This is a genomic window from Polaromonas sp. P1_F8 (assembly GCF_056405635.1).
Genome location: NZ_JBFUBS010000001.1, coordinates 1,074,596 through 1,129,948, shown reverse-complemented (window position 1 = coordinate 1,129,948; position 55,353 = coordinate 1,074,596). Strand labels below are relative to the sequence as shown.

At 60.8% G+C, this 55,353-nt stretch carries 55 protein-coding genes and 1 tRNA gene (2 of these 56 only partly in view); 18 read left to right on the top strand and 38 right to left on the bottom strand.

Annotated features, from left to right (window positions below; genetic code table 11):
- Positions 1 to 763, top strand: the 3' portion of a protein-coding gene (locus AC1D1J_RS05300) for an SDR family NAD(P)-dependent oxidoreductase (protein WP_477694059.1). The gene continues 29 nt to the left of window position 1, outside the view; only the last 763 of its 792 coding nucleotides appear in the window; its start codon lies off the left edge, out of view; the stop codon is at positions 761 to 763.
- A gap of 6 nt (positions 764 to 769) precedes the next feature.
- On the top strand, positions 770 to 1,207 hold the full coding sequence (locus AC1D1J_RS05295) for a nuclear transport factor 2 family protein (protein ID WP_477694058.1): 438 nt from the start codon (positions 770 to 772) through the stop codon (positions 1,205 to 1,207).
- Between the two features lie 44 nt (positions 1,208 to 1,251).
- Here AC1D1J_RS05295 and AC1D1J_RS05290 read toward each other — a convergent pair.
- The 14 genes from AC1D1J_RS05290 to gabT form a co-directional block, all read right to left on the bottom strand.
- Positions 1,252 to 1,325, bottom strand: a tRNA-Gly gene (locus AC1D1J_RS05290).
- Between the two features lie 58 nt (positions 1,326 to 1,383).
- Entirely contained in the window at positions 1,384 to 1,833 is a 450-nt protein-coding gene (locus tag AC1D1J_RS05285) for a DsrE family protein (protein ID WP_477694057.1), read from the bottom strand.
- Positions 1,834 to 1,973: 140 nt separating this feature from the next.
- Positions 1,974 to 3,521 carry a tripartite tricarboxylate transporter permease gene (locus tag AC1D1J_RS05280; protein ID WP_477646161.1) on the bottom strand — a complete coding sequence of 516 codons (1,548 nt, stop codon included), beginning with the start codon at positions 3,519 to 3,521 and terminating at the stop codon, positions 1,974 to 1,976.
- A complete protein-coding gene (locus AC1D1J_RS05275) occupies positions 3,521 to 3,943 on the bottom strand; it encodes a tripartite tricarboxylate transporter TctB family protein (RefSeq protein WP_477694056.1) in 423 nt (140 codons plus the stop codon). Before AC1D1J_RS05275 ends, AC1D1J_RS05280 begins: the two co-directional genes overlap by 1 nt.
- Positions 3,944 to 4,208: 265 nt before the next feature.
- Positions 4,209 to 5,708, bottom strand: coding sequence for a sensor histidine kinase (locus AC1D1J_RS05270; protein ID WP_477694055.1), 1,500 nt, complete (start codon positions 5,706 to 5,708; stop codon positions 4,209 to 4,211).
- Complete coding sequence (locus AC1D1J_RS05265) at positions 5,689 to 6,384, bottom strand: response regulator (RefSeq protein ID WP_477694054.1); 696 nt, start codon at positions 6,382 to 6,384, stop codon at positions 5,689 to 5,691. Before AC1D1J_RS05265 ends, AC1D1J_RS05270 begins: the two co-directional genes overlap by 20 nt.
- Positions 6,385 to 6,437: 53 nt before the next feature.
- Positions 6,438 to 7,916, bottom strand: a complete 1,479-nt coding sequence (locus tag AC1D1J_RS05260; protein ID WP_477685289.1) for an NAD-dependent succinate-semialdehyde dehydrogenase — start codon at positions 7,914 to 7,916, stop codon at positions 6,438 to 6,440.
- Between the two features lie 174 nt (positions 7,917 to 8,090).
- Positions 8,091 to 8,915 carry an ABC transporter permease gene (locus tag AC1D1J_RS05255; RefSeq protein ID WP_477694053.1) on the bottom strand — a complete coding sequence of 275 codons (825 nt, stop codon included), beginning with the start codon at positions 8,913 to 8,915 and terminating at the stop codon, positions 8,091 to 8,093.
- A 39-nt stretch (positions 8,916 to 8,954) separates the two neighbouring features.
- Entirely contained in the window at positions 8,955 to 10,211 is a 1,257-nt protein-coding gene (locus AC1D1J_RS05250) for an ABC transporter permease (RefSeq protein ID WP_477694052.1), read from the bottom strand.
- A gap of 64 nt (positions 10,212 to 10,275) precedes the next feature.
- On the bottom strand, positions 10,276 to 10,557 hold the full coding sequence (locus AC1D1J_RS05245) for a cupin domain-containing protein (protein WP_477694051.1): 282 nt from the start codon (positions 10,555 to 10,557) through the stop codon (positions 10,276 to 10,278).
- Entirely contained in the window at positions 10,554 to 10,934 is a 381-nt protein-coding gene (locus AC1D1J_RS05240; RefSeq protein WP_477694050.1) for a nuclear transport factor 2 family protein, read from the bottom strand. Before AC1D1J_RS05240 ends, AC1D1J_RS05245 begins: the two co-directional genes overlap by 4 nt.
- Positions 10,935 to 10,951: 17 nt before the next feature.
- Positions 10,952 to 11,980 carry an ABC transporter substrate-binding protein gene (locus AC1D1J_RS05235; protein ID WP_477694049.1) on the bottom strand — a complete coding sequence of 343 codons (1,029 nt, stop codon included), beginning with the start codon at positions 11,978 to 11,980 and terminating at the stop codon, positions 10,952 to 10,954.
- A 67-nt stretch (positions 11,981 to 12,047) separates the two neighbouring features.
- Positions 12,048 to 13,133 carry an ABC transporter ATP-binding protein gene (locus tag AC1D1J_RS05230; protein ID WP_477694048.1) on the bottom strand — a complete coding sequence of 362 codons (1,086 nt, stop codon included), beginning with the start codon at positions 13,131 to 13,133 and terminating at the stop codon, positions 12,048 to 12,050.
- 27 nt (positions 13,134 to 13,160) lie between these two features.
- Entirely contained in the window at positions 13,161 to 14,453 is a 1,293-nt protein-coding gene (gene gabT / locus AC1D1J_RS05225; protein WP_477694047.1) for a 4-aminobutyrate--2-oxoglutarate transaminase, read from the bottom strand.
- 227 nt (positions 14,454 to 14,680) lie between these two features.
- On the opposite strand from gabT, the gene AC1D1J_RS05220 reads away from it, so the two are divergent.
- Positions 14,681 to 16,096 carry an aminotransferase-like domain-containing protein gene (locus AC1D1J_RS05220; protein ID WP_477685294.1) on the top strand — a complete coding sequence of 472 codons (1,416 nt, stop codon included), beginning with the start codon at positions 14,681 to 14,683 and terminating at the stop codon, positions 16,094 to 16,096.
- Between the two features lie 94 nt (positions 16,097 to 16,190).
- Positions 16,191 to 18,851 carry an alanine--tRNA ligase gene (gene alaS, locus AC1D1J_RS05215; RefSeq protein WP_477685295.1) on the top strand — a complete coding sequence of 887 codons (2,661 nt, stop codon included), beginning with the start codon at positions 16,191 to 16,193 and terminating at the stop codon, positions 18,849 to 18,851.
- 103 nt (positions 18,852 to 18,954) lie between these two features.
- Here the strand turns inward: alaS and egtD are convergent, their stop codons facing one another.
- Both egtD and AC1D1J_RS05205 read right to left on the bottom strand, forming a co-directional pair.
- Positions 18,955 to 19,983, bottom strand: coding sequence for an L-histidine N(alpha)-methyltransferase (egtD, locus tag AC1D1J_RS05210; protein WP_477694046.1), 1,029 nt, complete (start codon positions 19,981 to 19,983; stop codon positions 18,955 to 18,957).
- Between the two features lie 243 nt (positions 19,984 to 20,226).
- Positions 20,227 to 20,733 carry an N-acetyltransferase family protein gene (locus AC1D1J_RS05205; protein WP_477685297.1) on the bottom strand — a complete coding sequence of 169 codons (507 nt, stop codon included), beginning with the start codon at positions 20,731 to 20,733 and terminating at the stop codon, positions 20,227 to 20,229.
- Positions 20,734 to 20,881: 148 nt separating this feature from the next.
- On the opposite strand from AC1D1J_RS05205, the gene AC1D1J_RS05200 reads away from it, so the two are divergent.
- The 7 genes from AC1D1J_RS05200 (at position 20,882) to AC1D1J_RS05170 (ending at position 25,566) form a co-directional block, all read left to right on the top strand.
- Positions 20,882 to 21,439, top strand: coding sequence for a TlpA disulfide reductase family protein (locus tag AC1D1J_RS05200; RefSeq protein ID WP_477694045.1), 558 nt, complete (start codon positions 20,882 to 20,884; stop codon positions 21,437 to 21,439).
- Positions 21,440 to 21,582: 143 nt separating this feature from the next.
- A complete protein-coding gene (locus AC1D1J_RS05195; protein WP_477685299.1) occupies positions 21,583 to 22,704 on the top strand; it encodes a transglutaminase-like domain-containing protein in 1,122 nt (373 codons plus the stop codon).
- 324 nt (positions 22,705 to 23,028) lie between these two features.
- Positions 23,029 to 23,361, top strand: coding sequence for a hypothetical protein (locus tag AC1D1J_RS05190; protein WP_477685300.1), 333 nt, complete (start codon positions 23,029 to 23,031; stop codon positions 23,359 to 23,361).
- Positions 23,362 to 23,445: 84 nt separating this feature from the next.
- A complete protein-coding gene (locus AC1D1J_RS05185) occupies positions 23,446 to 23,769 on the top strand; it encodes a hypothetical protein (protein WP_477685301.1) in 324 nt (107 codons plus the stop codon).
- A gap of 71 nt (positions 23,770 to 23,840) precedes the next feature.
- Positions 23,841 to 24,032 (top strand): hypothetical protein, encoded by a 192-nt coding sequence (locus tag AC1D1J_RS05180; RefSeq protein ID WP_477685302.1) that lies wholly within the window; start codon positions 23,841 to 23,843, stop codon positions 24,030 to 24,032.
- 118 nt (positions 24,033 to 24,150) lie between these two features.
- Positions 24,151 to 24,864, top strand: coding sequence for a hypothetical protein (locus tag AC1D1J_RS05175; protein WP_477685303.1), 714 nt, complete (start codon positions 24,151 to 24,153; stop codon positions 24,862 to 24,864).
- A 123-nt stretch (positions 24,865 to 24,987) separates the two neighbouring features.
- A complete protein-coding gene (locus AC1D1J_RS05170; RefSeq protein ID WP_477694044.1) occupies positions 24,988 to 25,566 on the top strand; it encodes a class I SAM-dependent methyltransferase in 579 nt (192 codons plus the stop codon).
- Positions 25,567 to 25,640: 74 nt separating this feature from the next.
- Here AC1D1J_RS05170 and AC1D1J_RS05165 read toward each other — a convergent pair whose 3' ends face one another.
- From AC1D1J_RS05165 to AC1D1J_RS05145, 5 genes are all read right to left on the bottom strand, one after another.
- Complete coding sequence (locus tag AC1D1J_RS05165; protein ID WP_477685304.1) at positions 25,641 to 26,555, bottom strand: RluA family pseudouridine synthase; 915 nt, start codon at positions 26,553 to 26,555, stop codon at positions 25,641 to 25,643.
- Between the two features lie 18 nt (positions 26,556 to 26,573).
- Positions 26,574 to 27,314, bottom strand: coding sequence for a tRNA (guanosine(46)-N7)-methyltransferase TrmB (gene trmB / locus AC1D1J_RS05160; protein ID WP_477685305.1), 741 nt, complete (start codon positions 27,312 to 27,314; stop codon positions 26,574 to 26,576).
- Complete coding sequence (gene gluQRS, locus AC1D1J_RS05155; protein ID WP_477694471.1) at positions 27,311 to 28,291, bottom strand: tRNA glutamyl-Q(34) synthetase GluQRS; 981 nt, start codon at positions 28,289 to 28,291, stop codon at positions 27,311 to 27,313. Before gluQRS ends, trmB begins: the two co-directional genes overlap by 4 nt.
- Positions 28,288 to 29,361 carry an NAD(P)/FAD-dependent oxidoreductase gene (locus tag AC1D1J_RS05150; RefSeq protein ID WP_477694043.1) on the bottom strand — a complete coding sequence of 358 codons (1,074 nt, stop codon included), beginning with the start codon at positions 29,359 to 29,361 and terminating at the stop codon, positions 28,288 to 28,290. The genes gluQRS and AC1D1J_RS05150 overlap by 4 nt, the downstream gene beginning before the upstream one ends.
- Positions 29,362 to 29,540: 179 nt before the next feature.
- Positions 29,541 to 30,503: a LysR family transcriptional regulator gene (locus tag AC1D1J_RS05145; RefSeq protein WP_477694042.1), complete on the bottom strand. Its 963-nt coding sequence runs from the start codon at positions 30,501 to 30,503 to the stop codon at positions 29,541 to 29,543.
- Between the two features lie 109 nt (positions 30,504 to 30,612).
- Between AC1D1J_RS05145 and AC1D1J_RS05140 the strand changes: the two genes are divergently transcribed.
- The 6 genes from AC1D1J_RS05140 to AC1D1J_RS05115 all read left to right on the top strand — a co-directional run bounded on the left by AC1D1J_RS05140 (position 30,613) and on the right by AC1D1J_RS05115 (position 34,570).
- The gene (locus tag AC1D1J_RS05140; RefSeq protein WP_477694041.1) at positions 30,613 to 31,314 is read left to right on the top strand and encodes a pirin family protein; all 702 of its coding nucleotides are present in this window, start codon (positions 30,613 to 30,615) and stop codon (positions 31,312 to 31,314) included.
- Positions 31,315 to 31,440: 126 nt separating this feature from the next.
- Positions 31,441 to 31,836, top strand: coding sequence for a DoxX family protein (locus AC1D1J_RS05135; protein WP_457280229.1), 396 nt, complete (start codon positions 31,441 to 31,443; stop codon positions 31,834 to 31,836).
- A 96-nt stretch (positions 31,837 to 31,932) separates the two neighbouring features.
- Positions 31,933 to 32,487 carry a flavodoxin family protein gene (locus AC1D1J_RS05130; protein WP_477694040.1) on the top strand — a complete coding sequence of 185 codons (555 nt, stop codon included), beginning with the start codon at positions 31,933 to 31,935 and terminating at the stop codon, positions 32,485 to 32,487.
- A 40-nt stretch (positions 32,488 to 32,527) separates the two neighbouring features.
- Positions 32,528 to 32,935, top strand: coding sequence for an OsmC family protein (locus tag AC1D1J_RS05125; protein ID WP_477694039.1), 408 nt, complete (start codon positions 32,528 to 32,530; stop codon positions 32,933 to 32,935).
- The gene (locus tag AC1D1J_RS05120) at positions 32,932 to 33,816 is read left to right on the top strand and encodes a pirin family protein (protein WP_477694038.1); all 885 of its coding nucleotides are present in this window, start codon (positions 32,932 to 32,934) and stop codon (positions 33,814 to 33,816) included. The genes AC1D1J_RS05125 and AC1D1J_RS05120 overlap by 4 nt, the downstream gene beginning before the upstream one ends.
- A gap of 58 nt (positions 33,817 to 33,874) precedes the next feature.
- Positions 33,875 to 34,570 (top strand): DUF599 domain-containing protein, encoded by a 696-nt coding sequence (locus tag AC1D1J_RS05115; RefSeq protein WP_477694037.1) that lies wholly within the window; start codon positions 33,875 to 33,877, stop codon positions 34,568 to 34,570.
- 16 nt (positions 34,571 to 34,586) lie between these two features.
- On the opposite strand, the gene egtB is transcribed toward AC1D1J_RS05115, so the two are convergent.
- Positions 34,587 to 35,930 carry an ergothioneine biosynthesis protein EgtB gene (gene egtB / locus AC1D1J_RS05110; RefSeq protein ID WP_477694036.1) on the bottom strand — a complete coding sequence of 448 codons (1,344 nt, stop codon included), beginning with the start codon at positions 35,928 to 35,930 and terminating at the stop codon, positions 34,587 to 34,589.
- 120 nt (positions 35,931 to 36,050) lie between these two features.
- Positions 36,051 to 36,857 (bottom strand): sulfurtransferase, encoded by an 807-nt coding sequence (locus tag AC1D1J_RS05105; RefSeq protein ID WP_477694035.1) that lies wholly within the window; start codon positions 36,855 to 36,857, stop codon positions 36,051 to 36,053.
- Positions 36,858 to 36,943: 86 nt separating this feature from the next.
- Between AC1D1J_RS05105 and dnaE the strand changes: the two genes are divergently transcribed.
- On the top strand, positions 36,944 to 40,426 hold the full coding sequence (gene dnaE / locus AC1D1J_RS05100; RefSeq protein ID WP_477694034.1) for a DNA polymerase III subunit alpha: 3,483 nt from the start codon (positions 36,944 to 36,946) through the stop codon (positions 40,424 to 40,426).
- 72 nt (positions 40,427 to 40,498) lie between these two features.
- On the opposite strand, the gene tolA is transcribed toward dnaE, so the two are convergent.
- The 15 genes from tolA to AC1D1J_RS05025 form a co-directional block, all read right to left on the bottom strand.
- Positions 40,499 to 41,377, bottom strand: coding sequence for a cell envelope integrity protein TolA (gene tolA / locus AC1D1J_RS05095; RefSeq protein ID WP_477685314.1), 879 nt, complete (start codon positions 41,375 to 41,377; stop codon positions 40,499 to 40,501).
- A 16-nt stretch (positions 41,378 to 41,393) separates the two neighbouring features.
- A complete protein-coding gene (locus AC1D1J_RS05090; protein WP_457280237.1) occupies positions 41,394 to 41,834 on the bottom strand; it encodes a biopolymer transporter ExbD in 441 nt (146 codons plus the stop codon).
- Between the two features lie 17 nt (positions 41,835 to 41,851).
- A complete protein-coding gene (tolQ, locus tag AC1D1J_RS05085) occupies positions 41,852 to 42,544 on the bottom strand; it encodes a protein TolQ (RefSeq protein WP_457280238.1) in 693 nt (230 codons plus the stop codon).
- Positions 42,545 to 42,557: 13 nt separating this feature from the next.
- Entirely contained in the window at positions 42,558 to 43,004 is a 447-nt protein-coding gene (locus AC1D1J_RS05080; RefSeq protein ID WP_477694033.1) for a tol-pal system-associated acyl-CoA thioesterase, read from the bottom strand.
- The gene (locus AC1D1J_RS05075) at positions 43,001 to 44,197 is read right to left on the bottom strand and encodes a pyridoxal phosphate-dependent aminotransferase (RefSeq protein ID WP_477694032.1); all 1,197 of its coding nucleotides are present in this window, start codon (positions 44,195 to 44,197) and stop codon (positions 43,001 to 43,003) included. Before AC1D1J_RS05075 ends, AC1D1J_RS05080 begins: the two co-directional genes overlap by 4 nt.
- Positions 44,198 to 44,222: 25 nt before the next feature.
- Complete coding sequence (gene nusB, locus AC1D1J_RS05070) at positions 44,223 to 44,738, bottom strand: transcription antitermination factor NusB (RefSeq protein WP_348045906.1); 516 nt, start codon at positions 44,736 to 44,738, stop codon at positions 44,223 to 44,225.
- A 38-nt stretch (positions 44,739 to 44,776) separates the two neighbouring features.
- The gene (gene ribH, locus AC1D1J_RS05065) at positions 44,777 to 45,241 is read right to left on the bottom strand and encodes a 6,7-dimethyl-8-ribityllumazine synthase (protein ID WP_477685317.1); all 465 of its coding nucleotides are present in this window, start codon (positions 45,239 to 45,241) and stop codon (positions 44,777 to 44,779) included.
- 38 nt (positions 45,242 to 45,279) lie between these two features.
- A complete protein-coding gene (gene ribBA / locus AC1D1J_RS05060; protein ID WP_477685318.1) occupies positions 45,280 to 46,386 on the bottom strand; it encodes a bifunctional 3,4-dihydroxy-2-butanone-4-phosphate synthase/GTP cyclohydrolase II in 1,107 nt (368 codons plus the stop codon).
- A gap of 3 nt (positions 46,387 to 46,389) precedes the next feature.
- Positions 46,390 to 47,049 (bottom strand): riboflavin synthase, encoded by a 660-nt coding sequence (locus AC1D1J_RS05055; RefSeq protein ID WP_477694031.1) that lies wholly within the window; start codon positions 47,047 to 47,049, stop codon positions 46,390 to 46,392.
- Between the two features lie 240 nt (positions 47,050 to 47,289).
- Complete coding sequence (gene ribD, locus AC1D1J_RS05050; protein WP_477694030.1) at positions 47,290 to 48,402, bottom strand: bifunctional diaminohydroxyphosphoribosylaminopyrimidine deaminase/5-amino-6-(5-phosphoribosylamino)uracil reductase RibD; 1,113 nt, start codon at positions 48,400 to 48,402, stop codon at positions 47,290 to 47,292.
- Positions 48,403 to 48,446: 44 nt separating this feature from the next.
- On the bottom strand, positions 48,447 to 48,776 hold the full coding sequence (locus tag AC1D1J_RS05045) for a hypothetical protein (protein ID WP_477685321.1): 330 nt from the start codon (positions 48,774 to 48,776) through the stop codon (positions 48,447 to 48,449).
- Positions 48,777 to 49,054: 278 nt separating this feature from the next.
- Entirely contained in the window at positions 49,055 to 49,492 is a 438-nt protein-coding gene (locus AC1D1J_RS05040) for a type IV pilin protein (protein WP_477685322.1), read from the bottom strand.
- Positions 49,493 to 49,514: 22 nt separating this feature from the next.
- Positions 49,515 to 54,221, bottom strand: coding sequence for a pilus assembly protein (locus AC1D1J_RS05035; RefSeq protein WP_477685323.1), 4,707 nt, complete (start codon positions 54,219 to 54,221; stop codon positions 49,515 to 49,517).
- Positions 54,218 to 54,802: a pilus assembly PilX family protein gene (locus AC1D1J_RS05030; protein WP_477685324.1), complete on the bottom strand. Its 585-nt coding sequence runs from the start codon at positions 54,800 to 54,802 to the stop codon at positions 54,218 to 54,220. Before AC1D1J_RS05030 ends, AC1D1J_RS05035 begins: the two co-directional genes overlap by 4 nt.
- A protein-coding gene (locus AC1D1J_RS05025; protein WP_477685325.1) for a PilW family protein crosses the window boundary here: on the bottom strand, positions 54,799 to 55,353 show its 3' portion. The gene runs 393 nt beyond the window's last position; 555 of the gene's 948 nt are visible here — the last part of the coding sequence; the start codon falls outside the window, past its right edge; its stop codon occupies positions 54,799 to 54,801. The genes AC1D1J_RS05030 and AC1D1J_RS05025 overlap by 4 nt, the downstream gene beginning before the upstream one ends.

Sequence of the window (55,353 nt, the reverse complement as noted above, 5' to 3'; positions counted from 1 at the left end):
GCGCGGCCGCACGGTCTGGCTGGTGGGCGCCTCCACCGGCATAGGACGGGCCACCGCTTCGGCGCTGCACGCCCGGGGCGCGAAGGTGGTGGTTTCGGCCCGCGGCGTGGATGCGCTCAACGCCTTCGTCGACGCCCACCCCGGCGCCCTGGCCCTGCCGCTGGACGTCACCGACGCGCAGGCCGTCAAGGCCGCCGCCTTAACCCTGGCCGCGCAGGATGCGTTGGACTGCGTCGTCTACTGCGCGGGCCACTACCACGCCATGGACGCCACCCACATGGACCTGGGTGACCTGCTACGCCACAACGAAGTCAATTACCTCGGCGCGCTCTACTTGCTGGACGCCGTGGTGCCGCAGCTGCTGGCGCGGCCGCCGAACCCGCGCAACGGCCAGCGCGGCCACATCAGCCTCATGGGCAGCGTCGCCGGCTACCGCGGCCTGCCCAACAGCCTGGCCTACGGCCCCACCAAGGCCGCGCTCATCAACCTCGCCGAGACCTTGTACCTGGACCTGCAACCCCGGGGTGTGGGTGTTGCGCTGATCAATCCCGGCTTTGTCAACACGCCGCTCACGCAACAGAACCAGTTCAAAATGCCCGCCTTGATCAGCCCCGAACAGGCGGCCCAGGAAATACTCAAGGGCTGGGCACGCGGAGAATTTGAAATCCACTTCCCCAAACGCTTTACCCTCTGGATGAAAGCCCTGCGGCTTTTGCCCTATTTCCTATTTTTCGCGGCGACCCGTCGCCTCAGGCAGGCCTAGAAATCCATGAACTTCGCCAACTACGCTGTCGACCGCATTGCAGACACCTTCCAGACCCTCACCCCCGCGGGCGTGGAAACGCTGGGCGCCATCTACGCTCCCGATGCACGTTTTAAAGATCCGTTCAACGATGTGCATGGCTTGCCCGCGATCCAGCAGATCTACAGCCACATGTATGAGACCCTGGAGAACCCGCGCTTCGTCATCACCGGGCGCATCGTGCAAGGCACGCAATGCTTTCTGACCTGGGAGTTCCACTTTGCGTTCAAACGTTTTCAGCGGGGAAGGGCGCAGTGCATCCTGGGCGGCTCGCACCTGGTGCTGGACGGCGAAGGCCGCATCACGCTGCACCGCGATTACTGGGACGCGGCTGAAGAGCTGTATGAAAAGCTGCCCGTGATCGGCAGCCTGATGAGATGGATGAAGCGACGCAGCAATTCGTGAGCCGGCCAGGCGCGGCAAGCCATGTGGTGCAAAAAGCCGGACGATGGAGCGGGTGATGGGAATCGAACCCACGCTATTTGCTTGGGAAGCAAAAGTTCTGCCATTGAACTACACCCGCAGTACTACCCATTATAGAAGCGGTCGCCCAGCGGAGCCAGCCAAGCCTGAGCTGTCGATCACGGCCGCAGGTAAGCCCAGCCTTCGTGCTGCTTTTTCATGATTTCGGTGACGCCGGCGGGCACATAGCTGATGCCGGCCAGCATGTCGTCTTTGGTCAGCTTCTGGCCGCGCATGGTGTTTTCGCAGGCGGTGACCTTGATGCCGGCTTTGGCGGCGTCGGCGACGCGCGCGCCGGTGGGCGACTCCAGCTTGAGCATGCTGATGCCGGGGCCGTAGGCGACGATTTCAATGTCGACGTTGGCGGCGCCCACGTCGTCCTGCAGGTTTTTGGCGTTGTTCAGCGCCAGGTTCCACTTGGCCGGGTCGTTGTCACTGACCTGGATCACAATTCCCTGACGTTTTGTGCCTGCAGCGCCCGCTGGTTGAGCGCGAGCAGCTATCAAAAAAGGAGCAAAAAGGGCCAGCGAGCCGACGGCCCCGGCCTGGATGAAGAGTCTGCGGTTCATGTCGGTGTGTCTCCTGAAAGGGAGGGCTCATTTCAACACAACGGCCGCATGAAACAAGCCCCCAAGCTCGTGAGAGGCTTGGGGGCTTTCAGGCTCGGGGGAGAACCGGCGGGCTCTACCGCTTTTGCCTCACGTCGACCTCATTTACCACCGGTTGCGGGTAGCGGCACGGCGGGCGCATTGCCGTCCGAGTGGATGTGATGGTCGGGCGCCTTGATCAGCTTGCGGGCAAACACCACTACCTGCCACACAACCAGAGTGCCAATGACGGCCAGCAGGGTTCCGCTGATGGGGCGGTTGACGAAGACGCTAAAACTCCCCCGGCTGAGAAGCATGGCGCGGCGGAAATTTTCCTCCAGCATGGGGCCCAGAATGAAACCCAGCAGGAGTGGCGCGGCTTCCATCTCCAGGCGCAAAAACAAATAACCCACCAGGCCGAACACGGCTGTGATGTAGATGTCGTCCAGGCTGTTGTTGATGCTGAAGGTGCCGATGCAGCAGAAAAAGAGAATCGCCGGAAACAGCACGGTGTAGGGAATCTTGAAGACCGACAGCCAGTAGCGCACCAGGGGCACGTTGAGGATGACCAGGAAGCAATTACCCACCCACATACTGGCTACCAGACCCCAGAACAAATCGGGGTGGCTGGCGATCATATTGGGGCCGGGCTGGATCCCCTTGATGACGAAGGCGGCCATCATCAGGGCCATGACGGCATTTTCGGGAATGCCGATGGCCATGAGCGGGATAAAGCTGGTGCGTGCGGCGGCCTCGTCGGCGGCGGCCTGCCCGGCCACGCCTTCGATGCAGCCGGTGCCGATCTCATGCTTGTACTTGCTGAACTTCTTGTCGGCGGCGTAGGCGGCGAACTGGGCAATCGTGGGGCCGCCGCCGGGCAGTATGCCCAGGACCGAGCCGATGATGCTGCCGCGCAGGGCGCTGGGGATGATGCGCTTGAACTCGGGCCAGGTCGGCATGAGCTTGATCTCGCCATTGAACGGGGTGAGCACGTTTTTGTTGTCGAGATTTTTCACCACCTCTGCAATGCCGAAGCAGCCCAGGGCGATGCTGATCAGGCCAATCCCGTCCATCAGGAACGGCAGGTCCATGGTGTAGCGCGCAGTGCCGCTGTTCACATCGGTGCCGACCATCCCAAGCAGGACGCCAACCATGGCCATGGCCAGGCCGTTGAGCAGGCTGCCGCTGCTGACAAAGCTCACGCAGAAAAACCCCAGCAGCATGAGGGCGCAGTAGTCAGCCGGCCCAAACAGGAAGCCCACTTCACCCAGTGGTTGAGCCAGGGTCGAAAGCACCACAATGGCCACGGTGCCGCCAATGAAGCTGGAAATGCCCGCGGTGAACAGGGCCAGGCCGGTCTTTCCCTTGAGCGTCATCTGGTAGCCGTCTATACAGGCGACGATGCTGCTGGCATGCGGGATCTTCATCGTGATGGCGCTCACGCTGTCGCCATATTGGGCCCCGTAGTAAATGCCGGCCAGCATGATGAGCGCGCCGCCGGTGGGAATGGAATAGGTCAGGGGCAGCAGCAGGCTGATGGTCGACAAAGGGCCCAGTCCCGGCAGCAGTCCGATGAGTGTTCCCACCGTACAGCCAAGAGCGCAATAAAGGAGGTTTTGCCAGGTCAGCGCATGCTCGAAACCCAGCGAGAGGTTATGCAGGATGTCCATCAGTAGAGGGGCAGGCTAAGGCCGAGAAAGTTTTTGAAGGCAAAGGCAACCAGGATCAGACCCACCGAGATCTTGATGTTGCGCACCACGGAATAGGACGTTCCGGCAAGCGTGGAACAAAACACCAGAAATATGATGGCCAGAATCATGTTGATGTAGTGGGAGATCACTGCAAACCCGACGAGGCTCAGCAGAATGAGGGCGATATTTTTGACGCCGTAGTCCAGGGGGACGGGGTCATAGAAGTGCGAGCGCACCACCGTGAGCACGCCAATCACAAACAGCAGGGAGCTCACGATCAAGGGGAACATGCCGGGTCCGGACCGGCTTAATTCGCCTATTGAGTAGTTCAGCGACACCCCGCCAAAGAGCAGGGCGATCGCCATGAGGCAGAGGCCCCGCACGAAGTTGCGGTTCTTCATGTTCATAGCGGTTTTCTCCATGGCTGCGCCGCTGCGGGCGTTGTCACAAACGGGGGGTGATTCATCCGTGTCTCCTTGGTGGTGGCCCCGCCTTTGGCCGGTGCACAAGTTGCAACCGACTGGGGGCGTTTGGGATGGAGCGGATGTTAGGAAGCGAGGCTTCCAATCGGCTTTCGTTTTACGCAGCCGAACTCAAAATACGTGTTATCACTAACAGGGCCGGTGGCGCCTGCGGCACCGCCGGCCACGGCTCAGCCGTGTGCGTTCAACCCTGGGGATCGGACGCCAGCGGCAGCCGCAGGATGGCGCGCAAGCCGGAGCCGAGGCCAGCTTCGGCCAGCTCGATGTCGCCACCGTTGCGCCTGGCATAGGCGCGTGCGATGGCCATACCGAGCCCGGCGCCGCGCGCGCCTTTTTCCGTGGGGCCGGCCGAATGAAAACGTTCAAACACTTCTGCGTGCCGCGCTTTGGCTATGCCCGGGCCGTCGTCGCGCACCTCGGCGAGCGCCGCGCCATCGCCGGTGCTCACCTTCACGGTGATGTGCCCGCCCGGCGGGGTGTAGACAATGGCGTTGTGCACCAGGTTGGACAGCGCCTCGTGCAGTTCGGCGCCGCGAGCCAGTACCGGGGCTGCAGGGCTTTTGTGCAGCGCGTCGGGCACCGGTGCATCTTCAGCCGCGTCCAGGCCCAGGTCCTGGTTTTTCTCATGGGCCAGTGTCAGGTGCTGCAGCACCACGTCCCGCGCGATGCTGTTGAGGTCCACGACGGCGGGCGCGTCTTCGGATGGTGCACCGTCGCTCGCATGGGCCAGCGACAGCAGTTGCTCGCACAGGCGCCGGCTGCGCGAGATCTGCACGACCATGGCGCGCAAGGTCGTGTGAAGCAGTTCAGGGTCTTTTTCGCGCAGCGCGACGCCGGCCTGCGTCAGCATGATGGCCAGCGGTGTGCGCAGCTGGTGCGATGCGTCGGCCAGGAACTGCGATTGCTGCTCAAGCAAATCGCGGTAGCTGGCCAGGTGCTGGTTGACGGCGTCGACCAGCGGCGCCACTTCATGCGGCACGTTGGCCGTGTCCAGCGGCTTGAGGTCACGCCCCTTGTTTTGCAGCACGGTTTTTCGCAGGCGCTCCAGCGGCCGCAGGGACCAGGTCACACCCAGCCAGACCAGCAGAATCATCACCAGCACCATGCGGGTGTCGCGTATCAACTCCTGCCGCAGCGTGGCCGCCTGCGCCCGGTCGCGTGGTTCGGTGCTTTCTGCCACCTGGATCAGCAGGTCAAAGGCCTGGCCACGCTCGTCAAGCACTTTGCTTTGAAGCGCCACCACACGCACTGCATGGTCCCGGTAGTCGCTGTCGTACCAGACCACGGGGGAGGCGATGGAAGAGGGCGAGGGGGCCTGCTGCGCAGGCGGTGCAGGCAGGTCGGTTGCGCCTAGCAAGGTCACCTCACTTGTAGAGTCCACCCCTTGCGGCGTCAATCCGATATGCAGGTACTTTTGCAGCGGGCCGGCGGCATCGACCACCGCCTGTACCACCAATGGCGCGTTCAGGTGCAGCAAGCCGTCCGGACCCACCGACAGACTGCCGCGCAGTACATGGACGGATTCGAGCATGGCCTGGTCGTAAGCGTCCTGCACCTGGTTGCGCAAGGCTCGGTAGTCGTTCCAGCTGTCCAGGGCCAGCAGGCCCAGGATGGCCGGGAGCAGCAGCGTCAGCAGGCGCGCGCGTATGCCGAAGCGGTCAGGGTCAGTCCGCAGCGTCTTCATGCGCTTCACGTGCGGTAGCCTCCAGCATGTAGCCCAGGCCGCGCACGGTGACGATGCGCACGTCGCCGCCTTCGAGCTTGCGGCGCAGCCGGTGCAGCACCAGTTCGATGGCGTCAGGGCCGGCATTGCTGTCGGCCGGAAAGACTTTGGCCGAGAGCTGTGACTTCTCCACTGGCGAGCCGCTGCGCGCCAGCAGCACTGACAACGCGGCGCTTTCGCGCGGCGTGAGTTGCAGCAGCGTGCCGGCCAACGTGAAGGCGCGGCTGTCGTGGGCGCATGAGAGCGAACCGCACTGCAGCGGCGCGTGCGAGCGCCCCCGGCTGCGTCGCACCAGCGCGGCGATGCGGGCCTCGAGTTCTTCAATCGCAAAGGGTTTGGTCAGGAAGTCGTCGGCTCCGACGTTCAGGCCTTTGACCCGGTCTTGAAGCGAGCCCTGCGCGGTCAGCACCAGCACGGGCGTGCGGTTGCCTGCCTTGCGAATGTCGGCCAGCAGGTTCAACCCGTGTTTGTCGGGCAGCCGCAGGTCGAGCACGATCGCGTCGTAGTCATTGCCGGCCAGCAGCGACTCGGCGGTGCCGGCGTCCGGCGCATGGTCGGGCACAAAGCCGCTTTGCTTGAAAGCGCGCACCAGCCAGGCCGCCATCTCGGCTTCGTCTTCCACAAGCAGCAGGCGCATGGCGGGGTGGCGGGGTAGGGTGCAGGTTTAAGGTTAAGGCGCGGGGAACGGTTTCAGCGCTGGATGTCGCCCAGGCACAGGTACTTCATCTCCAGGTACTCTTCCATGCCGTGGCGCGAGCCTTCGCGGCCCAGGCCCGACTGCTTCACACCGCCAAAGGGCACATGTTCAGTGGCGATGACACCGGCATTGATGCCGACCATGCCGTACTCCAGCGCCTCGGCCACGCGGTAGATGCGGCCGATGTCGCGGCTGTAAAAATAGCTGGCCAGGCCGAACTCAGTGTTGTTGGCGGCGTCAATCGCCTCTTGCTCTTTGTGGAAGCGGAAGACCGGAGCGAAAGGGCCGAAGGTTTCTTCGCGGGCGCAGAGCATGTCGGCTGTGGCTTCAGAGATCACGGTCGGCTCAAAGAACTGGCCCTTGATTTTGTGGCCACCCGCAAGCAGTTTTCCGCCTTTGGCCATCGCGTCATCCACATGGCGCTGCACCTTGTCGACGGCGGCATCCTCGATCAGCGGACCTTGCACCACGCCGTCCTCAAAGCCGTTGCCGACTTTCAGCAGCTTGACCTTGGCGGCGAATTTCTCGACAAACTGGTCGTACACGCCGTCCTGGACATAAATGCGGTTAGCGCAGACGCAGGTCTGGCCGGCGTTGCGGTATTTGCTGGCCATCGCGCCTTCCACGGCCGAATCCACGTCGGCGTCGTCGAACACGATGAAGGGCGCATTGCCGCCCAGTTCCAGTGCCAGTTTCTTGATCGAAGGTGCGCTCTGGGCCATCAGGATGCGGCCGACTTCGGTGGAGCCGGTGAAGCTGATGTGGCGCACCACGTCGCTGGCGCAGAACACCTTGCCCACGGCAATGCTGTTGGCGCTGTCGGCTGTCAGCACGTTGAGCACGCCGGCCGGAATACCGGCGCGAATGGCCAGCTCGGCGGCGGCCAGGGCCGTCAGCGGTGTGAGCTCGGCCGGCTTGATGACCACGGGGCAGCCGGCTGCGAGAGCCGGGGCGACCTTGCGCGTGATCATGGCGAGCGGGAAGTTCCAGGGGGTGATGGCCGCGCACACGCCGATCGGTTGCTTGATGACCATCAGGCGGCGGTTGTTGTCGAACTGGGGCAGGGTCTCACCGTTGACGCGCTTGGCTTCCTCGGCAAACCACTCGACAAAACTCGCACCGTAGGCGATTTCGCCCTTGGCCTCCGCAAAGGGCTTGCCCTGCTCGGCGGTCATGATGCGGCCCAGGTCTTCCTGGTTGGCCATCAGCAGCTGGTACCACTTGAGCAGGATTGCGTGGCGCTCCTTGCCGGTCTTGCTGCGCCATGCGGGCCAGGCCGCGTTGGCCGCGGCAATGGCGGCTTCGGCATCCTGGGCGCCCAGGTTGGCCACGTCGGCCAGCTTCAGGCCGGTGGCCGGGTCATTGACATCAAAGCGGGATGAACCGGCGACCCACTGGCCATTGATCAGTGCGTCGGTCTTGAAAATGCTGGGGTCTTTGAGAAGGGAAATAGGGGAAGTTTTCATGTCCATGGAGATGTCCTGAAAAGGAGGGTGTGTTTGGGGGTATCCGGGCAATGGGGCTGATTTTGACTGCTTTCGGGACGGGGTGCTTTGGCGCCGCTCGTTCCCCCGGTGCCAATGAGGGGCGGACGCCGTCACCCGCAGCTGGCGGTCCTGCAAGGGCATGGCATCACAAATGCCTTGTCAGCCCCGGCGCCCGCGTAACCACTCGAGGAACAGCAAAAGCGCCGTGGTGAACAGGATCAGCAGTGTGGCAACAGCGGCGATCGTGGGGGAGATGTTTTCCCGGATGCCGGTGAACATCTGCCTCGGCAGGGTGGCCTGGTCCGCGCCCGCCAGGAACAGCGTGACCACCACTTCGTCAAACGAGGTGGCAAATGCAAACAGCGCGCCCGAGATGACACCCGGGGCGATGACCGGCAGGGTGATCCTGAAAAACGTCCGCAACGGGGTCTCGCCAAGGCTGAGCGACGCGCGCACCAGGTTGTGGTTAAAGCCCGCAAGCGTTGCGAGTACGGTGGTCAGCACAAAAGGCGCACCCAGCGCGGCATGCACCACGATCAACCCGAAGTAGCTGTCGGCAAGGCCCAGCGGGGCGAAATACAGGTAGGTGGCCACGCCGACAACGACGATGGGGACCACCATGGGCGCGATGAGGATGCCCATGAGCAGGCTCTTGAACCGGAAGTTGGTTCTGGACAGGCCGACAGCTGCCAAAGTGCCCAGCGCGGTGGCGATCAGTGTTGCTGCGGGGGCCACGATGAAGCTGTTTTTTGCGGCCCTTGCCCATTCCGGTGAATCCAGCAGGTTCTGGTACCACTTCAGCGACCAGCCTGGAATGGGGTAGGTCAGGAACGAGCTTTCTGAAAAAGACAGCGGCACCATGACCAGGATGGGCGCCAGCAGAAAAACCAGAATGGCGACGCATGCGGCGCGCATCAGCCACCAGCCGGCTTTGTCTGCCGCAGTGGCGTATCGGGGGAAGGCGGGCCCTTTGATTTTGAACATGGTGATTTGGCGTCTGCTGTCTGTAAAGGAAAAAAGATGTCAGCCGATGCTGAGTTCGGCCTTGCCGATGCGCCGGTAAACGCTGTAAAGAACCATGGTGGCCGTCAGCAACACCGCGCCCAGCGCACAGGCCATGCCCCAATTGACCGCGACGTTGGTATAGCGGGCGATGTAGTAGCTCAGCATCTGGTCATCCGCACCGCCAAGCAGGGCGGGGGTGACGTAATAGCCGATCGACAGGATGAACACCAGCAACGCGCCTGCGCTGATGCCAGGATAGGTCTGCGGCACATACACCCGAAAAAAGGCAGCCAAAGGTGCGCTACCCAGGGAAACGGCGGCCCGCACATAGGTTGCGGGCACATTTTTCATCACGCTGTAAAGCGGCAGGATCATGAAGGGCAGCAGGATGTGCACCATGGCAATCACCACGCCTGCGCGGTTGAACAACAGCGCCAGGGGGCTGTCTATGAGGCCGATGCCCATCAGCCCGCGATTAACGAGGCCTTCGGATTGCAGCAGCACAATCCAGGCCGCCACGCGTACAAGAATGGACGTCCAGAACGGCACCAGCACCAGAATCATCAACAAGTTGGCCTTGCGTGCCGGCAATGAGGCCAGCCACCACGCCAAGGGGTAGCCCAGCAGCAGGCAAAACAGCGTCACGACCAAACTGATGTTGAAGGTGCGCAGCAAAATGCCGCCGTAGGCCCGGTGCTCTTCAGGCATGCGTTCAACGGTGCCATTGCTGTCACGGCGCAGGTCAACCGATGCCAACAGATAGTCGGGCGTCCATCGTGAACCGTTTTTGGCTATGGCTTGCCAGTACTTCAAATCAGACCAGCGTTCATCTATCTGCAGCAGCTTCTCGCGTGCCTGTTCCGGTGTAACACCGGCAGGCAAGGGCATGGCCCGAAAGGTACCCATGATGAGTGATCGGGCACCGGCCACCTCCGAATTCAGTCGCCGCGCCAGGGCTCCCGCGTCGGAGGCATCCGGTAGCGTGGACAGGTCTTGAGCCAATGCCGCATAAACTTGCGGCTGGGGAAGCGCCTCGGGGGACCAGCCGCGTAATGCCTGCGTGGTCAACGGAAGGGCGTGAACTACCTCGGGGTTTTGCACGGCGCGCAACAGCAGCGCTCCGATGGGAATCAGAAGGGTGAGCAGAAGAAACAACAGCAGGGGCAGCGTCAGGGCAAAAGCCCTGGCCTGCGACGCCCGGTTTCGTTTCGCCAAGGCAGTAGCCAGATCGGATTTCCGTCGTGGCGCGAGAGGGCTCGTTGTTGCAGTCGTCATCTGGGGGGCTCAGCTGATGTGATTTTCGGGACTGTCATGGATGATCAAAGGAAAGGCTGTGCCGTCACTTGAGTTCGATTTCCACAAATCTGAACTCGCTGCCTGTGGGATTCATCACGTTGTGGGCGATGCCCGCGGGCCGGGCGTAAGCGGCGCCGGCACAGAGCTGTACATCCCTGAAGCCCTGCTCATCCTGCATTCGCAACGCACCGTCGGTCAGCGGCACCACGACATAGTCATGCGAATGAACGTGGTGCCCGGTTTCAGCGCCCGGAAGGAGATGCCATTCCGTGACAATTACTCGGAAATTCTCCACGTGGGAGATCGAGGTTGCTGGTTTGCTCATACCGCCTCCTGTTCCAGATGAAACGTCTTGGAAGTGACTCTCCAGCGGCCATCTACCCGCAACAGACACAGGTGGTCGACGAACACCTTGTCGTTGATGCGGATGCGCACTTTTGCCAGCGCCTGGTCATCGCCGACAGCATCCAGAAGAAGGATTTCCTCCTGGCGTTGGGCCTGGCTCGCCTTTGGCGAGCGGCGTTGGGCCAGGATTTCCCGGTAAGTCGCCGCCGGCCACACGACCAATGCGCCTTTCATCACACCGTGCAGTTGTGCCGTTGGATGAAAAACCTCGTCAAACCTGTCGATGTTGCAGTCGTACATCAGGTCGAAGTAGTGCTGAACCGTTGACTCAACGCTTGCAAAGGTGTCGGCGCGCATTGGGTGTCTCTGTGGTTTTACTGCGTGGCCCAGGCGGCAAAGCGTTTTTCAAGCGCCTCGCCCTGGTCGGCCCAGAAGCCGACATTCATCTGGATGGCCTCTTTTGCATTGGCCGGCGACGTTGGCAGATCGTCCAGCACCTTCTTGTCGAGCTTGGCCAAAGCCTGGTTGTTGACGGGGCCGTAGGCAATGTTCTGCGCATAGACGGCCTGGGTGGCGGGCTGGCTGGCAAAGGCGATGAATTTCATCGATGCATCCTTGTTGGGCGCGCCTTTGGGAATGACCCAGTAGTCCAGGTCGTAGATGCCGCCGGGCCAGTAGATCTTCAGGTTGCGGCCTTCGCGGTTGGCGGCGTCGATGCGGCCGTTGTAGACGGTGCTGAGGGCGACGTCACCGGCCACGAGGAACTGTGCGGGCTGGGCGCCGGCTTCCCACCACTGGATGCTGGGCTTGAGCTCTGTCAGCTTACGAAATGCGCGGTCGGCTCCGTCCTTGGTGGCCAGGACCTTGTAGACGTCGGCGGGTTTGACGCCGTCGGCCATCAGTGCAAATTCAAGGTTGTAGCGGGCGCCCTTGCGCATGCCGCGCTTGCCCGGGATTTTCTTGACGTCCCAGAAATCGGCCCAGCTGGTGGGTGCGGTCTTGACTTTGTCGGCGTTCCAGGCCATCACGGTGGACCACACAAAAACGCCCACGCCGCATTCCTTCACGGCTGCAGGCAGAAAGTCTGCCTTGGGGCCGATTTTGCTGAAGTCGATTTTTTCAAACAAGCCCTCATCGCAACCGCGTTGCACATCGGGTGCTTCGACCTCGACCACATCCCAGGTAACTTTTTTGGTTTCGACCATGGCCTTGATCCTGGCCTGCTCGCCGTTGTATTCCACGGCAACAACTTTGGTACCTGCTTTTTCAAAGGGCTCGTAGTAGGCCTTTTTCTGCGCATTGGCATTGGCCCCACCGAAGTTCACGACGGTGATCTGCTGCTGCGCGAACGCGGGTACGGCCAGGCACGAAGCCATGGCAAGGGCGATGATGTTTTTCTTCATGGTGCTATTTCCTCGGTGGTTGATAAAGGCGGAAGGGAACGTTGAAAACAGTGAAAAGAGAAAGCGGTTACACCGCATAAATCCGCGTAAATTCGGGCGGAAATTCGAGATGCACAGCCTCGCCCGGTTGTGGCGGCGGCTGGCCGTTCAACAGGGTGAGCGGCAGCTTGACGGTCGCTTCCGCCTGGCCGGCACCGACGTTGCACAGCAACCGCAGGTGGTCGCCGAAATAAATGATGCGGGCCACGTGCGCGGGCAACGCACTGGCAGGTGATGACGGCGCCTGGCGGTGCAACACAATGCGCTCGGGCCGGATGTAGGCTTCGACCTGCGTGCCGGCAGCCGCCTGATTCACGTTGGTGCCGCCCAGAACGCGGCCATCCGGCAATTCGATGCCTGTGGCATTTCCCTTGCCTTTGAGTACCGTGCTGTCGCCCACAAAACCGGCCACAAAACGGTTGGAGGGCGTTTCATACAGCGCCTCTACCGGCGCCAGCTGCTGGATCGCGCCATCGTTGAAGACTGCTACCCGGTCGCTCATCGTCAAGGCTTCCCCCTGGTCGTGAGTGACATAGACAAACGTGACGCCCAGCTGCTTGTGCAGCTCCTTCAGCTCGATCTGCATGTGCTCGCGCAGCTGCTTGTCGAGTGCGCCCAGAGGTTCATCCATCAGCACCAGCTGGGGCTCGAACACCAGGGCCCGTGCCAGGGCAACGCGCTGCTGCTGGCCACCCGACAGCTGCCCGGGCAGGCGGTCCGACATGCCCGACAGGCGAACCATGTCTAGTGCACGCTTGACGCGGCTGGCCTGGTCGCTCTTTGACACCTTGCGCACCGTGAGCGGATAGGCCACGTTCTGGCCCACCGTGAGATGCGGAAATAGCGCATAGTTCTGGAACACCATGCCGAAGTTGCGTTTGTGCGGCGGTGTGCCGGTGATCTGCGAGCCGTTGAGGAAAATTTCTCCGGCGGTCGGCGATTCAAAACCGGCCAGCATCATCAGCGTGGTGGTCTTCCCCGAACCGGAAGGGCCGAGCAGGCTCAGGAATTCCCCGCGACGAATGTCGAGGTCGAGCTGCTGCACGACCAGCTGCTCGCCGTCATAGGTTTTCTGCACGCCTGAAAAGCGTACAAGCACATCGTTATCAGTCATCGTTTTTCCTGAACGGGGCCACGTAGGTCAACGTGATGCGGTGAAGCTGTCTGCCAGGATTTGCAGGCCTTCGTCCAGCAAGGCGTCTTCGGCCGTGAGGGGAACCAGAATCCTGATCACATTACCGTAGGTGCCGCATGAGAGCAATATCAATCCGCGCCGGGCGGCTTCGGTCACCACGCGTTTGGTCAGTGCCGCATCGGGACGGGCAGGGTCGCCGTTTTCAAAAAGCTCTACGGCCACCATGGCACCCAGGCCTCGCACGTCGCCGATAGAGGTTTCTTTTTTCGCAATGGTGTGCAGGCCTTTGACCAGATGGGCGCCCAGCGTTTTGCTGCGCGCCAGGAGTTTTTCTTTCTCAAAGGCCTTGAGCACGGCCAGCGCTGCCGCACAACCGATGGGGCTGCCGGCGTAGGTGCCGCCCAGGCCGCCGGGGCCGGGTGCATCCATGACCTCGGCGCGGCCGACCAGGCCCGAGATCGGGAAACCGCCCGCCATGGATTTTGCGATGGCGATCAGGTCGGGCGCCACGGGCCACTGTTCACTGGCATACCAGGTGCCTGTGCGCCCGGCCCCGGTCTGGACTTCATCGGCAATCAGCAGGATGCCGTGCTTGTCGGCCAGCGCCTTCAGCCGGCTGATGAACTCGGGCGGGGCAATGTAGAAGCCTCCTTCACCTTGCACCGGTTCGATGATGAAGGCTGCCACACGCTCGGGCTCAACGTCGTTTTTGAGGATCTGCTCAACCGAATGCAGCGCCTGGTCGATGCTCACGCCGTGCAGCGCGTTGGGGTATTCGGCATGGAACACTTCGCCGGGAAAGGGGCCGAACCCCAGCTTATAGGGCGCAACCTTGCCAGTCATGCCCAGCGTCATGTTGGTCCGGCCGTGGTAGCCGCCGGTAAAGGCAATGATGCCGGGGCGCTTGGTGTAGGACCGCGCCACCTTGACCGCGTTCTCGACCGCTTCAGCGCCTGTGGTCAGCAGCAGGGTCTTTTTGGCGAAATTTCCGGGTGCCAGGGCATTGAGCTTCTCGGCCAGTTCAACGTAGGGCTCATAGGCGACCACCTGGAAGCAGGTGTGCGTGTAGAGGTCGAGCTGGGCCTTGACGGCGGCAATGACTTCGGTATGCAGGTGGCCGGTGTTGAGCACGGCGATGCCGCCTGCGAAGTCGATATAGCGGCGGCCTTCCACATCCCATAGTTCGGCGTTTTTGGCCCGGCTGACAAAAATCTCGTGGGCCTGGCCTACGCCGCGTGTCACGGCGGCTTGGCGGCGCGCCATCAAGGCGGCGTTGCTGGAAGTCTGGTTTGGCTGCATGGTGAAGGTGATTTCCGGAATTTCTGGGTTGACTGGGTGGACTGGGTGGACTGGGTGGACTGGGTTGAGGAAGGAGATGGGTGGACTTTAGAAGTCGGGGCAAGGCCCGTCCATGTACACCGCCGCGCTGTTTTCGACATACTGTGCGGGTCTAGAATCCTGTACATGGATTCCCCAACCCGGTGCATGGGCATTGCGATGCACAATCTGCCCTTTTTGGTTTTCTGATGCTCACACTTCGCCCGGAACTGCAGACCCCCCTTGTGAGCCAGATCGTCGACGGCCTGCGGGGCATGATTGCCGGGCAAGCGCTGAAACCGGGCGTCAAGCTGCCGTCCATCCGCGGTTTTGCCGCCATGCACGGCGTGAGCGTCTTCACGGTGGTAGAGGCGTACGACCGCCTTGTGGCCCAGGGATGGCTTGTTTCCCGGGCCAATGCCGGGTTTTTCGTCAAGCGCAGGGGCGATGATGGTGCATCGGGTGTGCCGTACGCGCAGCCCCCGCAGCCTAAATTTGACGCCCGCTGGTACCTCAAGCAGATTTTTGAAAACCGCAACCTGCCGATGAAGCCCGGTTGTGGCTGGTTGCCGCACGATTTTCTGTTCGGGGACGCGCTGCGCCGCAGCATGCGGCACCTGTCGGTGGACGGTTCCTCTCTTGAGGGTTACGGCCTGCCTTATGGGCATATGGCCCTGCGTATGGTCATTGCGGAGGCGCTGGCTGAAAACCAGATATCGGTCGAGGTGGACCAGGTGCTGCTGACGCAAGGCTCCAGCCAGGCGTTGGACCTGGTGGCCCGGCAACTGGTCAAACCGGGCGACACCGTGCTGGTCGATAGCCCCGGCTATCCCAACCTGATGTTCATGTTGCGGTTTTTGGGCGCCAACCTTGTGGGTGTGCCGCGCACCCCCACGGGTTACGACCTGGCTGCGCTGGAGGCGCTGCTGGCAGAGCACAAGCCCAAGGCCTTCTTCACCCAACCCCGTTTGCAAAGCCCGACGTGTTCGATTGCGTCCGCGGCCCATCTGCACCGCCTGCTGCAACTGGCCGAGACGCACGGCTTCACGCTGGTGGAAAACGATATTTACGCCGACATGGACCCGGTCTCGCGGTCTACGCTGGCAAGCCTGGACCAGCTGCAGCGCGTGGTCTACATCGGCAGCTATTCCAAAACAATTTCCCCTAATTTGCGCGTGGGCTACCTGCTGGCACGAGGCGAGCTGATCGAGGACCTGGCACAGCTCAAGATGATTTCGGGCCTCACCTCGTCCGATATCGCCGAACGGCTGACTTTCGGGGTGGTCACCGACGGCCGCTGGCGCAAGCACCTCAAGTCGCTTCGCGAGAAGCTGGCTGCAGCGCACCGCAAGACCGAAAAGAACCTGACCGGCCTGGGGTTTGAGCTTTTCCATGAGCCAGGGGCCGGCATGTACCTGTGGGCCCGGCACCCGGACCTTCCCGATGGGGCCGTCCTGTCCAAAGAGGCTACGCCTGAGGGCATCATGCTGGGTCCGGGCCAATTGTTTCTGCTGGAGCCCCATCCGACGGGTTGGCTCCGCTTTAACGTGGCTTTCAGCGACGATGAGCGCATATGGCGCTTTTTGTCCCACCGCATTGATCTGGGCCGGCAGACAGCCCAATAAAGCGGGGGCATCCCCCTCAAACCTATAATCAAAGGCTTAGCCAAAGCGGGTGAGCCCGAGGGGCGCCGCCTTGCCAAAACCACTATTGCAGACCATGAGCCATCCCACCTCCACGACAGCCTCCACGTCAGCTTCAACGCCCGTATTCACCGTCTCGGACATTCGCAAGACATTTCTTGATTTCTTTGCGTCCAAGGGCCACACCGTGGTGCCCTCCAGTTCGCTGGTGCCGGGCAATGACCCGACGCTGATGTTCACCAACTCTGGCATGGTGCAGTTCAAGGATGTGTTCCTGGGCACTGACAAGCGCCCCTACGTGCGCGCAGCTTCGGTACAGGCCTGCCTGCGCGCCGGCGGCAAACACAACGACCTGGAAAACGTGGGCTACACCGCGCGCCACCACACCTTTTTCGAGATGCTGGGCAACTGGAGTTTTGGCGACTACTTCAAGCGCGAATCGCTCAAATGGGCCTGGGAATTGTTGACCGAGGTCTATAAGCTGCCGCCCGAACGCCTGCTGGCCACGGTGTATGAAGAAGACGATGAGGCCTACAACATCTGGACGAAAGAAATCGGCTTGCCGCCTGAGCGCGTGATCCGCATCGGCGACAACAAGGGCGGCCGCTACAAGTCCGACAACTTCTGGATGATGGCCGACACCGGCCCCTGCGGTCCATGTTCCGAGATCTTTTACGACCACGGCGACCACATCCCCGGCGGCCCACCCGGCAGCCCGGATGAAGACGGCGACCGCTTCATCGAAATCTGGAACAACGTGTTCATGCAGTTCGACATGGCCGCCGACGGCAGCGTCACCAAATTGCCAGCGCCTTGCGTGGATACCGGCATGGGTCTGGAGCGCCTGGCCGCCATCTTGCAGCACGTGCACAGCAACTACGAAATCGACATCTTTGCCGAGCTGATCAAGGCGGCGTCGCGCGAAACCGGCGAAAAAGACCTGGGCAACAAGAGCCTGTTTGTCATTGCCGACCACATTCGTGCCACCGCGTTTCTGGTGAGCGACGGCGTCAACCCGTCCAACGAAGGCCGGGGCTATGTGCAGCGCCGCATCATCCGCCGCGCGATCCGCCACGGCTACAAGCTGGGCAAGAAGACACCGTTCTTCCACAAGCTGGTGGCTGACCTGGCCCGCCTGATGGGCGATGCCTATCCCAAGCTCAAGGCCGACGAAGCCCGCATCACATCCGTGCTGAAAGCCGAAGAAGAGCGCTTCTTCGAAACGCTGGAAATCGGCATGACCATCCTGGACACCGCCCTGGCGGGTGGCGCCAAGGTGCTGCCGGGCGACGTCGCCTTCAAGTTGCACGACACCTACGGCTTTCCGCTGGACTTGTCGGCCGACGTGTGCCGCGAGCGCGGCGTCGAGGTTGATGAAGCCGGCTTCAAGGCCGCCATGGACAAGCAAAAGAACCAGGCACGCGCCGCCGGCAAGTTCAAGATGGACCGTGCGCTGGAATATTCCGGCGAAGGCCACGCTTTCACCGGCTACGAATTGCTCGAAGAGCCCGCCAAAGTTGTCGCGCTGTATGCCGACGGCGTGGCCGTGCAGGCACTCAATGCAGGCCAAAGCGGCGTGGTAGTGCTGAGCACGACACCGTTCTACGCCGAAAGCGGCGGCCAGGTCGGTGACCAGGGCCGGCTCACGGCCGCCGGTTCTACCTTCACGGTAGACGACACGCTCAAGATCAAGGCTGATGTGTTCGGCCACCATGGCACGCAGGAAGAGGGTACGCTGAAAGTCGGCGACACCGTGACCGCGCAGGTCAACACCGCGCTGCGCGCCGCGACCGTGCGCAACCACAGCGCCACCCACCTGATGCACAAGGCCTTGCGTGAAGTGCTGGGCGATCACGTGCAGCAAAAGGGTAGCCTGGTGAATGCCGAGCGCACGCGCTTTGACTTTGCACACAACGCGCCCGTCACTGACGCGCAGATCCGTGAGATCGAAGCACGCGTCAATGCCGAAATTTTGTCCAACGTGGCAACCGATGCCAGCGTGATGGCCATGGAAGATGCGCAGAAGTCCGGCGCGATGATGCTCTTCGGCGAAAAGTACGGGGAGACCGTGCGCGTGCTGACGATCGGCTCCAGCAAGGAGCTCTGTGGTGGCGTTCACGTCAAACGCACCGGTGATATTGGCCTGTTCAAGATCGTGGCTGAAAGCGGTGTGGCCGCAGGTGTGCGGCGCGTGGAAGCCGTCACCGGCGAAAACGCGCTGGCCTATTTGCAGTCGCTCGAGTCCACGGTGGAAGCCGCGGCAGGCTCGCTCAAGGCCAGCCCGTCCGAACTGCAAGGCCGCATCAGCCAGGTGCTGGACCAGGTCAAATCGCTGGAGAAAGAAATCGCTGCGCTCAAGGGCAAGCTGGCTTCTTCACAAGGCGACGAGCTGGTCACGCAGGCTGTTGACGTCAAGGGCCTCAAGGTGCTGGCCGCGAAGCTCGAAGGCGCCGACGCCAAGACGCTGCGCGACACCATGGACAAGCTGAAGGACAAACTCAAAACCGCCGTCATCGTGCTGGCTGCCGTCGATGGCGACAAGGTGCAGATCGCCGCGGGCGTGACTGCCGACAGCGTGGGCAAGGTCAAGGCCGGTGAACTGGTGAACTTTGTGGCCCAGCAGGTGGGCGGCAAGGGCGGCGGCAAGGCCGACATGGCCATGGCCGGCGGCACCGATGCGTCCAAGCTCGGTGATGCACTGAAGTCGGTGCAGGCCTGGGTGACCGAGCGCGCCTGAGGCGGTCCGTCAAAGCGCTATTAATTTGATAGCTGCTCGCGCCCGTTGGTAAAGGGCTGGAGGCCAATTTCGTTCAAGAAATTGGCCTTTTTTCATTCTTTTCTCACTCAACGGCGGCCCAGAACACTGCAAACCAGCTTTGCGGGTCGGTCCAGTAGCGAACCTGCCCGAATCCGGCTTGCCGTAGCAGCGCCGTCATGCTTTCCACGGTGTACTTGTATGAGCATTCGGTGTGGATGCGTTCGCCGGCGCCAAAGCGCCGCGCATGCCCGGGCCAGCGCACCGTGAGGTCCGACAAGGCTTCCAGGTGCATTTCGATGCGCGACTCCGCGGTATTGAAGAGCGCCACGTGGCGCCACTGACGAACATCAAAATCCGCGTGCAGGAGTTCGTTGACGTTGAGCAGCGCGTTTTTGTTGAAGGCAGCGGTCACGCCCAGCGCATCGTCGTAAGCCGCTTCCAGCCGTGCGGTGTCCTTCACCAGGTCAATGCCCAGCAGCAGGCCGCGCGCCTTGCCTTGCGCCGGGTCGGCGATGTGCTGCAAGAACCGCAGGGCCTCTGCCGGATGAAAGTTACCCAGGCTGGAGCCGGGGTAGAAAAACACCCGTTCCTGGCTTTGCACTTCGCGGGGCAACACCAGTCCGGACGAAAAATCCATGCCCAGGCCGACGATGTCGAGCGCGGGAAAACTGTTTTGCACCTGCGCGGCGGCATCGCGCAAAAATTCCACCGAGATGTCGACCGGCACATATTGCCGCGGCTGGAGATGCGGAATGAGCGCTGCGGCCTTGGCGCAATTGCCGGCGCCCAGGTCGATCAGGCAGGCGTTGTGAACGCCGCTCGCGCTCAGCGTGGCGGCGATCTGCGGGTAAGACGCCGCAAATATGGCGGCCTCGGTGCGGGTTGGGTAGTACTCATCCAGGCCCGTGATCGCCTCGAAAAGTTTCGAGCCCAGCTCGTTGTAAAAGAATTTGGGGCTGATGGTGGCCGTGGGCTCAAGCAAACCTTCTTCCAGCTCCTGCGCCACATTTTGGGTCTGGCCCGGCTGCGACTCGTTGTAGAGGTTGATGAACTGCGGCGATGCCGTTGGCAGGGCCTCAGCGAGGCCGGGAAATTTGAGGGGCAGGTTCACGTTGGATCAGCCAGTTAAGTGATATCGACAGATTTAAAAGCAGATAGCGAAACGCCTTTGTAGGACTGAACCGCTTTGGGCGCAAGCGGTGCCGGCCAAATGCTGTCCTATATAGGGTTCTTTTGGACCGTCCGCTGGGCTGGGCGCGGCTTTCACCGCCATCTGCATTTCCTGTGTCACTTGGTCGCTGAATGCTGCCATTTCTTACAAAAAGCCGGGCCGCACCGATATTGCACGAGTGGCTCAGGGCGTTGGCTGAACCTGGCTTGTGTCCCCCTGCGCGAAGTGCTGCAAGGTGTCGCCGGCCATGCGGTAGCGCACCCATTCAGCTTGCGGCTTGGCGCCCAGCGACTGGTAAAACTGGATGGCCGGCTCGTTCCAGTCCAGCACGCTCCATTCGAGCCGCCCGCAGCCGCTGTCAAAAGCCAGCCGGGCCAGGTGGCGCAACAGCCGCTTGCCGGCGCCGCTACCCCGGTGTTGGGGCGATACGTACAAATCCTCCAGATACATGCCTTTGCGTCCCAGCCAGGTGGAGTAGCTGAGGAAGTACACCGCAAAGCCCACAGGCTTGCCGTCTATCTCGCAGATGAGAGCGCGGGCAGGCGTCCCGGCCTCAAACAGGCTGCGCTCGATGTCTGCGACGCTCGCAATGACCTCGTGCTCCGCTTTTTCATAGATGGCCAGTTCGACGATGAAGGCGTGAATCACTGCGGCGTCGCCGGTTTGGGCATTCCGGATATGGATGTTCATGAAGGTTCCTGTGATTTGTGTGAAGGCGCCGGCTGGCGCATGCAGCGGATGCTATACGGTCCCTAAAATGCAGTCAGTGCCTGTTCTTGCAGCGATAGAAGTCGTCCACCCCATTTACCCCTCAACCTGCGTACCAACACCAGGGCCCATGCCGACCCCGTTTCCGACCCCGTTTATCTCCCGCCGCCATTTCCTGCTGCAGACAGCCGCCGCCGGCTCAGGTGTCGCCGCGCTTCCCGCAATGTCGCAGGGGCTGACCGGCCCGGCTTATGAAGTGTCTCCCTGGTCCGGTCCATTGGCAGCGTTCTCGCTGGTGGACACCACCGGCAAGACCTGGCGCCCGGCCGATTTGCGCGGCCGTGCCGTGCTGTTGAATTTCTGGGCCAGCTGGTGCGAGCCCTGCCGCGCTGAAATGCCGACGCTGCAGCAGATTGCCGACCTCTACGGCGACGACAAACTGCTGGTGCTGGCCATCAACTTCAAGGAGCCGGCGGTGCGTGCGCTGCAGTTCGCCAAGACCACCGGGGTAACACTGCCGGTGCTGCTGGACCTGGATGGCAAAGTTGCCCGGGGCTGGGGCGTGAAGGTTTTTCCGACAACCTTGATGATCGACCGCACAGGCCGGCCGCGCCAGCGCGTGACAGGCGAGGTCGACTGGACCAGCCCCGCCGCCGAAAAGCTGATTGCCGGCTTGCTCAAGCCCTGAATTTGTCTCGGCACGGCACCGGCGATAATCCAAGGCCAGCCCTTGCGCTGCCTTTTGCGGGCCGTGTGGGCTGCCAGACATCCCGGAGCATCTTTACCTGCCCCGGTGCACGTCGCCCTCACACCCACCCGGAGATACCTTTCATGTCGACCGTACGCCGCACTTTCCTGAAGAACACCGCAGCTGCCACCGTGGCCGCTGCATTGCCCGCCATCAACTTTGCCCAGACGCCTGCCGCCGCGCCCAGCCGCAGCAACTTCGCACCCCAAAGCGGCGCCTGGCGAACTTTCGACGTGACCACGCGCGTTGACATCCTCAAACCGCAAGGCGTGACCAAGGTGTGGCTGCCGATCCCCTCGGTCAACAGCGACTACCAGCACTCGCTGGAAAATGGTTTCTCCAGCAACGGCACCGCCAAGCTCATGCAGGACGGCCAGGACGGCGCGAAGATGCTGTATGTGGAGTTCGCGGCGAGCGAGCCAAAGCCCTATGTGGAGCTGACCAGCCGCGTGCAGACACAAGGCCGTGCGATGGACTGGGCGCAGAAAACCGCCCCCGCCGAAAGCGCCGACACGCTGCGTTACTTCACGCGCCCCACGGCGCTGATCCCGACCGACGGCATTGTGCGCAAGACCGCAGTGGCCGCCACCCAGGGTGCCAAGACGGATGTGGAAAAGGCGCAAAAACTCTACGACTGGATTGTGGCCAACACCTACCGCGAACCCAAGGTGCGCGGCTGCGGCGAAGGCGACATCAAGACCATGCTGGAAACCGGCAACCTGGGCGGCAAATGCGCCGACTTGAATGCGCTGTTCGTGGGCCTGTGCCGCTCGGTGGGCCTGCCTGCCCGCGACGTGTATGGCATTCGCCTGGTGCCTTCAGCCTTTGGCTACAAGGAGCTCTCGGGCAACCCCGCCAGCCTGAAGGGCGCGCAGCATTGCCGCTCCGAGGTTTACCTCAAGGGCTACGGCTGGGTGGCGATGGATCCGGCCGACGTGGCCAAGGTCATGCGCCTGGAAACGGCCGAGTGGATCAAGACCACCGCCAACCCGGTGGTCGCGCCTGTGAACAAGGCGCTGTTTGGCGGCTGGGAAGGCAACTGGATGGCCTACAACACAGCGCATGATGTCGCGCTGCCCAAGGCCAGCGGCGAGAAGCTCGGCTTCTTCATGTACCCCGTAGCTGAAAACGCCGCCGGCCGTTTTGACTCCTATGCGCCGGATGATTTCAAGTATCAGATCACTGCAAAAGAGGTCAAGGCCTGAGCATCACGTGGCGTGCAGCCTGACAAGAGCTGGTGATGCAGGAAACAATGAGACAGCGATTGGAGCCGGTGTTGTCAGGACGTTCTTGCTGTAAAGCGCTTCATTGTTTGGATCAGCATTGTCAGCTTGCCCAACGCCAAAAGCTGTGTAAAACTGGACTGAAAATTTGCGGGGTTTCACGGAATTTTTATAACTGTATAAATTTACCGTGTATGGGCTTGAGGCCCAGCATGCAAGCGGCTTACAGGAGTTTTAGATGCCCAGATTAGATTGCAAGCGCCAGGTTATACCGCAGGTTTTGCGGCATACATTACGTTAGCCCGCATGAACAACAGTCGTCTTCGTCGCGCCGCAGCGTTGTGGATTGTTTTCTCGATCAGCCAGGCGCTGCTCGTTGCAACTGTTTGGGGTTTACTCAACTACGTGCAGTCGCAGCTCAAAGTGGCTTCAACCGAATTGGAGCTCGCTGCTGCAAATCTACTCAGTGGTCTGCATGCAGTTCTTTCATGGCCCGTCAGCCTGCTTATGTTCTCCGATGCTCCTGAGAGCATATTCGTTGGAGCCGCTGTACTTCATTTCGCGCTTTGGGGCGCGGTTTGGCTCACAGTATGGCGTTTCGTTCGTCGCGTGCAACTGAGGAGCGCGCATGAGGGCTAACTGGTCGGCCCACTCGGACGTGCAACATCAGAAGGCCGCTTCGCGGCGTGTATTGCGCGCCGGTGGCCTTCAACGTTAGACCTCATGGACTCCATCGCACATCGACTCACGAAGCTATCGCTCTGGGGCTTGCCGCTTTTATGGCTTGCTCTAGCCGTGTTTGTATGGCTTCGTCACTCATGGCTTGCTGGTGCTTGCTTCGCCATAGCTGGCCTCAGCGGTTTGCTCTGGAACTTATTCTTTTTGCCGATTGGCGTTGGTCGTCCCGCTGAAATCTGGCGCGCAATGGTCTTCGTCGAATATGACGAAGCTCCTTTGGGTCACGTTCTTTCGGTATACCTCCCGCTGCTTTCAAAGCTGTCTCTTGTGGCCGCAGTTTCCATGCTTGCTTTCAAGCGTGCTGTTTAATCCATCATTCCAGCGGACCGCCATTGGCGGCCGCTGAATTCAAACGTCAGGTCGCATAAGAGTAGCCACCCATGTCCAAGGCCATTCATTTCATTGGCGCGCTCTTCGCGATGGGGCTTGTCTGGTTTTTTACCCTCGTGGGCTTGGTCGAGTGGCTAGCGCCGGGCATCGTGTCGGGTTTTGGCTTTGTCGCAATGCTCGCCACTTGCCTGCCACTTGCCGGATACCCCGCATGGAGGCTCTTTGTCCAGCGACGTCCTTAGCAGGGTTCTGCGGTCTAACAGGTCGCTCGATACGGAAAACGTCGCGGCGCATTGCCACTGCGTGCCGGCCAACTCCAATGTCAGGTTTCATTAAATTTTTAAACGCTATGCCCACGACATGATTCACTTAACTCGAACAACCATCGCACTATTCTTTATCTCGATTCTTCCATTGCAATTATGTGCGGCAGAGGCGATTTTGACTCCCGGTGAAAGAGTTATCGCCGTAGCCTCCGTTCAGCCGGTAGAGAAGTTTTCAATTGAAAATGCGCCAAACGGCCTGGATATCATCTTTCCCGGCCCGGCCTTCTTCGTGAAGAAGGGGGTTGAAAAGAATCGAATCAACGAACTTAAGGCGGCGCTGGCAAAGCAGGCCTTCGACGTACAAGAGGAACTTGCATCTGCCACCTTGAGTGCTTTGAAGGAGGCCAACCAAAGCGCCGTACCGGGAGATGGAATCAAATATGAAAAGGACGACCCGACGTCGATTGACTACAAAAATAGCGCAATCGCCGCGGACAGCATACTGACGGTGACCATATCGAATATGGGACTTTATTCCAGTCGGCTAAAGACGACGTTCGCACCCAGGTTGAATGTCTCGTTTGAACTCGTAGACATAAAGACAGAGAATTCGATCTATTCGCAATCCATCAGTTATGGCGCAGACGCCAACAAGAATTCGGATGACGAGATCACCGCCAACGCGAATTACACCTTCGCATCGTTCGAGGATGCCCTCAGTAGAGCGGCGGAGCTGGTTGAGGCGTATCGAGATGGAATCAAGAGGACGGCGCAACTCGCTGCTCAACAAATCAAAGGCGCGCGTTAGGCGGAACGACCGACGGATGCAAGTCAATTGCACTTTTCGCACGCCCATGAAAAACTTACCCCATCATTCCAGCGGACTGCCTGCGGCAACCGCTCACCTCAAACGTTAGGAATCAAGGAACACATGCTCCACGACCCATGGCTTGGCCGATGGCTTCCGATGCTCCAGGAGTCAGCCGACTCACTGCCGGTGCTTGAGATCGGCTGTGGAACAGGCGCAGACACGTCCACCTTGGTCGGTGCCGGCCTTTCCGTTCTCGCCTTCGATCTTTCGGCCACCTCTGTCGCCGCTGCGAGGCTCCGGGCACCTCAGGCACGCATCTCATGCCAGGACATCAGAGATCCGTTTCCCCTCCGCCCTGGCGAAGCTGGTGCCGTTGTGGCAAGCCTTACCCTGCACTACTTTCCATGGCAAGAAACCCTGGAACTTGTGAGCCGCATCAGGCAGACGCTCAAGCCGGGTGGGCTGCTCTTGTGCCGGCTGAACTCGGTTCAGGACAAAAACTTTGGAGCCACTGGGCATCCTGCCATTGAGCCCAACTACTACCTTGTGGACGGCCAGGCCAAGAGGTTCTTTGATGAGCAGGGCGTCGACGAACTGTTCGCAACCGGATGGAAGGTCTTGTCCAGGGAACACCAGACGACCAACAAGTACGTTCGCAAGAAAGCGCTGTGGGAGGTCGTGGTCCAACGCGGCACCTGACCCATCGTTCCAGCAGACCCCCTTCGGCTTGGCGCTATGGGTGACCTGTACCAAGGGTCAAGCCCTGATCAGCGCTACAGATTCCGCAGCGCCAGCCGGCTTTCAAAGCGTCGCTGCTCGCCTGTTACCGGGTCCATGAATGCAATGGATTTGGCCAGCAGCTGCAGCGGGTAGCGGTAGTCGTCTTCCGGTGTGTGCTCTACCGGCGGGTACATGCGGTCATTCAGCAGCGGCAGGCCAAGCGCATTCATGTGCACGCGCAGCTGGTGCTTCTTGCCTGTGACGGGGCTGAGGGCATACAGGGCCTGGTCGCCGCGCACTTCGAGCACATCGATCAGCGTTTCGCTGTTGGGCTGGCCCTCTATTTCACGCTGCCGGAAAAAAGGCTCGTCTTCGACGATGCGGCTTTTGCGCGTGATGGGAAAGCCAATATCGGCGCGCCATGGCGCCACGGCTTCGTAGTGCTTGGTGACTTCATGCCGGCGAAACAGTGACTGGTAGGCATCGCGTTCAGCCGGGTTGACTGAGAACAGCACCAGGCCCGCCGTTTCGCGGTCGATGCGGTGGATGGGTACGAGGCCGTCGATGCCGAGCTGGTTTTTCAGGCGCACCAGCAGGGTCTCCTGCAGATAGTGGCCGGAGGGCGTCACAGGTAAAAAATGCGGCTTGTCGGCCACGACAAGGTGTTTGTCCTGGAACAGCACGGTCTCTTCAAAGGGAATGCGGGGCTCTTCGTCCAGCGCGCGGTAGTAGTACACGCGCATGTGGCCGCGGTAGGGCCGTTCGGCGGTGACGGCTTCGCCGAATTCATCGACCACCAGTCCGTCGTGCATGCGTTGCAGCCACACCTGGCGCGAGATGGCCGGGAAGCGGGCCACCAGGAAATCAGTGATGCTCGGCCAGTTGCCGGCCGGCAGGCCGACGCAGCTGGGGCTGATACCTGCCCGCGTGGTCAAGCCATGCAGCCCGAGCTTGGGTGTTTTACTCACACCCGCGCAGCCGCAAGATCAGGCACGCACAAACACGACGTCCCAGACGCCGTGCCCCAGCTTGATACCGCGGTTTTCAAATTTGGTCAGTGGGCGGTAGGCTGGCTTGGGCGCATAGCCGCCGGCGCTGCTGTCCGCGGTGTTTTTCAGCAGCGGTTCAGCGCTCAGTACTTCCAGGATTTGCTCGGCATAAGGCTGCCAGTCGGTGGCGCAATGCAGGTAACCACCGGGTTTGAGGCGGGCCGCCAGTTTGGTGATCAGCGGTGGCTGGATCAGCCGGCGCTTGTTGTGTTTTTTCTTGTGCCAGGGGTCCGGGAAAAAGATGTGCGCGCCGTCGAGGCTGGCGCGGGGGAGCATGTCGTCAATCACTTCGACCGCGTCATGCTGCAGGATGCGGATGTTGGACAGCTTCTGTTCGTCGATACGCTTGAGCAGGGCGCCCACGCCGGGCGTGTGCACTTCGCAGCAAATGAAATTCTTCTCGGGCATCAGCGCGGCAATGTGCGCCGTGGCCTCGCCCATGCCAAACCCTATTTCGAGGATGGTGGGGGCGCTACGCCCAAAGGCTTTTTCGAAATCAAGCGGCGCATCGGCATAGGGCAGCAAAAACTTCGGGCCCACATCGGCAAAGGCCTTGGCCTGGCCCGCAGTGGTGCGGCCGGTGCGGCGCACGAAGCTGCGGATGTTGTGGGGCGGGTGGGTGTCGGCGGGCGCACCTGCGGGCGAGGCAGGCGGCTCAGGGGGAAGGGTTTCAATCACTTGCCGATTTTAGTCGCCCAGAGTGGGATGGCCTGCTGAAGCCATTCTGCGGGCGTCCGCGCGTTGACTATACGCTCGACTTCCAGCCCCAGCGTTTGGCCCGCCTGGGCCAACAGTGTCAGCGGTTGGGAGGTGTCCAGCGGCTGGGCACCGTTCTGCTTGGACAGCTTTTCGCCATTGGCGCCCAGCACCAGCGGCGTGTGCAGGTAGCGCGGCAGCGGCAAGCCGAGTGCGCGCTGCAGCAGGATTTGCCGCGCGGTATTGTCGGCAAGGTCCTCACCGCGCACGATGTCGGTGATGCCCTGGGCTGCATCGTCCACCACCACGGCGAGCTGGTAGGCCCAGAGGCCGTCCGCCCGTTTCAGGACAAAGTCGCCCACCTCACGGCCGACGTTTTGCATCTGTGTGCCCAGGCGGCGGTCGTTCCAGCGGACTTCGGCTTGTGCGGCAGCTGGTGGCGTGGCATCGATTGCTATTAAATCTATAGCTGCTTGCGCCCGTCCTGATTGGTCAAGGCCACTATTTGGCACATAATTCTGTGTCAAAAACCGCCACGCACGTGCAGCACGGCCATGCAGCCCATTGCGGCAGGTGCCGGGGTACACCAGTTCGCCATGGCGTTCGCGTGGCTGCCCGGAAGCCGCCAGCGCCTGCGCAATGTCCTGCCGCGTGCAGGCGCAGGGGTAGGCCAGTCCCCGGGTGACCAGTGAATCCAGGGCGTTCTGGTACTGGGCGCCGCGTTGTGACTGGTAAACCGGCACTTCATCGGGTACCAGGCCGCAACAGGCGAGCTGTTCAAGAATGACGCGGTCTGCGCCAGGTACGCAGCGCGGGGTATCGACATCTTCGATGCGTACCAGCCAGAGGCCATGGTGAGCCCGGGCATCCAGCCAGCTGGCCAGGGCCGCTACCAGCGAGCCCGCGTGGAGCGGGCCTGTGGGGGATGGGGCAAACCGGCCCCGGTAGGCCGTGTTCAGATCACGGACAGGGCCATCTCAAGGCCCGAGACAAAGCCGTCTTCTACCCGGTGACCCAGGCACCAGTCGCCGCAGGCGCCAATGCGCGATTTGGCATCCCAGGCGTGGGTTTTTCCCAGTGGCTGCTGCGTCTGGGCGTGGCGCCAGCGGTGCACCGCCGCATGCGGCGGCTGGGCGCGGATGCCTGTCACTTCTGTGAAGGCCTTCAGCAGCTTGGCCTTGACGCGCTCGGCATCGTCTTCCAGGTGGCGTTCCGACCATTCCGGGCTGGCCTGCACGGTCCAGCGTTCGATCGGGCTGCGTCCGGGCTTGGACGATTCCCGCGCCAGCCAGGCAATGCGGTGGTGCGTGCTGCGCGCCGCATTCCAGTGGGGGCCCAGGTGCGCCATGGTGGGTTGCATCGCTTGCGGAAAAGCCAGCATCAGTGTCCAGCAGGGCGCAACGCTAACCTCGGACAGCTCGGCCACCAGGGGCTTGGCCTGTTGCGAGCTGAGCAACAGGGCCTGCGCCTGCGAAGACGGCACCGCCAGAATGACGGTGTCAAAACCCGAATGGACGCGGCTGTCTGCGCCGGGTCCTTCGGTTTGCAATTGCCACTGGCTGGCGTGCAGCTTGTCGGGTTCTATCCGCATGACTTCGGTTTCCAGCGCGAGCTGGCCGGCGGCATCCAGGGGCTGGGCCCACAGCCGCACCAGTGCGTTCATGCCGGGTGAGGCGACCCAGTGAGCTTCCTTGGGCGGCAGCGCCGAGGCCACGACACGGCCGAGTTCGTCGAGGATGCGCACGGTGTTGGCGCTCCAGGGCCGGACCAGCCCGGTAGCGGTGGCCAGGGCCTTTTCAAACCGCGCATCCCGCACGGTGAAATATTGCGTGCCGTGGTCAAAACCGCCGAATTCGCTTTCGCGTGTGGCCATCCGGCCGCCGGCGCCCCGGCTTTTTTCAAACACCGTGACGCGGTGCCCGGCCTGCACCAGGGTGCGGGCGCAGGCAATGCCCGCAATGCCTGCGCCTATGACGGCAATGCGGCGCGGAGCCGCGGATTCAGGGGAGCGGATGGATTTTTTTGTCATGTCTTTGTACTTTGTGCGGTTTGACGAATGGGCGTGCTGCGGATCGTTCAAGCGATTTGCGGCGTCCCGGCGTATGTCATCACATCTCAACCATAAACGAAAACTTTAAGAACCTGTTTCAAGCACACTCTACACGCAGCCGCAGCGCATGCGCAGATATTGCGTGTCACTACGGGTTTTCATGCAGACTGATCACGCTCCAACAGGGCTTTTCGCGTGGCGGGATTTTCCAGTTGCTTGAGCCACCACTGCAGCGCCCGCCCGCCATGGCCATCCACGGCGCGCAGCCACGCATAACTCATGGGTACCAGGCGTGGGGCACGCTGCATTTTTTTCTCGACCAGCCTGCCGGTGGCGACGTGCGGACGCGCAAGGTATTCCGGCAAAAAGCCGCCGCCCAGGCCCCGCAGCTGGGCCTGCAGTTTTTCCTGCATGCCGGGCACCGTAAAAATGTCCTGGCCACCGAGCAGGCCCACGGTGATGCCGCTGCCACGCTGCACGGAATCCGCCACGGCCACGGCCCGGTGGGGCATCAGCATCGCATCCGTTATCGGTTCAGCAGCTTTTGCCAGTGGATGGTGCGGTGCCACTGCGTAGATGAAATGAATGCTGCCCAGTGTCTTGTGTTGCACCGAGGTATTGACGGACGGTTCCATGGCCACCCCGATGGCCAGGTCTGCCTGGCCGGAGGTAAGCGCTTCCAGCGTGCCCGACAGCGCTTCTTCGCGAATCCGCAGGCGTGTGGGCGGGTTCAGGGCAAAAAAAGCTTCGCACAGCTCCATCACGGTGGTGCGCGAGATCACACTGTCCACGGCCAGCGTGAGCTGCGGTTCCCAGCCGGTGGCAACGCGCTTGACGCGGTTGGCCACGGCGTCGAGTTCGGCCAGCAGGCGGTTGCCTTCACGCAGCAGTTCCTTGCCGGCCTCGGTCAGTTTGGCCTGACGTGATGACCGGTCAAACAGCAGTACGTCCAGGGCGTCTTCCACCTGGCGGATGCGGTAGGTGAGGGCGCTGGGAACCAGGCCCAGCTCGCGCGCCGCAGCCGCCATGCTGCCGGCCCTGTGCACGGCGCCAATCAGGCTGATGCTCTCGGGGGTCAGGGCGTCGCGAATCCGGTTATTGCTCATTGGGGGAAATATCATTCAAATAATTTGAATGATGCCATCAAAATGCAGCAATGAAAAGCGGGCTGCCGGCGCCTACATTGGAGTCATTGCAACGCAGTTCAATGCACCTTGAAAGGAGCACCTCATGATGACTTTAAGAACATCCGGCGAACGCGGTTACGCCGACCACGGCTGGCTCAAATCTTTTCATTCCTTTTCGTTCGCAGGCTATTACGACCCGGCCCACATGGGCTTTGGCAACCTGCGCGTCATCAACGAAGACCGCATTGCCGCCGGCCGCGGCTTTGGCACCCATGGCCACAAGGACATGGAAATCATCAGCTATGTGCTGAGCGGTGAGCTGGCGCACAAGGACAGCATCGGCAACATCAAGGGCATCCCGCCCGGTGATGTGCAGCGCATGAGCGCGGGCACCGGTGTGCAGCACAGTGAGTTCAACCACGCAGACGGCCAGACCACGCATTTCCTGCAGATCTGGATCGAGCCCAATGTGACCGGCATTCCGCCCAGCTACGAGCAAAAAACATTTGCCGATGCCGAAAAGCGCGGCACGTTGCGGCTGGTGGCTTCGCCCGACGGCAGCCAGGGCTCGGTGCTGATCCATGCCGATGCCAGGCTCTATGCAGGCCTCTTCAGCGGCGCGGAAACCGCCGCGCTCCCGCTCGACGCAAAGCGAAAAACCTATGTGTTCCTGATTCGCGGACAGCTTGAAGTCAACGGCCAGGTGCTGAAGGCCGGCGACGCTGCTGCGCTGCAGGCAGAAGGCACACTGCAACTGGGCCACGGCCAGGATGCCGAGGTGCTGGTGTTTGACCTGGCACCGTAACGCCCGGTCACATGCTGTAACCCATCACCCAGGTCAGGTGCCGAATGCGTACAGTCGCATGGTGCTTGCCCAGAGTGTTTTTTTCCTCCATCATTTCCCCGTTTACTTTATTCATAAGGACTCATCATGCTCAATTCCCTGCAAAACCCTTTGTCCCTGATCGGCCGCCTGCTGCTGGCCCTGCTGTTTGTGCCTGCCGGTTTTTCCAAGATTGCCGGCTTTGCAGGCACGGTGGGCTACATCGCCTCCAAAGGCGTGCCGCTGCCTGAAGTTGCTGCCGCCATTGCCATCGTGGTGGAACTGGGCTTGGGCATCCTTCTGGCCGTGGGCTTCCAGACGCGCTGGGCCGCGCTGGCCATTGGCGTCTTCACCGTCGTCATCACCTGCGTCTTTCACGCGTTCTGGGTTGACCCTGCGCAACAGATGGCGTTCTTCAAGAACATGGCCATTGTCGGCGGCCTGTTCACCGTCGCGGCTTTCGGTGGCGGCGCCTGGAGCGTAGACGGCAAGACCAAGGGCTGATCCATCAACGGGGCTGCAGCTTTGGGCATGAAGCCCTGCTGCAGCCTTTTTGTTTGCCTGCTTTAGATTTCAACCCTCTGCCGTGAAAGACACTGAATGTCCAAAGTTGTCGTGATTTACCACTCCGGCTACGGCCATACCCAACGCATGGCGCAATCAGTCGCCGAGGGCGCGGGCGCTGAACTGGTGGCTATTGATGCCGAGGGCAACCTGCCCGAAGGCGGCTGGGAAACCCTCGATGCCGCCACCGCCATCATCATGGGATCACCCACCTACATGGGCAGCGTCAGCTGGCAGTTCAAGAAGTTTGCCGATGCTTCTTCCAAACCCTGGTACACCCAGGCGTGGAAGGACAAACTGTTTGCCGGCTTCACCAACAGCGCAGCCATGGGCGGTGACAAGATGTCGACGCTGAATTACCTCTTTACTTTGGCCATGCAGCATGGTGGCATCTGGGTCAGCCAGGGCGTGTTGCCCAGCAACAGCAAGGCGGCGGTGCGCAGCGATACCAACTACCTTGGCTCTTACAGTGGCGCCGTCGCACAATCGCCATCAGATGCAGGTGCCGGCGAAATGAACGCAGGCGACCTGGACAACGCCCGCAACTTCGGGCAGCGCGTAGCCGGTATCGCCGCGAGATTCGCTCCCTAAATCAGCTGTCTAAACCAGCTTTCTTTTTACAGGAATTGTCATGACCGTTGAACTCAGGCGCAACCCTCCGGCGGAGCTGGCCCAGCATCTGCAGATCCGCAGCCACGAGCTGATTACCGACGCTACGTTGGCAGAAGGCGGTGATGATGCCGGCCCCTCACCCCATGACCTCTATGACGCGGCGCTCGGTGCCTGCAAGGCTGTTACCGTGATGTGGTACGCCCGCAAGAAGGGCATTCCAGTCGATGAGATAAAAACGCGGGTTGAGCGAGACGACTCCCAGGAACGCGCCGGTGTCTACAGGCTTGCCACCAAACTCCAGATCAAGGGTGCCTTGACGGACGCCCAATTGCAGGAATTGCACACCGTTGCCCAGAAATGCCCGGTGCACAAACTCATGAGCACCGTCACGACGGAGATCACGACCGAAGTGGAGCGCCTGGCATGAGCGTTGCGTTGAAACTGACGGGACATCACAAGGACCTGGGCGGCGGATTCATGGTGCGCCGCCTTCTGCCTTCTGCGCAGCAGCAGTCTGTCGGCCCTTTCATCTTCTTTGACCACTTCGGCCCGGTGACCGAACAACCCGGTACCAACCATGACGTGCGGCCGCATCCGCATATCGGCCTGGCCACCGTGACCTACCTGTTCGAAGGCGCCATGATGCACCGCGACAGCATCGGTTCTGCCCAGCGCATAGAACCCGGTGCCATCAACTGGATGACGGCAGGACGCGGCATTGTGCATTCGGAGCGCGCGCCCGACGACCTGCGTGACACCCCATATGTGAACCACGGCCTGCAGCTGTGGGCTGCCTTGCCAGCAGAGTTTGAAGAAACAGCACCCGGTTTTTCACACACGCCTGCGGACAGCATCCCCGAGGTATCCGTGGACGGTGCGGTGGTGCGTGTGCTGGTCGGCGAGGCATTCGGAAAAGTCTCGCCCGTCAAGACCTTCTCCAAAACCCTTTACCTGGATGTGGCGCTCGCGGCGGGCACGCCCTTCACGCTGCCGCCGCTGGCAGCGCAGATGGCGCTGTACGCGGTGGACGGCGACCTGCTGCTGGACAGCGAGCCTCTGGCAATGCACACCCTCGCGACCCTCTCGCCCGGCACAGCAGTAAAGCTCAGCGCAAACACCCCGACGCGCCTGGTGGTGATCGGCGGCGACGCACTGGATGCGCACCGCTTCATGTGGTGGAACTTTGTTTCCAGCCGCAAGGAGCGCATCGTGCAGGCCGGTAAGGACTGGGACGCCCAGGCCATGGGACAGGTGCCCGGGGAGACCGAATTCATCCCGTTGCCTGAACGGAAGTTCACCGCGGGCTGAGGCCCGGCAAGTCTGGCAAAAGCTTTTTGAGGGAAATCCCTGCGTTTAAGATCACGCGATGCAAATTTTCAGCCTGCTTCCCTGGTCCGACTGGATGGCCATCGTCTGGTTCTTTGGCGGCTGGATGGGCTATGCCTGGTTTGCCCGGCACTATGGGGTCAAACGGCCTTCGCTGCTGCGCACCACCAACCGTTACCGGCACCATTGGCTGATACAGGCCACCTCGCGCGACCCGCGCGTGATCGACGGCATCATCACGCAGAATCTTTCCAGCACGCCCGCGTTTTTTTCGTCGACCACGATCATCATCATCGGCGGATTGTTCGCGCTACTCGGCACCACCGACAAGGCGGCCGAGCTGGTGCGCGAAATCCCGTTTGCCGTGCGCACCTCGGTGCTGATTTTTGACCTCAAGGTGTTGATGATGGTGGGTGTATTTGTCTACGCCTTTTTCCGTTTCAGCTGGTCGATGCGCCAGTACACCTTTGTCGCCCTGCTCATTGGCTCGATGCCGTCGCCGCAAGAGTTTGAGGTCGGTAAATTTGACCGGGAGGTTTTTGCCACGCGCGCCAGTCGCATGGTGGCTCTTGCTGCTGAAACCTTCAACGATGGGCTCCGGGCCTACTACTTCAGCTTCGGCATCATGGCCTGGTTTTTTTCCACTTTCGCATTTGCGCTGGCGACCGCCGTGGTGGTGCTGATTTTGTACAACCGCGAGTTCAACTCGGACGTGCTGGACGTGTTGCGCGAATAGTCGCGAAGGGTTTTTCTCAGAGCCGGCTATCGGGCAGGTCACGTGCCAGGCGCAGGCCGCTGAACTGCCAGCGGGCATCGGGCGGGAAAAAGTTGCGGTAGCTGGCACGTATGTGGCTTTGCGGCGTGGCACACGAGCCGCCGCGCAGCACAAACTGGTTGCACATGAACTTTCCGTTGTACTCACCCACCAGGCCTTCCCAGGGCCTGTAGCCGGGATAGGGGTTGTAGTTGGACTGTGTCCATTCCCAGACGTCGCCGTACATCTGGGCCGGTAGCCCACGATTTTCTTCCTGCTGCGGCAGCGGGTGGTATGCCGCTTTTTCCACAAAGTTGCCCTGCGGCACGGGGCTGGCCACCACGCTGCGCGCTGCCAGCTCCCATTCAAACTCTGTCGGCAGGCGTGCACCGGCCCACCGCGCAAAGGCATCGGCTTCGAAGTAGCTGAGGTGGCAGGCCGGCGTGTTCGGGTCTACATCAATCAGCCCTTGCAGCGTGAAGTGCTGGTAGCGCCCACCGGAGCCCTGCCAGTAGAAGGGCAGGCTAACGCCGTTCTCGGTGACCCAATCCCAGCCCATGGAAAGCCATAGCTCCGGGCGCTGATAGCCCCTGTCGGCGATGAAGGCCATGAACTCGCCATTGGTGGCGGGTCGGCTGGCCAGCTCGAAGGCCGCTACATACACCTTGTGGCGCGGCGTTTCGTTGTCGAAGGCAAATTCACCGTCGCGTCCCGCGTCAAAGCCGTGTTCCACCAGACCCGCGTCGTGGCGCACCCAGTCCACCGGCTGTGGGTGAATGCCTGCCAGCGGCCAGCGGCTGGCATAGGCGGGACGTGCCGGATTGAAAGACAGCGCATGCTTGATGTCCGTCAGCAGCAGTTCCTGATGCTGTTGCTCGTGGTGCAGGCCCAAGGTGACCAGTTCGGCCAACTCTTTGCGCTGCGCGGTGTCATTACCGGCTTCTACCTGTGCGATCACTTCCTGCATGCGCTGGTCGACCTGTGCACGGTAAGCCAGCACTTCCTCGAGGGAGGGGCGGCTGATCAGCCCGCGTTTGGGCCGTGGGTACTTGTCGCCTACGCCGTTGTAGTAGCTGTTGAACAGCACCCTGAAACCTGGATCAAACGGCTTGAAGCTGGATTCGAAACGCTCGAGGATGAAAGTCTCGAAGAACCAGGTCAGGTGAGCCAGGTGCCATTTGGCGGGGCTGGCATCCGGCATGGACTGGAGCTGGCAGTCCTCGGGGCTCAGGGGCTCGATCAGGGCTTCGGTCTGCGCCCTGATGGCCATAAAGCGCATGGCCAGCGGGAACTGCCGCGCCTGGGGGGGCTGGAAGCGGGAGAGTGATGGTTCTGTAGGCATGATGGCTACCGTATGGATGGGCGCGACAGGGGGCTGACCCATGACCTGCACAAAAGGGAAACGGTGAAGTTCGGTGTGATAGCAATGACCGGCTTAAAAGCTTTGCACGGCACCCGGCCTTCAGCTGTCAGACAAGGCCTCGAATGCAGTGGTGATGGCCGGGGGAACGGGCCTTGAAAGCGGCTTGGCCACGGGATTGACCTGAGGTTTCAGTTCAGGGTCCAGGGCGCGCCGCTCGTCAAACACAAAACATTCACCGTCAAAATGCGCGCGTCCGCTTTCCTCGAAATACTTGAGGATGCCGCCATCGAGCTGCCAGACGTTTTCGATACCGGCTTCGCGCATGAGGATGGCTGCCTTTTCGCAGCGAATGCCGCCGGTGCAAAAGCTCACGACGGTTTTGCCCGCAAGCTCTTGCCGGTGTGCCAGCAGGGCCTGGGGAAATTCAGTGAATTTGCTGATGCGCCAGTCGATGGCATTTTTGAAGGTGCCGACATCAGCTTCAAAGTCGTTGCGGGTGTCCAGCGTCACCACCGGGCGGCCGGTATCGTCGCAGCCCGCGTCAAGCCAGCGCTTGAGCGTGGCTGCGTCCACCGCCGGAGCGCGACCTGTGGCTGGCTGGATGGCGGGGTGGTTCATGCGGATGATTTCCGGCTTGACCTTGACGAGCAGCTTGCGAAACGGCTGGGCGCCCGACCAGCTTTCCTTGGCTTGCAGGTCGCTGAAACGGGCATCCTGTTTCAACCATGCCAAAAAATCATGAATATCTTCCGCCGGGCCCGCCAGGAAGAGGTTGATTCCTTCTTCTGCCAGCAGTACGGTGCCTTTGATCGCGCGTTGCTGGAGCGCCTGTTCGATGCTGCCCTGCAGCATCGCAGGGTGCGCCAGCGTGACGAATTTATAGGCCGCAATGTTCAGGATTTGCATGATGCGGTCGATTGTAGGCAGGCATGCAGGGCCTTGCACTGCGTCACGGCGCCTCAGCGGACAGCCTCGGCCCTAAAATGACCTTTATGTTTGTTCATTTGCGCCTTCACACCGAATTTTCAGTCGTCGACGGCACCAACCGCATCGATGAAGTTGTGGCCGCTGCGGCTGCCGACCGCCAGCCGGCCCTGGCCATCACAGACCTCAGCAATCTGTTCGGAACCGTCAAGTTTTACAAGGAAACCCGCGGTGCAGGCGTCAAGCCGATCATTGGGGCTGATGTGTGGGTGCAGGTGCCAGGCAAGGAGGCCGGGGCGCCCGCCGCGCGCCTGCTGCTGCTGGTGCAAAACCGTCAGGGCTACCTGAATCTGTCCGAGATCCTGACGCGGGCCTGGACCAAAAACGTGGTGCGCGACCAGGCGGTGGTCAAGCTAGAGTGGCTGCAGGAACTCAATGAAGGCCTGATTGCGCTGTCGGGTGCGCAGGGCGGGGCCGTGGGCCAGGCGCTGCTGCAGGGCGACAGCGCACGGGCCGTGGAATGCGCGCTGTATTTTGCGGGCCTGTTTCCCCACCGGTTTTACCTGGAGCTGCAGCGCGCCGAGCGCCCCGATGACGAACGCCATGTGGCGGCCGCCGTCCAGCTGGCGGCGCGGCTCAAGCTGCCGGTGGTGGCTACCCACCCGGTGCAGTTCCTGACTTACGACGATTACGAGGCGCATGAGGCCCGGGTGTGTATTTCGGAAGGCGAAATCCTGGGTAATACGCGCCGCGTGCGCAAGTTCACGCGGGAACAGTACTTCAAGTCGGCCGCGCAGATGGCGGCGCTATTTGCCGACGTGCCGACCGCGCTGGCCAACACGGTGGAAATTGCCCGGCGCTGCAACCTCACGCTGGAGCTGGGCAAACCCATGCTGCCCGACTACCCGACGCCGGAAGTCAATGGCGTGCGCATGCCGATCAACGAATACTTCCGCCACGCGTCTTTCGAGGGGCTGGAAGAACGCCTGGCCCACCTGTACCGCGACGTGGCCGTGCGCGACCAGAAACGGCCCGAGTATGTGGAGCGCCTGGAGTTCGAGATCAACACCATCCTCAAGATGGGTTTCCCGGGCTACTTCCTGATCGTGGGTGACTTCATTAACTGGGCCAAGAACAACGGCTGCCCGGTGGGGCCGGGCCGGGGCTCCGGCGCAGGCTCGCTGGTGGCGTATTCACTCAAGATCACCGACCTGGACCCGCTGCAGTACAACCTGCTGTTCGAGCGCTTCCTGAATCCGGAGCGGGTTTCCATGCCCGACTTCGACATCGACTTTTGCCAGAGCAACCGCGACCGCGTGATCGATTACGTGAAAGACAAATACGGCAAGGAAGCCGTGAGCCAGATCGTGACCTTCGGCACCATGGCCGCGCGCGCTGCCATCCGCGACGTGGGTCGCGTGCTCGACTTTCCGTATGGCTTTTGCGACGGCATTTCCAAGCTGATTCCGAACAAACCGGGCCAGCACATCACGATTGAACAGGCAAAAGAGCAGGAGCCCATCCTGGCCGAGCGTGAGCGCAAGGAAGAGGACGTACAAACCCTGCTGGCGCTCGCGCAAAAGCTCGAGGGCCTGACCCGCAACGTCGGCATGCATGCCGGGGGCGTGCTGATCGCGCCCAGCAAGCTGACCGATTTTTGCCCGCTCTATGCCCAGCCCGGCAGTAACTCCGCCGTGAGCCAGTTCGACAAGGACGACGTGGAGGCCATTGGCCTCGTCAAGTTCGACTTTTTGGGCCTGGCCACGCTGACCATCCTGGAAATCGCCCGGGAGTTCATCATCGCGCGCCATCCGGCGCAAAAAGACTTCAAGTTTGAAGACCTGCCGCTCAACGACCGAAAGGTTTACGAGCTGTTCGGCAGGGGGCAGACCGAAGCCGTGTTCCAGTTTGAAAGTATCGGCATGCAGCGCATGCTGAAAGACGCCAAGCCGGACCGCCTGGAAGACCTGATCGCGATGAACGCCTTGTATCGCCCGGGACCGATGGAGCTGATCCCGACCTACATCGCGCGCAAGCAGGGCAAGGAAGTGCCCGAATACCCGGACCCGCGCGTCAAGGCCATCCTCGAAGAGACCTACGGCATCATGGTCTACCAGGAGCAGGTGATGCAGACCGCGCAGATCCTGGGCGGCTATTCGCTGGGCGGCGCCGACTTGCTGCGCCGCGCCATGGGCAAGAAGAAAAAAGAGGAGATGGACGCCCAGCGCGAGATCTTCCGCAAGGGTGCGGGCGAGGGCGGCCTGAGCGAGGAGAAGGCCGACGAGGTCTTCGACCTGATGGAGAAATTCGCGGGCTACGGCTTCAACAAGTCGCACTCCGCCGCCTATGCGCTGCTGGCCTACCACACAGCCTGGCTGAAGGTGCACTACACCGCCGAATTCTTCGCCGCCAACATGACGGTGGAAATGGACGACACCGACAAGCTCAAGATCCTGTTCGGTGACGCGCAGAAGATGGGCATCCAGTTCGAGTCGCCCGACATCAATCGCGGTGACTACCGGTTCGAGCCGATCAGTGCCACATCGGTGCGTTACGGCCTGGGCGCCGTCAAGGGCACGGGCCAGCAGGCGATTGCCGCCATCGTGGCGGCGCGCAAGGAAGGCGGCCCCTTTACCTCGCTGTATGACTTTTGCGTGCGCGTGGACCGCAGCCGGCTCAACAAGCGCACGGTGGAAGCCCTCATCAAGGGCGGTGCCTTCGACAACCTGCAACTCAACCGCGCGTCGCTGCTGGCGTCGGTGGACCGCGCCTTTGAATTCGCCGCCGCAACCGAAGCCAATGCCAACCAGGGCGGGCTGTTCGACATGTCCGATTCGCACGCGGCCAGCACCCAGGAGCCGGCGCTGGTCGAGGCCATGCCTTTTGGTGTGAAGGCGCGGCTGGTACTGGAAAAAACGGCGATCGGGTTTTATCTCTCGGGCCACCTCTTTGACGAGGTGGAAACTGAAGTGCGCCAGTTTGCCAAGCGCAAGATTGAGGACCTGATCGATTCGCGCGAGCCGCAGCTGCTGGCCGCCATTTTGAGTGACCTGCGCGTCATCAACGGCAACCGCGGCAAGCTGATCATTTTCAAGCTCGACGACAAGACCGACGTGCTTGAAGCCTCGGTGGACGAAACGACCTTCAACGCCAACCGAAACCTGCTCAAGGACGACGAACTGGTGATCGTGCAAGGTACTTTGCAAGGCGCGTCGGAGCGCTTCGGCCGCCGCTTCAAGGTCACGCAGGTCTGGGACCTGGAAACTGCCCGCTGCAAATTCGGCAAGTACCTGCGCGTTGCGGTCAACGGCACGGCGCCGGATATTTCCAGGCTGGTCAGGGACTTTCCGCCGCGCCGCGAGATGTCAGACCAGGGAGAGCTCAGCCGCGGTTTGCCGGTGCGCTTGAGCCTCAGGCGCCAAGGGGAGGCAGGCGGCGTGGCGGCGGAGCTTCATCTAGGGGAAGCGGCCAAATTCTTCCCCACCGATGCCGCGCTGGCCAGCTGGATGGCGCAAGCCGACAAAGGGTTGGTGCAGATTGTTTATGAGTGAAATAGGCCTTCAGCCTAATAAGGCCGGGCGCAAGCAGCTATTGAATTGATAGCGAAGTGTTTGCGGTCAAGCCTAGTCCTTAGGCCTGAACTCCAGGATCATGGGTGTCGGGACACGTCCATCCACGTCGCGCGGCATGGTGCCCGTGCGGATGATGGCCTTGATCACCGCGTCGTCCCATGCCTTGTTGCCGCTGGATTTGACCAGGCGCTGGCTGATGACGGTGCCGTCCAGCGTGGTGCGCACTTCTACTTCGGCAGTCGGGTTGCCCGCAATGTCTTCGGTAAACACAATGTTGGGCACAACCTTGGCCCTGACCTTGCCGCCATAACTCGCTGAGGGCCCACCGGCTTTTTGCGCCGTGCCTTTGGCCTCGGCGCCACCAGTGGCACCGGCCTGGCCCATCATCCGTTTGAGGTTCTCGTCGCGCAGCTTCTTCGCTGCAGCATCGGCCAGTTTTTGCTTCTCGTCGTCTTTCGCGTCCTGCTTCTTCGCTTCGGCCTTTTTGGCGTCTTCAGCGGCTTTGCGTTTGGCCTGCTCTTCCTTGGCCTTCAGTTCTTTTTCCTTTTTTGCGAGCTGCTCGGCCTTGAGCTTTTCCTGCTTCTGGTTCTCGGCCTCTTTTTGCTGCTGCAGCAGCTTGCGTTTTTTCTCCTGCTCCAGGGCGATGTCGACATTGGGCGCTGGCGGCGGTGTCTTCACTTCCGGCGTGGGGCGTGCGGGTGGAGGCGGCGGTGGGGTGGGGGCTTCCACCAGTTTGGGCGCTGCCGCCTGCGGCACGCTGGACCAGATTTCGGCGTCAAACGACACGGCCTTGTCGCTGTGCTTCCAGTTGATGCCCCAGGTCAGCGCGGCCATCAGCAGGATGTGGGCAAGCAGGGCCAGCCCGAATGCGCGCAACGACCCGCTGTCGCGGGGCGGTCCGAATTCGAGGCGGTCTGCGGCGCTGGGCATGGTGGGTTGTGGGTGGCTACTTGTTGCCGGTTTGCACCGAAAGGCCCACGCGCGACACCCCGGCTTTTTGCAGGTTGTCCATGACCTGGACCACGGTTTCGTACTTGATCGATTTGTCGGCGCTGATGACCACGGGCACAGCTTCGGCGCCGGCGGCTTTCACGGCCGGCTCCAGCCGGGCGATGTCACCTGCGACGTTGCGCACGTTGCTGGGCACGCTGTCGGTCTTGATCTTGATCTGCACGGTTTCATCCTTACTGATCAGGATCTGCACTGGGTTCTGCGGCTGGCTGGGCGCCTTGCCGACCTTGGGCAGGGCGATCATGCTGGGCGTGATGAGCGGCGCCGTCACCATGAAGATGATGAGCAACACCAGCATGACGTCGATGAACGGCACCATGTTGATTTCGCTGATGGTGCGGCGGTTGCGGCCGCGGCGGGAATTGACTGCTGGCATGCGGTCTCCTTACAGCTTTAGTGTCCCGAAGGAGATTGGGCGCCCAGGTTGCGCTGCAGGATGTTGGAAAACTCTTCGATAAAGGTTTCGAGCCGGTTGGCCACACGGTCGATGTCGTGCGAGAACCGGTTGTAAGCCACCACGGCTGGAATTGCAGCGAACAGTCCGATGGCAGTGGCCACCAGCGCCTCGGCAATGCCCGGTGCCACCGTAGCCAGCGTGACCTGCTCCAGGGCGGCCAGGCCGGTGAAGGCGTGCATGATGCCCCAGACCGTGCCGAAGAGGCCGACGTAAGGCGAGACGGAGCCAACGGTGGCAAGGAAGGAGAGATTGGCTTCGATCGCATCCACCTCACGCTGGTAGCTTGCGCGCATGGCGCGGCGTGCACCGTCCAGCAGGGTGCCGGCGTCGGTGATGCGGCGCTCGCGCAGCTTCTGGTATTCGCGCATGCCGCTGGCAAAAATGCGTTCCATGGGGCCGGAGTGTTTGGCGTTTTGCGCAGCGCCGGCGAACAGGTCGTTGAGGCTCGTACCCGACCAGAACTCGCGGTCGAATTCGTCATTGAGCTTCTGCACTTTTTTCAGGGCAATGATTTTCCTGAAGATGGCGGCCCAACTGGCAATGGACACGCCCACCAGCAGCGCCACCACGGCCTGAACGACCCAGCTGGCATTGAGGATGAGGCTGACGATGGAGAGGTCTTGATTCATGTTGAAGCTTTGCTCAAGTTTTTAGGCTGTCAAGAATGGCAGCAGGAATCCGCCTGGGCTGCAGGCTGGCGGCGTCGACCCAGCCGATCCTGATACTTCCTTCACAGAGCAAGATGGGTGCTTGTCCCTCTTCTTGCTCTGTTTTTTGCTCTGTTTTTAATAGCACCTGCTGCCCAATTATCATGGACGCGCGGCCTGCTTCTACCAGGCTTGCCGTAACAATGAGTTCATCGTCCAGGCGGGCAGAGCGATGGTAGCGGATGCTGGTTTCTGCCACCACAAATATGCCACCGGTACTTTCCCTCAGGCGCTGCTGTTCAACACCGAGTGATCTGAGCCATTCGGTGCGCGAACGTTCAAAAAATTTCAGGTAGTTCGCGTAAAAAACAATGCCGCCAGCGTCGGTGTCTTCCCAGTAGACCCTAAGAGGCCAACAAAAAACGCGCGCGGCCGGCTTCATGCCAGCACCGCCTTGAGCCGGGCCACGGCTTCCTTCAATTGATCCATGGAGTTGGCTGTGGAAAACCGTACGAACTGTTCAGGCGCCGCATGCCCGAAGTCACGGCCCGGCGTGACGGCCAGGTGGGCGCGCTTCATGAGCTCGAAGGCGAAGTCCCAGCTGCCGCTGACACCCAGGCGGGCAGCCGCGGCGGTGCAGTCGGCGTAGGCATAAAACGCGCCGTCCGGCATCACCGGAACCGTGAGTCCCAGGCGGTTGAGCTCGGGGATGAAGTAGTCGCGGCGCGCCTTGAATTCGGCGCGGCGGCGCTCGTACTCTTGCAGACTCTCAGGCTCGAAGCAGGCCAGGGCGGCATGCTGGGCGACCGTACTGGCGCAGATAAAGAGGTTTTGTGCGATGCGCTCGATCACCGGCGCAAGCACTTCGGGCACCACCAGCCAGCCCAGGCGCCAGCCGGTCATGTTGAAGTATTTGCTGAAGCTGTTGATGCTGATCACGCTTTGGCCCAGCTCACCGGGCATGGCCAGCGCCGAATGGCCGAAGTGTTCTTCGTAGCTCAGGCCGAGGTAGATCTCGTCGATCAGCGTGATGCCGCCGCGGTTGTGCACAAACTCATGAATACGCTGCAGCTCTTCCGGTGCAATCGAGGTGCCCGTGGGATTGGACGGGGAAGCCAGCAGCACGCCGCGTGTTTTGGGGTTCCATGCCGCTTCCACCTTTTCGCGGGTCAGCTGAAAGCGTTCTTCGGCGGTGGTGGGGACCAGCACCGCATTGCCTTCTGCCGCACTGACGAAATGCCGGTTGCAGGGGTAGCTCGGGTCGGGCATCAGGATTTCGTCCCCCGCCTCAATCAGGGCCAGGCAGGCCAGCTGCAAGGCAGCGGATGCGCCCGCCGTGATGATGATGCGGCCGGGTGCCACCTGCGCGCCGAAGCGGGAGGCATACCAGCCGCTGATGCGTTCACGCAGTGCCGGCAAGCCGGTAGCCTGGGTGTACTGCGTGGTGCCGTGTTCAATGGCGCGGGTTGCGGCCTGTTGCACCAGGGGCGGCGCCGTGAAATCGGGTTCGCCGATGTTCAGGAAGATCATGGGCGATGCGCTGTGCGCAAATTCCTGCGCCAGCGCAGAGGCCGCTTTGGCAACCTCCATGACATAGAAGGGCTCAATCCGCTGAGCCCGCTGGGCGATTTTCAAGGCTGGCCTTTCACGGGGCGAGCCCCTATCGGGATTTGTCGGCGGCGACTTCAGCGGCGCGCAGCGAGGGCGCCATTTTGTTCAGGACCCCGTTGACGTACTTGTGGCCGTCTGTGCCGCCGAAGGCTTTGGCAAGTTCGATGCACTCGTTGATCACCACGCGCCAGGGCACATCGAGGCAGTGGGTGAACTCATAGGCGCCTATCCACAACACGGCATGTTCCACCGGCGATATTTCGGCCATGGGCCGGTCCAGCAGGGGCGTGATGCCCGCATCGAGTGTTGCTGCGCCTTCGATGCAACCGTGCAAAAGCGCGTCGTAGTGGGCGGAGTCGGCTTTGTGAAAACCCACGAGGTCGCGGGTAAACGCGTCAATCGAATCCGCTTCGTTTCGGCCTACCAGGTGCTGGTAGAGCGCCTGCAGCGCGAACTCGCGTGCGCGGGTGCGGGCGGATTTGTCCGCAGCCTTTTTGACGCCGGTGTCGGTCAGGCCGGTGCGGGTTTGGGGCGGGCGTTTGGGTTTGGTGATGGGGTCTGCCATGAAGTGCCAGTCAGGTTAAGGGATGCAGGAGCAGGCGCTCAGGCAATTTCATTGATCAGGTTGGCCATTTCGACGGCAACGCGGGCGGCGTCGCGCCCTTTGTCGACCTGCCGGGCTTCCGCCTGTGGGACGTTTTCCGTCGTGAGTATGGCATTGGCAATAGGCAGCTGGTAGTCAAGCGCCAGGCGCGTGACGGCGGCGCCGCTCTCATTGGCCACCAGTTCGAAATGGTAGGTCTCACCGCGGATGATGCAGCCGAGGGCGATCAACGCGTCGTATTTGTTGCTTTCGGCCAGGGCCTGCAGTGCAACGGGGACTTCCAGTGCGCCGGGCACCTTGACGTGTTTGATGTTGTCCTCTTGCACGCCCAGCGCGGACAGCTCGTGTTTGCAGGCTTCTGCGAGCGCATTGGTAATGCTTTCATTGAAGCGCGCCTGCACGATGCCGATGGAAAGTTTTTTGCCGTCAAGCTTGTCGCCTGAACCTTTTTCTGCTCCAAACACGGTGTATCCCTTTGATTGATTTTTGTTTAACGAAGTGACTAGTCTTTGGTGGTGTAGCCGACTATTTCGAGGCCATAACCTGTCATGCTGGGCATGCGGCGCGGGTTGCCCATGAGGTTCATCCGGTGCACGCCGCATTCACGCAAAATCTGCGCACCCACACCGTAGGTGCGCAAGTCCATGCGGCCGCGCTCAGGTGCCTGGCTGGCGCGTGCGGTGCCTTCAAACTGGGCCAGCAATTGCGCCGCGCTTTCACCGCAATTGAGCAGCACGGCAACGCCCCTGCCTTGTTCTGCGATGTATTTGAGGCTCTGGTCAAGACTCCACGAATGCATGGGGCGGCCTGTCTCAAGAACGTCCAGCACCGACAGCGGCTCATGCACCCGCGCAGACACCACGTCATCGGCAGACCACGCACCCTTGACCAGGGCCAGGTGCAGGCTTTGGCTGGGCTTGTCCCGGAAGGCATGGGCGGTGAATTCGCCAAAGGCGGTTTGCAGTGTGCGGCTGCCGATTTTTTCCACCAGCGAATCGTTGCGGCTGCGGTGTTCGATCAGGTCGGCGATGGTGCCGATTTTCAGGCCGTGCTCCGCCGCAAACAGCAGCAGGTCAGGAAGCCGGGCCATGGTGCCGTCGTCCTTCATGATTTCGCAAATGACGGCTGCAGGCGAGCAGCCGGCCATGCCGGCCAGGTCGCAGCCGGCTTCGGTGTGGCCCGCGCGCATCAGCACGCCGCCGTCAACCGCCTGCAGCGGGAAGATGTGGCCGGGCTGGACGAGGTCAGTGACCTTGGCATCTTTGGCGACGGCAGCCTGTACGGTGCGTGCACGGTCGGCGGCCGAAATGCCGGTGGTCACGCCTTCGGCGGCTTCAATCGACACGGTGAAGGCGGTGGAGTGCTTGGTGCCGTTGCGTGTGGCCATGGGCGGCAGTTGCAGCAGCTCGCAGCGCTCACGGGTCAAGGTCAGGCAGATCAGCCCGCGGCCGAAACGCGCCATGAAGTTGATGGCTTCCGCTGTAACGTGGTCTGCCGCCAGTACCAGGTCGCCTTCGTTTTCGCGGTCTTCTTCATCGATCAGGATGACCATACGGCCGGCGCGCATGTCGGCAACGATGTCTTCAACAGGGGAAATGGCAGTGGTCATGGTTCAGGGCTTTTTTGGGATGTTGTTATGGGTGTCGCCCAGCATGCGTTCGACATAGCGCGCAATCAGGTCGATCTCGAGATTGACGTCGGAGCCTGCTGCCAACCGGCCCAGCGCGGTGTTCTGCACGGTGTGGGGAATGAGGTTGATGCTGATTTCCGTGCCGCCCGCACCACCCGTTGCATCGGCCAGGTCGGTGACGCGGTTGACAGTCAGGCTCACGCCGTTGACGGTGATGGAGCCCTTGTAGGCCAGGTACTTGCCGAGCTCGCGCGGGGCGCGAATGCGCAGCTCCCAGCTTTCGCCCACCTGGGCGAAATGCATCACGCTGCCAATGCCGTCTACATGGCCGGAAACAATGTGGCCGCCAAGGCGATCGTGCGCACGGAGGGCTTTTTCGAGGTTGATGGGGCCGGTTTCCGCCAGGCCGGTGGTTTTGGCCAGGGATTCGGCGGAAATGTCGATGGTGAAGCGGTTGAGGGGCAGGTCCAGCGTCGTGGCCGTCATGCAGGCGCCGTTGAGCGCGATGCTGTCGCCCAGGCCCACGTCATCAAGGTAACCCGCAGGCGCCTCGATGGTGAGGCGCTTGCCGTGGTCTGAAGAGCTGCCCAGGCTTTGGATGGCGACGATGCGCCCCAAGCCGGTAATGATTCCGGTAAACATGGTGCCATTTTCGCAGGGATTCCGGGCGCGGCGGCACGGACGGCGCCAAAGGCCCGGAAAAGAGGGCGTTCAGCCGTGATTCACAGGGCTTGCGCGGCATCCGCGGGCCGGTTCAGACGTCTTTATTTAAGGAAAGATGGCCGTAGCCCAATGGTGGCGGGCGCAAGCAGCTATTATTTTCATAGCGAATATGGGGCGTTTTGCGAGCGTTCGCAGGGCAGGCCGATGTCCGCCATCGCGCTAAAAAGCGTCCCGGCCCGCCAGGCGGGCGACGATGCGCAGGTCGGGCCCGACCCTCTCGGTAGACACAAACTGCAGTTCGAGCCCATTGGCGAGTGTTTGCAAGGGTTCCAGGGCGGCCATGCCCTGGCCGGGCCCAAGCAGCCTGGGCGCCAGGTAAACCAGGAATTCATCCACCAGCCCGCCGCGAATCAGCGATGCGTTGAGCTTGCTGCCGGCTTCGACGTGCAGTTCGTTGATCTCGCGCTGCGCAAGGTCTTTCATCATGGCCGCCAGATCCACTTTCCCACGGGCGTCGGGCAGGCAGGTGACCGTCGCACCCTTGGCGACCAGCGCGGCTTCCTGTGGCGAGCCTCGTGTGGCGGTGTAAATCCACACCGGGCCGCCCGACTGGAATATCTTCGCGCCTGCCGGCGTTTGCAACAGGCTGTCGACAATCACACGATAGGGTTGCACCGGCGTTTCCACCAGACGGACGTCCAGCTGAGGGTCGTCCTCCAGCAGGGTGCCGATGCCGGTCAGTACGGCGGAGGCGCGGGCCCGCCAGGCATGCCCGTCGGTTCGCGCTTCGGGCGAGGTGATCCACTGGCTCTGTCCATTGGCCAGCGCCGTGGTGCCGTCCAGCGAAGCGGCAACTTTCAGGCGGACCCAGGGGGTTTTGCGGACCATCCGGCTGAAAAAGCCGATATTCAGTTCCCTGGACTCCCCGGCGCCCGGCCCGACCTCCACCTCCACACCGGCGGCCCGAAGGCGCTCAAATCCCTGGCCGGCCACCAGCGGATTGGGGTCCGCTATTGAGGCAACCACCTTTTTGATGCCGGCAGCAACCAGCGCATCGCAGCAAGGGCCTGTTCGTCCATGGTGGGAGCAGGGCTCGAGGGTGACGTAGGCGGTGGCGCCATTGACCGAATGGCCTTTATTCGCTGCATCGCGCAGGGCCATGATTTCGGCGTGGGGGCCGCCTGCCTGCTGGGTATGGCCCTTTCCCAGCACCTTGAATGCTTCGTCAGCAATGATGCAACCCACCGCAGGATTGGGTGAACTCAGTCCTGATGCCTGTACTGCCAGTTGGTGAAGCGCCGCCAATAGACTGGTTCGAACTTTGTCGGTCATTTGAATAGATGGTAGTTCCGTTGGAACACTCTGGTAACCCGCATTTAAAGACCAAATGTTGGCAGTGGGGCTATGTGAACTGAAATATGTTTTCGACTCGAAACCGGTAGTCCATCTTTGATGGCCGGCTTGAAACGAAGTCCCAGCAATTGTTGAAGGCCATCGGAAGAGTCCTGGCAATTATCCTGGTCAAGACATTGCACGAGCACCGCAGTCCCTGTTTGGTCAATCCAGATTTCCAGTTCTATGGCTTCCAGGCCATAGGGTAAAGACTGCTTCAGGACTTCGTCAAAATGCTCTTCGGGCAAGGCAGTTTCGTCAACGGCCTCCGCTGTCAGAAAGCTCTCGGCATCCAGGGTGACGCCTCGATCCATCGTACTGGGCGGCTCATTGGGTGGAGGGGGTTGCCGCAACGACTCGAGCGACTCTAGCGGGGCGACGCGGTGGGTCTTTGCTGGCTCGAACTTGCTTTGCCGGACGTCCCCAGCACTCAAGGCGGGTATTGCGTATGCGGTTATCGAACGCGTGGACGCACGTCGAACTCCATCCGCTGGAGATAAGCGGTGTTTTGAGTCAAAGGCAAAAAGTACAAAAAAATGAACTGTGCACACCAATACCAGAAGTGCACACTTCCACCGCCAGGACATTTATTTCACTTTAGACATTTCGGAGTGTCACTGGCGCTCGCACTTGGTACGGTGATCGAGCCAAAATTCGTTTTCACGTATGAGCCGCATTTGTCGCCGGACATCGAATTTATGGGTGCGGCAGTCACTGTATAGGCTGCAGCCGTTACGGCGAGGGTCACTGAGTAATTGGCCCCGCCTGTACTGGGTATTACTGAAAATCGCGCGATGAAACCCGCATTCGTATTGTTGGTTGGCGGATTGCTGGCGTAGTTGTTATTTTCGGTATAAAACCGCTCCATCCACCCCTCCGCCTTTAATACCTCCGCTCGCGCCTCCGCGCGCTTGCCGCGTTTGACGTATTCCGAATACGAAGGAATAGCTACGGCCGCAAGAACTCCGACGATGGCCACCGTGATCATTAATTCTATGAGCGTGAATCCGCGCTGGTTCTGGTTTTTCATAAATAGCTTCCTCATTGCTCGGTTAGCGATTGCGCAGGATTTCGCGCCAGGTCAGGCGCCCGTCGCTACAACTGCCAGTGCGAAATGTCGCATCCAAGCCACCTGAGCCTTTTGCAGACAGATTGCGGAATACGCATTGATTGGGATCTTTGGGTTTCCATTTCGGGTTGCATGTCGCGGGGTCTGGGCACAACACGCACTCGGTGGGAGCAGCCGGGTTACAGACACAATTGGCGCTTCCTGCGGTGCAAGCAGTATCGCTGATGGGGGGCGTGGGTACCCGGTAAACGCCGCCTCTGGCGATCTCAAAGCTGTTACTCGAAGATCCGCCTGCAACCACAAAACCGGGGATGGCCGGTACCCCATCCAATATGCCGGCGGGAGGAGTTCCAGAAATGGGATCCAGGGTGTAATCCTTGCTGATACTGTCAACACGGCATCCGTCTGAGGTTCCCTCTGGCGCCAGCGATTTCAGTAGGACCCGATTGGAATCGAGCGCCAGCATATTGAATACCAGGCCGTCAGATGGCAAGGGCAGATTCATGTACCAGCCTTTTTTGGTGATGTAACTCACCGGATTGTTCGATACCATGGGTTCGCCGGTCACCGCAAAAGTGACTGATTTCTGCACAAGATCGGTGAGTCCTACCGTCAGAGTGGTGGTGTTGCCGGGGCGGTCGTAAATGCCATAGACGGTGTTGGAAAAGGACACTGACATCGGGTAGTCGGTGCTTTCAAGGGATTTACCCGTTCCAAACACAATTTGGTAACCGCCGTCCGGATGAGGGAAGGGTTGAACCACCGTGGTAATCGGTTGAACCACGACGGTTGTACTGCCAGTGATTGTCGTGCTGGCCTGGTAAAGCGGCACGTTGCTGGTAGTCGCAACTTTCCAGAGTGCCGGGTTGGTATTGCTCACATCAAACTTCCAGACATTCCCCTTCAGGTCGCCGGCATAGACCACGTCGATCACGCCATCATTGTTGGTGTCGATGGCGGTCGCCATCGCGAGCCCGTTGTTGGGTCCGTCGCCTGCAGTTCCTGTAGGAATTTTGATGTAGTGGGTCCCCGCAGTCCAGGTGGTCGTGCCCGCGCTGGCTGGACCATCGGCAAAGAGAATGAACAGCGCTGCTTTGCCACTGGTGCTGTTGTAGCCGTTGCCATAAATGGCGGCCCATTTTCCGTTGGCCATATAACCCGTCTGGAATGGTTGCCCATTAGACCTTGTGGAAGGGCGGCCCACGATGTAACCCATATCAGGGTCGCCGGTCGCTTCACTGAATTCCCATTTGGCCACCGAGGTGGAGGCTTCCGTCACATTTTGCGGTTTGGTGACGTCCAGGGCGTAGACCCCCTTGCCGCCTCGACCGAATGTTCCAAAGAGATAGGTGGCCCAGGTTCCTCCGACTTTCATGTCGGCAGCCATCAAGCTTCCGTCCATATTGACGCTGCTGGTTCCCGAAGCGAGGGCGAAGTTCTTGTCGGTGATTGCCGACAGCTTGGAATACGGCGCGGTTCCAGATGTGGAATAAAGCGCGCGCGGAACATAGGCAAACAACTCGTCCCCGTTTGCGACATTGATGGCATGCAACATCCCGTCATTGGCCGCTACAAAAACCGCATTGGTAGCCGTATTCGTTGTTCTGAATGTGCTGTAACCGCCTCCATAAGCCGTATTGGTATAGCCGGCAGAGGGTGGCCCCACGTACCACGGCGTGGAGTTGACGATTGCTCCGAGTTTGGTGGTAGGCCTTTTACGTAAACCACCTGTCGTGGTTTCATTGGTATTGTCGCCCCGAAGCCAGGTCAGGCGGTTTTGCCCTATTGCCACCGTATCGACTGCCCCGGTTTGGGGATTGGTTCGCAATGCCGTTTGCTGTGCTGTGTTCAGGTTGGCCCATCTGAAGGGAATGGTTCCTGTACCGGTCAAGGAGAGTATTTTTCGTCCCGTATCCCAGTTCTGGATGGTTAGTCTTGCGCCGGCATCCCAATCTGCCGTGGTCGAAGGATTCCCGTCGCTCTGGAAGCTATACCGGAAAAACTGGCCGCTGGCGTCAGCGTCAGTGCTTGCGTTGGCGGCCTTGATGCTGTGAGTCGCCTGGAAGGCATAACCGCCTGCATCGGTTCGCGCTGGTGTGGCGGTTGGAGCAGAGCCACCGGCCTTCAGGATGGTAGCAAAGACCTGGTCCAGCGATTTTTCCAGCTGCGCCGGATCAACGGCGTAGAAGAAGTTGTCGGGGGTGCCGTCGGCGCCCGTCGATCCATCGGCTTTTTTATTGTCCCAGTGGTCGGCCGGGAGAATGGCGCCAAGGGTGTATGTCGTCGTTTTATCGCGATCAAAACCGCCGTATTTGGCGGCGTACCACAGCGGATCTTGAAGCTCTTCCCCACTGACGCCCACCATGGTGTACGACGCCGTGGTTGCGGTCTGTGCGACCCCGCAATTGTTGCAACCGCCACTGGCATTCATGTTGGCATTCCCGGGGAACCCTGGTGTGACGGTGATATTTTTCGGATCGGTGTAATCGAAACTTTCAATGCCGGAATGAAAATGGACGCCGTCTTTGCCGCTGGTGCCGCTGATGGCGTAACCAAAGCCTTGGGCGTTAACCGTTGCTTCAGCGGCAACATAAGTCTTCACGCTGATGGTTGTGCCAACGACGGAATATTCAAGAATGCCCAGAACGTCCTGGTCATAGTCGCCGCCCTGTTCGGAGTCCTCCCAGTTGATGAGGTATTTGCCGGCCGTTGGGGTCTGGGTAACGACCTTGAAATCGACCAGTGTTCCCCCGCCCTCACCATTGGTAGGGTGAATCATGCGATACGCCGGCGAGATGAAGACGAACTTTCCAGCTTGGCCTGGCACGGGGATTTTGATGCGGGGGTTGCCGGTCGCAAGGGCCACGCTGTAGGTGTCTACCCTGAAGGCACGCCTGTTGTTGGCCGGAATGGTGAAGTCGCTTCGGATAGGATTTACGTGTGCGTAGAGCGCAGCGCCGGCCATTTTGTAGCCCCCGAACTGGGTGGGTGCTTCGGGGCAGATGCCCGTTGCATTGGCGAGGGATGTGGCGCCTGAGAAAGTCAGCGCCTTGTCGCTGCAATAGCCGTTGTTGTCCGTACCATTTCGCCCAATCGGCCACATTTTCCCGGCAGCAAACAGACCTTCTGCCGCGCCGATCTGGTTGGTATAGGTGTCCACCGTGGTGGTAGACATGCCCGAAACGCTTGGTGCGCCTGTCCATTGGTCGTTGTCAAACGAAGTCACGCTCGCGTTGAAGTTCACAATATTGCTTCTGCGGCACAACCTGTCACCAAAGGCCGCTACCGTTGAAGTCGCAAAAGGGTCCGACCAGGCGGTAATGGTCAAGCCCAGGCTGTTGTCCCTGGTTGCCGGGGAAGCCACGTAGGCGGCGGTGGCCGACGCCCCCGCAAGGTACCTGAGTGACTCCAGGTACATCTCACCCAAAGGGTTGCCCCAGCTTGAGCATTGCCCGTCTATCAAGCCGGTCTGCTGGAAATTACATTTGCCGACGGTACTTTCATACGTACCGTCGGCGTAGCTGTATCCGTAAATCTTGAGCTTGTTGAGCGTGGTGACAATGCCGTTGAAGTTCTTGAACTGGCCATCGTCAATATCGACTTCATCGGTAAACGACGCCACATTTTTGCGCAGCACGCCACCCGATATGTTTTTGTCGTAACTTCCGGTCATCAACCCAAAAGCGGCCTCATTTCTTTCGCCGTATTTCTGGAGCAGGCCAACAGGTTTGTAATTTCCCAGTGGATAAAGTTTGCAGCGTGCATCTTCGTCGGAGGTGAATCCGCCGGTCAAGCCGGTTTTGCAAACTTCCACCCTGGCGGTATAGCTGCCTGCTGCATACCCGGTCCCCAGCGCCTTTGTAGCTTGGGGCGGGCTATCGCTTTGTGCATTCAGCCCTGTTAAGGCCGGGTCGTTTCCGTTCTTGCCCTTGGTGCCATCGTTTGTTGGCAACGCTTCTTTCCAGTAACACTGCCAGCGTTCGTTGGCGTTCCACAGCGAATAATTGCCATCCGCAACAAGAATGGACGGTGCAGCAGTATTGCTGAAGGAGGCATTGCACAGCGTGATTTCGGCCTTCGTAAAAGGCGTCAGTTTGTTGATGTCTGCACCCACATAGTATTTCGCGAACGCATGGGCATCTGTCGGCAAATGGGCACGCTCCAGCACCGTCAATGACGTGCCTGAAACGATCGAATCATCCGTGCTTCTGAACCCGCCGTAGAGAATCCGGCGGACCACGTCCATGCGGGTCATGGTTGCCCAGTTCATGAAATTGCCGCTCCATTCCGAGCTTCCGCCGGTGTAGTTGCAATAGCCGTCGCTGGCCACCTGCCGGGTTGGAAAAAATCGGTTGTTGGTGGTGCTGTACTGGTAGCAGCGCTGGTTGTCAAAGTAACCGTAGTACTTGTAAGCGTGTTTGTATTGGGTCTCTGGAGCACCGTCGCCGTCAAGGTCGGAATATTCGTTGTAAGCCTTGTAGAAAAGCTGATGGTCGCGCGACATGTTGAGCATGACCATGGGCGCGCCTTTTATCTCTGAAAGAAAAGGCGGCAAAGGCGTGAAGTTCACCGCATGCGTTTGCAATGCCAGCAAAGCGCTGCCCAGCAGCAGTACGAGTTTGAAACGCTCCCTGAGCCAGGTATAAACGGTTTGTTTTTTAAACCAAGATATTCCGTGAGTAGTAGTCATATAGGGAGTGCCTTAACTGCGGACTGAAGCATGATCTGGGTGGACGTGTTTGCGCCAAAACCGACGGCCGTGACGCGATAGACGGTGGAGTCGCCCAGGGGAAAGTATTCAAGTAAATAGCGCGGCTGTTGTGCCACCACAGGAAGTGCCACCGCACCCGTGTAGGTGCCGTAAGCGACGCTTGCACCGCCGGTGGCCCACTTGGTGGTGTCTTCCCACACCGGGGTCACCATGGCTTTGGAGTCACATCTGCCTAAAGGGCAAGTCGTGTCGAAGCCGTCGCCGCGGTTAATCAGTTCGGGCCGGCAGCCGGCAGCGGATGCTACGCACGCCGAGCCATCGACGCGCGTGTTTTTAATATCCAGTTCCGCGTCACGCAAAGCCGCTTCGGCTGCCTGAAAGGCCAAATTACGATCAGACTCGTTTCCTGCGATCCGCGCTGAGAAGGTCGAGCTTTGCATCGCGGTAACTCCGAGAGCGCTCAGAATTAGCAGAAAGATCATGACAATGACCAGCGATATCCCCCGTTGACTCGAGGTGCGTGGCGGCATGTCCCAACGAAAATGATGAGTGCTCTTCATGCTGATGGTGTCCTGTTTCGCAAGTTCACAATGCTTGTAAACCGTCGAAAACTCTGTGAGGGTGGAGGTGTAAAACTGTTTCCATAGCAATCAGTAACTTGCGTCGCTGTGTCGTTGCCCGACGCCTGGATGGATTTGGTCAGTACGCACACCTCTACAGCCACCACACCCTTCCAGTTATCTGCGGTGTCGAGGGCGGCGGCTGTGTTGCCGGTTTGCGCCGCATTTTTATCTATGTCGGATGCCGTCAGGTACGTTACGGCCATCTGGTGGACACCGGGGATGAGTGGCTGTGCCTGGAATGTCGCGGTGGCTCCCGCCGCCGTTGTTGGGTCCGTGACGCAGCTCAACTGTCCCATGGTGGTGGTTCCATAGGGCGTCTGGGCCGTCGTGGTGGAAATAAAGAAATACGACCTCACCTCGTAAGTCGGACTGCCACCTGCGGGAACACTTGCAACGGTGACCGGTGCATTTCCCAGGCAATCGAAACCCTGAAATTTCGCACCGGAGGTGTTGTTCGCGTCGGTATCGTAGAAGACACCAATGGAGGC

What these genes read in the sequence shown, in the direction of transcription:
- AC1D1J_RS05140 (WP_477694041.1), top strand. Translation starts at nt 30,613, where the DNA reads ATGATGACTTTAAGAACATCCGGCGAACGCGGTTACGCCGACCACGGC.
- gabT (WP_477694047.1), bottom strand. Translation starts at nt 14,453, where the DNA reads ATGCAGCCAAACCAGACTTCCAGCAACGCCGCCTTGATGGCGCGCCGC.
- AC1D1J_RS05105 (WP_477694035.1), bottom strand. Translation starts at nt 36,857, where the DNA reads ATGCAAATCCTGAACATTGCGGCCTATAAATTCGTCACGCTGGCGCAC.
- ribBA (WP_477685318.1), bottom strand. Translation starts at nt 46,386, where the DNA reads ATGACCACTGCCATTTCCCCTGTTGAAGACATCGTTGCCGACATGCGC.
- dnaE (WP_477694034.1), top strand. Translation starts at nt 36,944, where the DNA reads ATGTTTGTTCATTTGCGCCTTCACACCGAATTTTCAGTCGTCGACGGC.
- AC1D1J_RS05275 (WP_477694056.1), bottom strand. Translation starts at nt 3,943, where the DNA reads ATGAAGAACCGCAACTTCGTGCGGGGCCTCTGCCTCATGGCGATCGCC.
- nusB (WP_348045906.1), bottom strand. Translation starts at nt 44,738, where the DNA reads ATGGCAGACCCCATCACCAAACCCAAACGCCCGCCCCAAACCCGCACC.
- AC1D1J_RS05255 (WP_477694053.1), bottom strand. Translation starts at nt 8,915, where the DNA reads ATGTTCAAAATCAAAGGGCCCGCCTTCCCCCGATACGCCACTGCGGCA.
- AC1D1J_RS05280 (WP_477646161.1), bottom strand. Translation starts at nt 3,521, where the DNA reads ATGGACATCCTGCATAACCTCTCGCTGGGTTTCGAGCATGCGCTGACC.
- AC1D1J_RS05240 (WP_477694050.1), bottom strand. Translation starts at nt 10,934, where the DNA reads ATGCGCGCCGACACCTTTGCAAGCGTTGAGTCAACGGTTCAGCACTAC.
- AC1D1J_RS05250 (WP_477694052.1), bottom strand. Translation starts at nt 10,211, where the DNA reads ATGACGACTGCAACAACGAGCCCTCTCGCGCCACGACGGAAATCCGAT.
- AC1D1J_RS05090 (WP_457280237.1), bottom strand. Translation starts at nt 41,834, where the DNA reads ATGCCAGCAGTCAATTCCCGCCGCGGCCGCAACCGCCGCACCATCAGC.
- AC1D1J_RS05220 (WP_477685294.1), top strand. Translation starts at nt 14,681, where the DNA reads ATGCTCACACTTCGCCCGGAACTGCAGACCCCCCTTGTGAGCCAGATC.
- AC1D1J_RS05190 (WP_477685300.1), top strand. Translation starts at nt 23,029, where the DNA reads ATGAACAACAGTCGTCTTCGTCGCGCCGCAGCGTTGTGGATTGTTTTC.
- AC1D1J_RS05080 (WP_477694033.1), bottom strand. Translation starts at nt 43,004, where the DNA reads ATGAAGCCGGCCGCGCGCGTTTTTTGTTGGCCTCTTAGGGTCTACTGG.
- AC1D1J_RS05195 (WP_477685299.1), top strand. Translation starts at nt 21,583, where the DNA reads ATGTCGACCGTACGCCGCACTTTCCTGAAGAACACCGCAGCTGCCACC.
- AC1D1J_RS05230 (WP_477694048.1), bottom strand. Translation starts at nt 13,133, where the DNA reads ATGACTGATAACGATGTGCTTGTACGCTTTTCAGGCGTGCAGAAAACC.
- AC1D1J_RS05185 (WP_477685301.1), top strand. Translation starts at nt 23,446, where the DNA reads ATGGACTCCATCGCACATCGACTCACGAAGCTATCGCTCTGGGGCTTG.
- AC1D1J_RS05040 (WP_477685322.1), bottom strand. Translation starts at nt 49,492, where the DNA reads ATGAAAAACCAGAACCAGCGCGGATTCACGCTCATAGAATTAATGATC.
- AC1D1J_RS05260 (WP_477685289.1), bottom strand. Translation starts at nt 7,916, where the DNA reads ATGGACATGAAAACTTCCCCTATTTCCCTTCTCAAAGACCCCAGCATT.
- AC1D1J_RS05205 (WP_477685297.1), bottom strand. Translation starts at nt 20,733, where the DNA reads ATGAACATCCATATCCGGAATGCCCAAACCGGCGACGCCGCAGTGATT.
- AC1D1J_RS05030 (WP_477685324.1), bottom strand. Translation starts at nt 54,802, where the DNA reads ATGAAGAGCACTCATCATTTTCGTTGGGACATGCCGCCACGCACCTCG.
- AC1D1J_RS05265 (WP_477694054.1), bottom strand. Translation starts at nt 6,384, where the DNA reads ATGCGCCTGCTGCTTGTGGAAGACGAAGCCGAGATGGCGGCCTGGCTG.
- AC1D1J_RS05270 (WP_477694055.1), bottom strand. Translation starts at nt 5,708, where the DNA reads ATGAAGACGCTGCGGACTGACCCTGACCGCTTCGGCATACGCGCGCGC.
- AC1D1J_RS05175 (WP_477685303.1), top strand. Translation starts at nt 24,151, where the DNA reads ATGATTCACTTAACTCGAACAACCATCGCACTATTCTTTATCTCGATT.
- AC1D1J_RS05295 (WP_477694058.1), top strand. Translation starts at nt 770, where the DNA reads ATGAACTTCGCCAACTACGCTGTCGACCGCATTGCAGACACCTTCCAG.
- tolQ (WP_457280238.1), bottom strand. Translation starts at nt 42,544, where the DNA reads ATGAATCAAGACCTCTCCATCGTCAGCCTCATCCTCAATGCCAGCTGG.
- AC1D1J_RS05125 (WP_477694039.1), top strand. Translation starts at nt 32,528, where the DNA reads ATGACCGTTGAACTCAGGCGCAACCCTCCGGCGGAGCTGGCCCAGCAT.
- AC1D1J_RS05235 (WP_477694049.1), bottom strand. Translation starts at nt 11,980, where the DNA reads ATGAAGAAAAACATCATCGCCCTTGCCATGGCTTCGTGCCTGGCCGTA.
- AC1D1J_RS05245 (WP_477694051.1), bottom strand. Translation starts at nt 10,557, where the DNA reads ATGAGCAAACCAGCAACCTCGATCTCCCACGTGGAGAATTTCCGAGTA.
- AC1D1J_RS05045 (WP_477685321.1), bottom strand. Translation starts at nt 48,776, where the DNA reads ATGGATCGAGGCGTCACCCTGGATGCCGAGAGCTTTCTGACAGCGGAG.
- AC1D1J_RS05055 (WP_477694031.1), bottom strand. Translation starts at nt 47,049, where the DNA reads ATGTTTACCGGAATCATTACCGGCTTGGGGCGCATCGTCGCCATCCAA.
- AC1D1J_RS05135 (WP_457280229.1), top strand. Translation starts at nt 31,441, where the DNA reads ATGCTCAATTCCCTGCAAAACCCTTTGTCCCTGATCGGCCGCCTGCTG.
- AC1D1J_RS05285 (WP_477694057.1), bottom strand. Translation starts at nt 1,833, where the DNA reads ATGAACCGCAGACTCTTCATCCAGGCCGGGGCCGTCGGCTCGCTGGCC.
- AC1D1J_RS05145 (WP_477694042.1), bottom strand. Translation starts at nt 30,503, where the DNA reads ATGATATTTCCCCCAATGAGCAATAACCGGATTCGCGACGCCCTGACC.
- AC1D1J_RS05130 (WP_477694040.1), top strand. Translation starts at nt 31,933, where the DNA reads ATGTCCAAAGTTGTCGTGATTTACCACTCCGGCTACGGCCATACCCAA.
- AC1D1J_RS05200 (WP_477694045.1), top strand. Translation starts at nt 20,882, where the DNA reads ATGCCGACCCCGTTTCCGACCCCGTTTATCTCCCGCCGCCATTTCCTG.
- AC1D1J_RS05170 (WP_477694044.1), top strand. Translation starts at nt 24,988, where the DNA reads ATGCTCCACGACCCATGGCTTGGCCGATGGCTTCCGATGCTCCAGGAG.
- alaS (WP_477685295.1), top strand. Translation starts at nt 16,191, where the DNA reads ATGAGCCATCCCACCTCCACGACAGCCTCCACGTCAGCTTCAACGCCC.
- ribD (WP_477694030.1), bottom strand. Translation starts at nt 48,402, where the DNA reads ATGACCGACAAAGTTCGAACCAGTCTATTGGCGGCGCTTCACCAACTG.
- AC1D1J_RS05035 (WP_477685323.1), bottom strand. Translation starts at nt 54,221, where the DNA reads ATGACTACTACTCACGGAATATCTTGGTTTAAAAAACAAACCGTTTAT.
- egtB (WP_477694036.1), bottom strand. Translation starts at nt 35,930, where the DNA reads ATGCCTACAGAACCATCACTCTCCCGCTTCCAGCCCCCCCAGGCGCGG.
- AC1D1J_RS05180 (WP_477685302.1), top strand. Translation starts at nt 23,841, where the DNA reads ATGTCCAAGGCCATTCATTTCATTGGCGCGCTCTTCGCGATGGGGCTT.
- tolA (WP_477685314.1), bottom strand. Translation starts at nt 41,377, where the DNA reads ATGCCCAGCGCCGCAGACCGCCTCGAATTCGGACCGCCCCGCGACAGC.
- AC1D1J_RS05150 (WP_477694043.1), bottom strand. Translation starts at nt 29,361, where the DNA reads ATGACAAAAAAATCCATCCGCTCCCCTGAATCCGCGGCTCCGCGCCGC.
- AC1D1J_RS05115 (WP_477694037.1), top strand. Translation starts at nt 33,875, where the DNA reads ATGCAAATTTTCAGCCTGCTTCCCTGGTCCGACTGGATGGCCATCGTC.
- AC1D1J_RS05120 (WP_477694038.1), top strand. Translation starts at nt 32,932, where the DNA reads ATGAGCGTTGCGTTGAAACTGACGGGACATCACAAGGACCTGGGCGGC.